This is a genomic window from Embleya sp. NPDC008237, from assembly GCF_042956465.1.
In the GTDB taxonomy this organism is placed as follows: Bacteria; Actinomycetota; Actinomycetes; order Streptomycetales; family Streptomycetaceae; genus Embleya.
The window spans coordinates 170971-227707 of sequence record NZ_JBIBGL010000014.1 but is presented as its reverse complement, the minus strand read 5'-3'; the positions used below and the strand labels follow the sequence as shown (position 1 = coordinate 227707).

Sequence of the window (56737 nt, the reverse complement as noted above, 5' to 3'; positions counted from 1 at the left end):
TCGATGTCGGCCCAGGTCAGGCCCGGGATCCCGAGCAGCACGACATGGTCGGCGGCGGCGTCGCGGGCGGGCGCGGCGCCGGCCGACCCGGGCAGCGCCGACACCGCGACCACGGCCGTGAGCAGCGCGAGCAGCAACCGGAGGGGACGAGCGATCACGGGTGCCTGCTCCTCGACGTACGCGGCCAACACGGGGACGAATGATCGCCCCAGGCTATGCGGCGCGCCGCGCTGCCATGTTCAGGGCAGCAATCCGGCCGCGTACGCCGCCGCGGTCGCCGCGCCCATCACCACCTTCACCGGTCGGCCCAGCGACGTGGCCACGGCGGCCACGTCCTCGTACTCCGGCTGGGCGTTGACCACCCTGCCGTCGAACATCGCGGTCTTGACCCGCACCGGCAGACCCTCCACCCGTACGGTGCCGAACTCGCGGGCCAGCGCTCGCTTGGCCACCGGCACGATCCGCGCCCCTATCGTCGAGGTCTCCACGAACACCGTGTGCAGCGCGGCGTCCACCCGGTCCGCCGGGACCAGCACGCACAGCGTGTGGGCCGGGCGGCCCTTCTTCATCAGGATCGGCACCAACCACGCGTCGCCCGCGCCGATCGCGAGCAGTTTGCCCAGCACCGCCGGCCACAGACGCGGGTCGAGGTCGTCCACGTTGGTCTCGATCAGTACGTCCTCGCCGGTCGGTTGGATCCGCTGCGCTTCGCACGGCTCGCCGAGCACGACCCGCACGATGTTGGGCACCTCCTCGACCCGACGGCTGCCCGCGCCGGCCCCGTCCGCGGTGATCCGCAGGGCCGGCATCGGCCCCCAGGTCCGGCACACCGAGGTGAGCAGGGCCGCACCGGTGGGCGTGCACATCTCGTACGGGGCCGGGCCCGCGTACACCGGGGCGGCGGCCACCCGCATCAGTTCGAGCACGGCCGGCACCGGCACCGGCAACACGCCGTGCGCGGCCCGGACGCTGCCGCTGCCCAGCGCGACCGGCGAGCCGACCGCCTCCTCGATGCCCAGTGTGTGCAGCGCCGTGCAGGTGCCGACCACGTCGGCGATCGCGTCCAGCGCGCCGACCTCGTGGAAGTGCACCTCCTCGGGCAGACATCCGTGCGCGCGGGCCTCGGCGTGCGCGAGTCGGCCGAACACGTCGTGCGCCCGGGCATGCACGGGTTCGGGCAGATCGGCCCGGTCGAGCAGGTCGCGGACGTCGTGCCAGGTGCGATGCACATGGCTGTGCACGGTCTTGACGATGGCACGGGTCGCGGCGATCCCGTGTCGGTCGGTGCGTTCGACGGTGATCAGAATCGGTTCGACGCCCACCGCGTCGACGGCTTGCTGGACGGCCTCCAGCGGGGCGCCGGCGTCGATCAGGGCCCCGAGCAGCATGTCGCCGCTCGCACCGGCCTGGCACTGGAACCATGCGATGGCCAAGCGGATACCTCCCGTCGCGGCCACTGTCGCAGCCGACGGGGGGTCCTGCCGGGAAACCGACGAAGCGACCGAAACCGACCGCATTCTTGCGTTTGGCTGTTCCCGTGCTTCGGCGCTCGGTCGGTTAAGGCGTTACGGAGTCGGGCGTTACGGCATCGGGCGTCGCGTCGGTCCGGTCCGACCGAGCGCGCCGCGCCACCCGGGCCGCGAACACGCCCGCCCCGAAGCCGTTGTCGATGTTGCACACCGCGACTCCGGGCGCGCACGAGTTGAGCATCGCCAGCAGCGCCGCGAGGCCGCCGAAGGACGCGCCGTAGCCCACGCTGGTGGGCACCGCGAGCACCGGCACCGACACCAGGCCCGCCACGACACTGGGCAGTGCGCCCTCCATACCGGCGACCACGATCAGACAGTCCGCCGCGTCGAGTTCGGCGTGCACCGCGAGCAGCCGATGGATGCCGGCCACGCCCACGTCCTCGATCCGCTCCACCCGGGCGCCGAACAGGCGCGCGGTGAACGCGGCCTCTCCCGCCACCGCCACGTCCGAGGTGCCCGCGGAGACCACCCGGACCAGGCCGCGGGTCGCCGGCGGCGCGCCCACCGCAACGCACGTGCCGCCGTCGTCGGTGTAGGCCTCGCCGGGAAACGCCGCGTACACCGCCTCGACCACGGCCGCCGAGGCCCGGGTGGCGAGTGCGGGCCGGCGACTCGTCTCGCGCAATCGGCGGAAGAGCGCGACGGTCTGTTCGGGGGTCTTGCCGGCCGCGAAGACCACCTCGGGATCTCCGGTGCGCAGTTCCCGATGGGTGTCCACCCGGGCGAATCCCAGGTCCGCGAAGCCCGCCGCGGGCCCGCGGACGAGGGCGTCGAGCGCCTCGGCCACGCCCGCCTCGCCGGCGGCCACGCGGTCGAGCAATTCCCGTACCTCGGCCCGGTCCACTGCCACGATCGTAGCCTTACGCCGGAACGAGCCCGTCCGGCAAGGCCGTTCGGCCCGGGCCCGGCCGGCACCCCGACCGGGACCCTCGCGCACCGGCTACGACACCGGGACCAGCGCGTCCTTGCGCCAGCGCAGCGTCTTCTCGAAGCGCAACACCGCACCGCGCCTGGGATGGTTGCTGAGCTGCACGTGGTCGGTCATCGCCCGGATCAGCATCAATCCTCGGCCGTTCTCCGCACCCGGACCGACCGCGACCGCCGATCCGCGCAGCCGATCGGGGGGAAAACCCGGGCCGCCGTCGATGATCTCGACCCGACAACAATCACCGGTAATACCGGCACGAATCTGATATTCCGAATACGGCCCGCCCCGGGCGTGCTCCACCACATTCGCGCACGCCTCGGACAGCGCGAGGCCGATCTCCATCGCGATCTCTCGATCCACCCCCGCGGTCTCCATGGCGCCGACCAAAAGCCTGCGCGCCATCGGTACGCTCGCCGTATCCCGTGGCAGGTGGACAGTCCACCTCATGTCCATGAGCGGCCTTTCGACTTCTCTGGGAGTCCGGCTCTATCCGGCGGTCTCTCCCCATTGGCGGGGAGACACACCTGGTTTTATTGCCGCCGGTCGGTCTCGGTATGCGCACATCACTTGATCGGTCGTCAATAGTCCGTGAAGACGATTCGTTCGGCCGCATCCCGGGGACACCACCTGGCCCGCCCCGCGGTGTCGGAACGCCGGCGGGCGGCGACGACGGACGGCGAGCGGGCATTGCCGGCCCCGGGCACAGGGGACCGTCGTGCGATGAGACGATGGGGCGTCATGCAGGCCGTGTCCGTACCTTTCCGCGCTGTGCGCGCCGCCGTGTTCGCGGCGGTCTGCGCCGCGCTCGCGGCATGCGGTCACGCCTGGATGTCGAGCGCGCCGCTGCCGCTGTGGGCGCCCGTCGCCGGTTTCGGTGTGGTGTTCGTCTCGGCCTTCGCCGGCGCCGGTCGGCAGCGCTCCCTCGGCTCGATCACCGCGCTGCTCGCGATGGGCCAACTCGCGCTGCACTCCCTGTTCGCCACGGCCGCGAGCGCCGCCGCGCCCACCGGCTCGGCCCGCCCCGCCGGCTCGGGGGCGAGCACCCTGCTGGACCGACTGCTGTGCGGCCCGCGCGACTCGGCCGGGCACATCCTGCTGCCTCCGGGCTGGACGTCCGAGCAGATCGTGCGCAGCGCGCGGGTGGACCCCGCGCTGTTCCCGGCTCCGGCGCCGAGCGGGCACCACCACATGTCCGGCTCCGGGCCGATGCTGCTGGACGGCGGCACCGCGATGGTGTGCGCACACCTGGTGGCGGCCCTGCTCACCGGCTGGTGGCTGCGGCGCGGCGAAGCCGCGCTGTTCGCCCTGATCGAACTGGCCTCGGCACCGCTGCGCGTGGTGCTCGCGGTGTTGTGCGGCGTGGTGGTCCCGGTCGCCGAGCCGGCGGGCCGAGCCCGGCGGACCGGCGCGGAGCCGGACCTGACCACCCATCAGACGCTGCTTCGGCATGCGGTGACCCGGCGCGGCCCGCCGGTGGAGTACGCGCTCGCCTGCTGATCCCGGATGATCCCGCTCGACCGGGTGCCGGATCGGCGGTGGCGCGTGTCCGCCCTCCTGCCGTCCCCTCCCGGACCGAGGCCGACCCAGTGTGCCCTCGGCCGGATCACCCATGGAGCAGACACCCCATGACCCTGTCCACCACGCGCCGCCGGCTGTCCGTGGCAGCCGCCACGGCCGGCGCCGGCATCCTCTTCTTCGCGGGCTCGGCCTCCGCGCACGTGAGCGTGCAGCCGGGCACCGCCGACCAGGGCTCCTACGCCAAGGTCGCCTTCCGGGTCCCCAACGAGCGCGACGACGCGGGGACCACCAAGCTCGAGATCACCCTGCCCGCCGACAAGCCGCTCACGTCGGTGCAGACCCGGGCGATGCCGGGCTGGAAGGCGGAGGTCGAGAAGACCAAGCTGGCCACGCCGATCGACAACCACGGCAAGCCGCTCACCGAGGTGGTCTCCAAGATCACCTGGACCGCGGACGCCGGCACCCGGGTGAACCCGGGCACGTTCGAGGACTTCGAGGTGTCCATGGGCAAGCTGCCCACCGACACCGACAAGCTCGTCTTCAAGGCCGTGCAGACCTACGACAGCGGCGAGGTCGTGCGCTGGATCGACCTGGCCGGTCCGGACGGCAAGGAGCCGCAGTACCCGGCGCCGACCCTCAAGCTCACCGCCAAGGCGGGCGCCGGCACGACGCCGACCACCGCGTCGGCCAAGCCCTCGACCGACGCCAAGGCGTCCGTCGCCGCGGTCGCCGAGGACAAGAGCGACGACTCGACCGCCCGCACCCTCGGCGTGGTCGGCATCGTGGTCGGCGTACTGGGCCTGGGCGCCGGCGTGTTCGCCGTCCTGCGCGCGTCGCGTCGGGGCACCTCCGCCTGATCCTCGTGTCCCGCTTCGGGCCGGGGCCCTCACCCCGGCTCCGGGCGCGAACTTCCCGGCCCGGGTGCGCGCACCGATCCCATCGGTGCCCGCACCCGGGCCACCGGGCCCGCGCCGACGCCGAACGCGTCGGGAACGAGCCCTCGGCAGCAACGACCTGGAGAACGATGAGCAACGCAACGCAGTCCCTCGGCCGGACCCGCCGCACCGGCCTTCGCCTCGCCGCGCTGGTCGCGGCCGGGCTGCTCGTGGCCACCGGGTGCGGTGACTCCGACAAGTCCGACAACGGCTCGCCGGTGAAGGTGCGCGAGGCGAACTCCAAGTACAAGGGCATCGCCGTCGACCCGCCGTGGAGCAAGCCGGAACTGACCCTGACCGACACCTCCGGGCAGCCGTACGACTTCCGGGCCAAAACGGCCGGGCGCACCACGCTGTTGTACTTCGGCTACACCCACTGCCCGGACGCGTGCCCCACGGTCATGGGCGACATCGTCCGGGCGCTCGGCAAGCTGCCCGCGCAGGACCGGGCCACCGTGGACGTGGTCTTCGTGACCACCGACCCCGAGCGCGACACCCAGGCGGCGCTGCGCGAGTGGCTGGACTCGCTGGACAAGTCCTTCGTCGGCCTGACCGGCCCGTTCGACCGGATCCAGGCCGCCGCGCGCCAGGTCGGGGTCTCCATCGAGCCGCCGACCACCGGCCCGGACGGCAAGGTCGTGAGCACCCACGGCACCCAGGTGATCGCCTTCGCCCCCAACAACGAGGGACCGGTCATGTACAGCGCGAGCAGCGGACTGCTGCCGGACGGCACCCCGAACGGGAACTCCTCCGACGACTTCGCCCATGACCTGCCGCTGCTGATCCACCCCGAGGACGCCAAGAAGTGAAGCTCTTCCCCCTCCCCCGCAAGGCCGTACCGCTCGCCGTCGGCGGCGTGCTGGCGCTCGGGATCGGCGGCGTGCTGGTGGCATGCGCCGACTCCGGCTCCTCCGACGCCGGCGACCGCAGGGCCGCCGCGCCGGCGAACGCGGGCGCCGCCCAGGGCGTCCCGCAACTGCGCATCGTCGACCCGTACATTCCGCAGCCCTCGTCGGCGGACGTCGCGGCGGGCTACCTGATCGTGCAGAACGACGGCGACACCGCCGACCGGCTGCTCTCGGTGACCAGCCCGCTGTCCGGCGAGGTGATGCTGCACCGGACCGGCGGCAACTCGATGCAGCACATTCCGGGTCTGGACGTGCCCGCACACGGCAAGGGCGTGCTGGCCCGCGGCGGCAACCACATCATGTTCATGAACCCGAACAAGGCCGTGAAGAAGGGGGACACCGTGCCGCTGACGCTGACCTTCCAGCACACCGGGCCGGTCACCGTACAGGTGCCCGTGCTCGGGGTGACCGAACGCCCGGGAGACGCACCGACCGCGGGCGCGCCCGCGGCGACCGCACCGGGGACAGCCGCGCCGGGCGGGACCGCGCCGGGCTCGGAAACCTCGTCGGCCGCCCCCGCCGCGGACCACACGGGCCATGCGGGTCACTGACCCGGCGGCCGCCTCGGCGCCGCCCCCGGCCGCGGCCCGCGCCGTTCGCGGGGCCGGCCGCCGTGCGCTCGCGTGGCTGCTCGCGCTGCCCCTGCTGCTCGCCGCGCTCGTGCTCGGCGGGGCCGGGGCGGCGTCGGCGCATGCCGTCCTGGAGTCGTCCAACCCGGCGTCCGGTTCGACCCTGTCGACCGCGCCCGCGACGGTCACGCTGAGGTTCAGCGAGGGTGTGGAGATCGGCCTCGGCGGAGTGAAGGTCTTCGACCCGGCCGGCACCCGGGTCGACAACAATCAGACCAAGCACGGGCCGGACGGCGACACCAGCGTGGTCACCCCACTGCGCGGTGGCCTGCCCACCGGTACCTACACGGTCGCCTGGCGTGCGGTCTCGGCCGACTCGCACCCGATCTCGGGCGCGTTCACCTTCAACATCGGCCAGGCCTCCGGCGGTGTGCGGGTCTCCGACCTGACCGACCAGGGTTCCACCGCGACCGACGTGTCGGAGCAGGCCGCCACCGGGGTCGCCTATCTGTCCTTCGCGGTGCTCGGCGGCGCGGTGCTGTTCCTGCTGATCGCCCGGCCGGCCGCGGTCGGCCGATTCCGGGTCTGGCTGCTGCTGTCCGGTGCGTGGGGCGGGCTGCTGCTGGCCTCGCTCGCGGTGCTGATGCTGCACGGTCCGAACGCCTCCGGCCTGGGCCTGTCCTCGGCGTTCGACGCGGAAGTGCTGCGCGCGACGCTGGACACCAAGCTGGGCAAGGCGATCGCGGTGCGAGTGCTGCTGCTCGGCGCGGCCGGCGCACTGCTCGGCTGGCTGATCGCCTCGCTCGCCCAGGCGGCCGACCGTACCCGGCACATCCTGGCCGGCGTCTGGGCCGTGCTGTGCACCGCGATCGCCGTCACCTGGCCGATCGCCGACCATGCGTCGGTGGGCCGACAGGTCGAACTGGCGATGGCCGCGGACACGCTGCACCTGCTCGCGATGTCGACGTGGCTCGGCGGGCTCGCGATCGTGGTCACGCTGATCCTGCGCCCGGGCGACCCGGCGCCGGAGGCGGGCCTGGACGTGCCGACGGTGCGGATCTTCTCCCGGACCGCGTTCGCCTCGGTGTGCGTGCTGGTGGCGACCGGGTTGTACGCGGCCTGGCGGCAGGTGGGTTCCTTCGCAGCGCTGTTCGACACCACGTTCGGCCTCCTGCTGGTCTTCAAGGTCGACCTGGTGCTGCTGATGCTGGCCGGTGCGTGGGTCTCCCGGCGCTGGCTGATGCGGCAGTTGGAGGCGACCGGCAAGGCCCCGCTCGGAAAGGGCACGGCCGGCAAGAGCACGTCGGGCGGCCCGAGATGGGCCGTGCTGCGCAAGGCGGTCGCGATCGAGGCCGCCCTGGCGATCGCGGTGCTGGGGGTCACCACGGTGCTCACCGACACCGAACCCGGCCGCACCGCGCACGAGCGCGAGCAGGCCGAGGCGGCGGGCCCGTTCAGTCGCACCGTCCCGTTCGACGCCGGTGGCGCGGCGGGCAAGGGCAGGCTCGACGTCACGGTCGACCCGGCCCGGGTGGGGCCCAATGAACTGCACCTCTACTTCTCCGATCCGATCGGGCAGATCCGTGAGGTGGAGGAGCTGACCGTGTCGATGGCGCTCCCGGGCAAGGGCATCGACGGCGCGGACGTGCAGGTGCGCCGGGGTGGTCCCGGACACTGGCTCGGCGATCTGTCGATGCCGATGGCGGGGCGCTGGGAGTTGTCCTTCGCGATCCGTACCTCCGACGTCGATCGCGTCACCGTGACGGTGCCCGTGGAGGTCAAGTGAGGCACGTACGTCGCCTCGTGGTGCTGTTCGTCGCGGTGCTGGCCTGCCTGACCCCGACGAACAGCGCGTTCGCGCAGGAGTTGTCCGGTCAGGGGCCGAGCAACTTCCACACCGTGATGACCTCGCCGAGCAGGCTCGACCCGGGCCTGACGGTCAAGGTGATCGAGAACGGCGCGCGGATGGAACTGCGCAACACCGGCCCGCAGGACGTGATCGTGCTCGGGTACATGAGCGAGCCGTTCCTGCGGATCGGCCGGGGCGGGGTGTTCGAGAACCGTCAGTCGCCAGCCGTACAACTCAGCAGCGAGCGATGGGGCTCGGTCGACGAGAAGTCGAACCTGCAACCGACCGGCGCCCCGCAGTGGCACCGGATCTCCACCGAGCCGGTGGCCCGCTGGTACGACCAGCGGGTGCACTGGATCGTGCAACAGCGGCTGCCACCGAGGGTGATGGCCGATCCCGACCGCGCGCAGCGGATCTCCACCTGGACCGTGCCGATGCGCGTCGGCGACCGTGAACTGGCCGCCACCGGCGAACTGCGCTGGGTGCCCGGACCCAGCCCGTGGCCGGGCATCGCCGGGTCGATCGCACTCGCGTCGGTGGTGCTCGCCGCGGTGTGGTTGCCGCCGGTCCGCCGTCGGGCCCTGCGCGGGTACGGCGTACTCGCGGGCGTGGTCGCGGCGGCGAGCGTGCTGCACCTGGCCCTGGTCGCGGCGGCCCGGGCCGGCGGTCTCGGTGCCTGGGCGGGCGCGTTCCTGGCCGGCAATCTGCTGCAACTGTTGTCCGCGGCGGTCGCGTTCGCGGGCGCGGTGCTGCTGGTCCGGGGTCGGGTGGGCGGCGCGTGGTTGGCCGCGCCGGCGCTCGGTGTGCTGGCGCTGCGGGTGGCCGGTTACGACCTGCCGGTGTTGTGGCGCTCGTCGTCGCCGTTCGTGGGCGGGCTGGTGCCGGACCGGGCGCTGACCGTGCTGGTGCTCGGTGCGGGCCTGGGTACGGCGCTCGCGCTGGTCGTGGTGGTGCGCCGAGGGCCGTCGCCGGCGGTGGCGGCCGACGCGGTGGACCCGGTCGACGTGCCGAATGTGATGGACGGGGAGCGCAGCGCCGAGGGCGCCCGCGAGCCGCTGGAACCTGCGAAGGACGACGTGATGAGCAGCCCGGAATCCCCCGATCGAGCGAGCAGCGGTTCGGCCGTCTCGCGCCGCCGCTTCGTCGGTGTCGCGGGCGCGGCCGGCGCGGGCGGCCTGGTGGTCGGTGCCACCGGCGGCGCGGTCGCGTTCGCGGGCGAGTCCGACGGCGAGGGCGGCCCGGCGCTGACCCGCGTCGGCGCGACCAGCGTGCCGTTTCACGGGAAACATCAGGCCGGCATCACCACGCCGGCCCAGGCCAAGGGCGTCTTCCTGGGCTGGGACCTGGAGCCCGGTGCGGACCGGGCCGCGGTCGCCGCGCTGATGCGGCGCTGGTCGGACGCGGCCGCACAGCTGACCTCGGGCCGACCGGTGGCGGGCGACGACCAGGTCGCGGCGGACGCCGGGGCCTGCTCGTTGACGGTCACCTTCGGCTTCGGCGCCGCCCTGTTCGACAAGGTGGGGCTCGCCGCGAAGCGGCCCGCCGCACTCAAGCCGCTTCCGCCGTTCCCGGACGACGCACTCGACCCCGCCCGCAGCGACGGCGACCTGTTCGTCCAGGTGTGCGCGGACGACGGTCTGGTCGCCTTCGGCGCGGTCCGCGCATTGCAGAAGCTGGCCAAGGGGGTGGCCCGGATCCGCTGGCAGATGAACGGCTTCGCCCGCTCGCCGGGCGCCACGGCCAAGCCGATGACGCATCGGAACCTGATGGGCCAGATCGACGGCAGCAACAATCCGAAGCCGGCCGACCCCAAGTTCGACGAGAAGATCTTCGTCACCACGGCCGCGGGTCCCGAACAGGCCTGGACGACCGGCGGCACGTACGTGGTCTTCCGCCGGATCCGGATGTTGCTCGACGCCTGGGACGGCCTCGACAAGGGCCACCAGGAGCGGGTGATCGGCCGGAGCAAGGACACCGGCGCACCGCTGACCGGCGGCGGCGAGCACAGCGCCGCCGACTTCGGCAAGCGCGGTCCCGACGGCGAACTGGTGATCACCGCGAACGCCCACATGCGGGTCGCGGCACCTGAGTTCAACCGGGGGGCGACGATGTTGCGGCGCGGCTACTCCTACCACGACGGGTTCGGCACGGACGGCGCGCCGGACGCCGGGCTGCTGTTCGTCGCGTGGCAGCACGATCCCGACGACGGCTTCGTGCCGATCCAGCGCAAGCTGGCCCGCGGCGACGCGCTCTCCCCGTTCCTGCGGCACGAGGCGAGCGCGCTGTTCGTGATTCCGCCGGGGTGCGCCCCGGGCGGGTATGTCGGTCAATCCCTGCTGGAGGGCTGAGTCCGATGCGGCGTCGATGGTTGGTCGGGGCACTGGCCCTGCCGCTGCTGCTCACCGGCTGCGGGAGTTGGGGGGCGGAGGGCGGCCCCGGTTCGTACATGGGCGAGGCCGAGGCGACCGCCGCGGCGTCCGAGGGCGTCGCGGCACTGGGCACGGACGGGGTGCAGCGGATCGAGTTGCGGGTGGACGACAAGCTGCGCTTCTCGCCGTCGGTGATCCGCGCCCGGACCGGCCCGCTGGTGATCACGCTGGCGGACACCGGGATCACGCCGCACCAGATGATCCTGCCCGGCGGTGCGCCGGTCGCGCCGTCCGAGGGCGGCAAGTCCCAGGACATCAAGCTGAGTTTCGGCCGGCCGGGCTCGTACACGTTCAACTGCATGTATCACGTGGGCACCGGGATGGCGGGCACGATCGAGATCACCGAGTAGGGCGGCATGGGCTGGGTGCCGTGGGGCGGGGTGGGCGCGACCGGGCGGGACGCGTGTGGTCGAAGCCCGGCACTCCGGCCGGCTGCGGCGGCGGGAGTGCCGGGCTTCGCCTGCGCCCCGACCGCACATTTCGGTGCGGGTGGTGCGTGCGGTGCTGCGGACCGGGCGCGAGGTTCGCCGCCGGGCTCAGGGGATCAGCACGATCTTGCCGGTGGTGCGGTTCGCCTCGGCCGTCTCGTGTGCCTTGACCACCTCGGCCAGCGGGAAGGTCTCGCTGACGATCGGGCGCAGCTCGCCGGCGTCCGCCGACTCGCCGATCAGAGCCAGGCGCTCGGGATTGGGGTCCAGGTCGAAGGTGAGCCCGCGCCGGCCCGCCGCCTCGGCCTTGGCCGCGGTGGCGTCGGCGGCGGGCGGGTTGGTGATGTTGAGCAGGAGGCCGCCGGGGCGGAGCGTGGGCAGCGAGCGGTCCTCGTAGTCGCCGCCGATCAGGTCGAGGACGACGTCCACGTCCCGGACCGCCGTGCCGAAGTCGGTGGTCGTGTAGTCCACGATCTCGTCCACCCCCAGCTCGCGCAGCAGTTCGTGCTTGGCCGCGCTCGCCGTGCCGATCACGTACGCGCCCCGGGACTTGGCGATCTGCACCGCCAGGTGTCCGACGCCGCCCGCAGCCGCGTGGATCAGCACCCGTTGGCCGGGCCCCACCCCGGCGCCCTCGACCAAGGCCTGCCATGCGATGGACGCGGACAGCGGCAGCGCCGCGGCGTGCACGTGGTCGAGCGAGGTCGGCTTCGGCGCGAACGACGACTCCGAGGCCACCACGAACTCCGCGTAGCCACCCGCCAGGTGCGGGAAGTCCGGGATGCCGTACACCTCGTCGCCGACCGCGAAGCGCCGCACTCCCTCACCGACCCCCGCCACGACACCGGAGACGTCCCAGCCGAGGGTGAACGGCGGCACCAGCCACATCCCGCCGGCCCGGATCTTGGTGTCGATCGGGTTGACCCCCGCGGCGCGCACTTCGACCAGTACCTCGCCGGGTCCTGGCGTGGGTATCGCGGTCTCGATCAGCCGGAGGACCTCCGGGCCGCCGAGCCTGTCCTGATGCACGGTGATCATGTTCGTGTGCGAGTCCGTCTGCGGGTTCGTCTGCGTGTTCGTCGTCATGCGGGCAAGCTTCGGCGTTCCGGTATGTATTTGTGAAGAAGGCACTTTCCTGGTACCTGGGTACCTCATGCATACCCCTCCCGACCTGCGTCCTTTCGGCGGCGCCGACGTATATCTCAGCGACTGCGCGTCCCGGGCCGTGCTGCACCTGATCGCGAACAAGTGGGTGGCCCTCGTCGTCGGGGCGCTGCACCCGGGCACGCTGCGGTACGCGGAACTGCGCCGCCGACTGGGCGGCATCACCAAGAAGATGCTCACCCAGACCCTGCGCGATCTGGAACGCAACGGCCTGGTCCGGCGCACGGTCCATCCGACCGTGCCGCCCCAGGTCGAGTACTCGCTGACCGAACTCGGCGACAGCGTGAGCGGCCTGATGGAGGCGATCCGGGTCTGGTCGGAAAGCCACATCGAGGAGATCGCAGCAGCACAACTGGCCTACGAGGAAGCAGCGACGACCCGAACGGCCGCGGTCTGACGAACCCGGCACGAGTCGACGCGGGCGCGGGTCCCCCACGGGTCAGGACAGGTTCCGCGCGGATCAGCGCCGGTCACGCGCTTCGCGAAGTGCCGCTCGGAGCTTGGCCACGCCGGTGTCGGCCGTGTGGGCATAGTTGTCGCTTCGGCAGTCGACGCAGATCATCCGGTCGCCGGGCGTACCCGGTGCCCCGCCGGCCGCGTCGCCTGCGCACGTTCCGCACCGCGCGTCGAGGCGTTCGGACGGCGGTGCCGGGGCTTGCGCAGGAATCTTCGGAAGCGGTGCGCGGGTGCGAATCCTCGGGGACGGCGCGGGAGCGAGCGGCCACGGCGGGATGTAGCCGGGGTCCGCCGGCGGCATCTTGCTCCGCAGCCGATGTTCGACCAACCGCGCGGGGGCGGCGATCCGATCGGGCAGGCCGCAGGTGAGGGCGAACAGGACCCGGTGGTAAGGGACTCCGCGTGCGAGCCACTGCGCGGCCAGGGGCGTGAGGAAATCGATCTCGCGCGTGCCCAGGGTCAGGCGGGGGGCATCGAGGCGGAGTTCGACCAGCAATTGTCCGGCCTGCTCGATGTGTTCGGGAAACACGAACGAGTCGAGCGACTCGTGGCCGGCCGGGGACGCGCGTGCACGCGCTTCGCGCGCGCACGTCTCGGTCGTGGGGTGGGGGGTGGGAAGGGAGCCCCCACACGTATTCGTCTTGTTCGTATCGGGGGGTTTACCGACCGACCGCGGGGCCGTCGGCCGGCCGGTTGCCGGGACCCTGGCCGTCGGTACGACCAGGCACTTCTCCCCTTCCCGCGCGGCGGCGTCGAGTTCGGCGAAGGGGTCGGCGGCGTTGGGGTCCTCGCACAGCACGGTCTGGGTGATCAGGCGCCCGCGCTCGTCCCGGATGGTCCGCCGACGCAGGTAGCCGTGCTCCTGGAGCTGGGCGAAGTAGCGGCGGATGGTACTCCGGCCTTCACGACGGCACTTGGCGGCGATCGCGCGCGAGTCGTAGGTGGCGACATGCCGCCGGGAGAGCAGTTCCTCGGCCAGTCCGCGAGCGCCGTACTCCAACCGGTCGTCGCGGGCGAGGGAGTTGGTCACCTGAACGAAGTCGCGCTTGTGCTCGGCCCGGACGATGGTCATCGGGCCGCACCCGAAGGGGTGGGATATGCGCGGTTGGGCCTTGCGGCGTAGGGGTTTTGGGTACGGTGGAAAACATCCATACGGGATTTGGCTTTCATCTCGTATCGGGTAGGCCCCTGGTGCGGTGGTAGCACACCGCGCTGGGGCCGAAACCGGCTCAGCAAGCTTCTTACGTAGCGTGAGCCTAGGGTGACCAATCCTCCGGAAGATCCAAATCCCATAGGATTCACCCAAACGGGTCTATATGCCGCAACTTACGCACTCATCGGGCGAGTTCTCGGGCGCTCCGGGCGGATGCCGAAGGCCCCCGCCGCAGGAGCGGCAAGGGCCTCGGGACGGTCGACGATCAGAGGGCGTGTACTGGCAACTCGGCCGGCGCCTTGGTGTCCTCCTCCGCGTTTTCCGCAATCACGGTCGACTCCCCGTCCCGGTTCGGGGAGCGCAGAACCAGCAGGGTGAGGACGATCGCGGCGGCGATCAGGCCGGCGCCGATGCCGAAGGCGAGGGTGTAGCCGCCGGTCAGCGCGTCGGCAGTGGACCTGCCCTCGGCGAGCAGCCGTTCCGCCTTGGCGCCGGCGAGCGTGTTCAGGACGGCCAGCCCGAGTGCGCCGCCGACCTGCTGGGTGGTGTTGAACAGACCGCCGACCACCCCGGCGTCCTCGGCGGTGGCCCCGGACATGCCCAGCGTGGTGAGCGCCGGGATGGCCAGACCGAAGCCGGCCAGCAACAGCATCGCGGGCAGCACGTCGGTGACGTAGTCGCCGTCGGCCGGCACCCGGGCCAGGAACAGCAGCCCGACCAGGAGCAGAGCCAGGCCGGCGATCACGACGTTGCGCTCGCCGAAGCGGGCGTTGATCCGGGCCGAGAAGCCGAGCGTGACGATGCCGATGACGACCGCCGACGGCAACATCGCAACACCCGTGCGGGCCGCGCCGTAGCCGAGCACGTGCTGGAGGTACAGCGCGATCATCAACTGGAAGGCGAACAGCGCGCCGACCATCAGCATCTGGATCGCGTTGGCTCCCGACACCCGCGCCGACCGGAACACCCGCAGCGGCAACAGCGGCGTCCGCGCCCTGCCCTGGCGGACCACGAAGCCGAGGATCAGCAGCAGCGAGACCGCACCCATGCCGAGCGTGCGCACCGAGGCCCAGCCCTGCGCGTCGGCCTCCACGATCGTGTGGACGAGCACCATCAGACCGGACGTGATCAGCAGCGCGCCCCACAGATCCGCCCCCGCGGACCGCCCGAGCCCCCGGTCGGCGACCAGCAGGCGGAAGGCGAGCACGGTGGCCGCGACGCCGATCGGCACGTTGACGAAGAAGATCCAGTGCCACGTGAAGGTCTCGGTGAGCAGCCCGCCGAGCACGAGGCCGATCGAGGCACCCGCCGCGCCGACGAAGCTGAACGCGCCGATCGCCTTGGCCCGCTCGCGCGGATCCGGGAACAGCGTGACGATCATCCCGATCGCCACCGCCGACGACATCGCGCCGCCGATGCCCTGGAGGAAGCGGGCGGCGATCAGCAGTTCGGGCCCGGTCGCCACACCGCACAGCAGCGACGCGGCGGTGAAGACGACCATGCCGGCGATGAACATCCGGCGCCGCCCGATCAGGTCGCCGAGCCGACCGGCGAGGAGCAGCAGGCCGCCGAAGGCGATCCCGTACGCGTTGACCACCCAGGCCAGGCCCGACTGGGAAAAGTCCAGGTCGCTCTGGATGGCGGGCAACGCCACGGTGACGATCGTGCCGTCGAGGACCACCATCAACACCCCGGCACACAGCACCGCGAGCGCCGACCAGCGTGACCTGTCCGTCGATACGGCCATGCGTGACATATCTGCTCATCTCCCCTGGACGACCGGTCGGCGGACGACCGACTCACAGGAGTGACATTAGCAGATAGTTTTGTTGTAGACGATCTCTCTCGGACTCTTCTTCTATAGACCATTCTTCTACGGACTCTTCTTGGCCGGATCCTTCCGTGGCTCGGGCGGCCGGCCCCTCGCGCGCGGGCACGCCCTCGCGCGGGGCCGGCCGCCCGGGGACCCGACCACCCGAGGGCCTACCGCTTCGGCGTCCTGGCCCGCCGTACCGTCACCTCGGACTCGACCGGCTTCGCGAGCACTCCGCCGACCAGGCGGGTCAGCGCGGACATGAACACCGTGCGCTCGTCCTCGGGCAGCGCCTCCAGCACCTCGCGATGCACGCCGTCGACGATCCCGCGTCCCGCTCGGATCAGGTCGCGCCCGGCGTCGGTCACCACGATGATCCGCGCCCGTCGGTCGGTCGGTGCGGGCCGCCGCTCGGCCAGCCCGGCCTGCTCCAGCTCGTCCATGGTGACCACCATCGTGGTCTTGTCCAGATCGGCCAGCTCGGCCACCTGGGCCTGGGTCAGGTCCTGATCGACCGCGTGCGCAAGCACGCAGAAGCTGCGCGGCGTGACGTCGATCGCCGCGAGTGCGGCCGCCATCCGGGTGTTCATCACGTGCCCGGCGTGCACGAACATGCCGGTCATGTCCAGGACGGTCGGGGCCAGGCTCTCGGTAGTCATACAGGCAGCGTAACAAGATAGGTAAGCCAATAGATTGTTCCGTAGCGGATCTATGGTCGCCCGGTCGCCGCGTCGGCGTCATCCGTGACCGGTCGAGCATCGATCAGCGGCCGAGTGCCCGGAAGCGCCGCACCGCGAGCGGCAGGAAGAGCGCGGTGATCAGCACCGGCCAAACCATCGCCATCGCCAACGCGTGCTCCTCGATCCAGCCGTCCCCGTGTGGAGCCGGATTGCCGAACAGGTCGCGGATCGCGTTCGCGGTGGACGAGACCGGATTCCACATCGCCACCGTGCCCAGCCACTGCGGCATCATCGACGGCGGCGTGAAGACGCTGGAGACGATGCCGAACGGGAAGGCCACGGCGAACAGGCTGCCCGCCGTCTCCGCGTCGGGCACCAGCAGCCCCAGGTACACGCCGACCCAGGTCAGCGAGAAGCGCAACAGCAGCAACAACCCGAAGGCGGCCAGGGCTTCCGGCAGGGTGCCGTCCGGGCGCCATCCGACGACGAGCGCGATCGCCGCGAGCACGGCGAGGTCGACGCTCGCGCCGAGCACATCGGCGACCCCTCGCCCGGTGACCACCGCCGAGGGCGCCATCGGCATCGAGCGGTAGCGGTCCATCACGCCGAGCCCGCGGGTGAACGCGACGATCGTCGCGGTGCTCATGAACCCCTGCGCCATGGTCATCGCGAACATCCCGGGCAGCGCGTAGTCCCGGTAGTCGACCGAGCCGCCCACATCCATCGCGCTGCCGAAGACGTACACGAACAGCAGTACGGACACGATCGGGAAGCCCAACTGCCAGGCCAGAGCGCTCGGTTGTCGGGCGATGTGCACCAGTTCGTTGCGCACGACGGTCAGACAGTCCGCGATCGCCCAGTACAACCGGCGTTCGGGCACCTCGGCCGGGGGCACGGTGGTCGCGCTCACGGACGGATCCCCTCCTCGACGGGTGCGGCCGACGTCCGGCTCGACGGGTGCGGGCGGTCGGAGCCGGCCCCCGGTCGGTTCGGCTCCCGGGCACTTCGGCCGGTCAGCCGCAGGAAGACCTCGTCCAGGGTCGGCCGGCGCACCCCGATGTCCTCGATCGCGATCCCCTCGTCCTGACAGGTCCGGGCCACGTTGGTGAGCGCCGCGACCCGATCGTCGACCGGCGCGGTCACCCGTCGTTCCTCGCGGTCGAGCACCGGCTCGCCGGCCGAGTCGGCCACCCGGGCCAGCACCTCGACCACGCGCGGCAGGTCGACCGCATCGCGTACGACGATCTCGATGCGATCGCCGCCCAGTTCGCGCTTGAGCCGATCCGGGGTGTCGTCGGCGATCTTGCGGCCACGGTCGAGCACCGCGATCCGGTCCGCCAACTTGTCCGCCTCGTCCAGGTATTGCGTGGTCAGCAACACCGCGGTGCCGCCCGCGAGCAACGAACGCACCGCTTCCCAGACCTCGTTGCGCCCGCGCGGATCGAGGCCGGTGGTCGGCTCGTCCAGGAAGAGCACGTCCGGGGCGAGGATCATGCTCACGGCCAGGTCGAGCCGCCGGCGCATGCCGCCGCTGTACTGCCGGACCCCCCGGTCCGCGGCCTCGACCAGGCCGAACTGCTCCAGCAGTTCGTCGGCCCGGCGTGCCGCCCGGCGTCGGTCCAGATGGAACAGGCGTCCGAACAGGATCAGGTTGCGCCGCCCCGTCACCACTTCGTCGACTGCCGGGTGTTGGCCGACCAGTCCGATGTGTCGGCGCACCCGCCGGGGATCTCCGGTCACGTCGTGGCCGGCGACCAGGGCCCGGCCACCGTCCGGGCGCAGCAGTGTGGACAGGATCCGGACCGCCGTGGTCTTGCCCGCCCCGTTGGGGCCGAGCAGTCCCTGTACGGTGCCGCGCGGCACGGTCAGGTCGAAATCGTCGAGTGCGCGGGTGGTGCCGTAGCGCTTGGTCAGGCCCTGCGCGAGGACCGCGTGGCTCGTGGTTTCCGGTGACGTTTCCATCGGCGCTCGCATCGACGTTCCCATCGGTCTCCTTCTCGACCTCCGCCAAACCGAGTACACCGTACCCGATTGCGCGTACGGCGTACCCAGTTCGGATCGACGGGTCGGCGCCGCTGCGCCGGGGCCGTGAGGCATCGACGCACCGTCCTCGGGCAACCGAACCGGACTCCTACGATGGGGACACCATGACGAGCACCGACCACACCGGCAGCGGCGACCTCACCCGCAGCCTCGAACTGCTGTGGGGCGTGGACCGGAAACCGGCCCGAGGCCCCAAGCCGGCGCTGACCCTGGACGGGATCGTCACGGCCGCGATCGCCGTCGCCGACGCAGAGGGGCTGGACGCGGTCTCGATGCGTCGCGTGGCCGCCGAGATCGGCTCCGGCACGATGTCGCTCTATCGCTACGTCCCGGGCAAGGCCGAGTTGATCGACCTGATGGTCGACAGGGTCAACGCGCCCGGCGACGGCGCCGAATTTTCCCCCGGACTCGGCTGGCGTGGCGCGCTGGAGCAGGTCGCTCGCGGTATCTGGCGGATGTACAACCGCCACCCGTGGTTGCTCGGCGTCGATCAGGCCCGGCCGGTCCTGGGCCCCAACTCGTTGCAGGCCCTGGAGTTCACGCTGGCCGCGATCGGGGACGCGAGGTTGTCGGACCGGGAGAAGCTGACGGTCCTGTCGATCATCGACGGCGGCTACGTCAGCGGTATGGCGCGCACCCACTTCAACACCGTGCGCGCGGCGCAGCGCACCGGCGTCAGCGACGAGCAGTTCTGGGCCGCCCAGGCCCCGCTGCTGAACGCGGCGATGGCGAGCGGGCGCTACCCGAAACTGGCCGCGCTCGCCGAGGACAGCTTCACCCAGGACGGCGAGGCAGCGTTCGAGTTCGGCCTGCAACGCCTGCTCGACGGCCTGGAGACGTTCATCGACCGCCGAACCTGACGCTCGATCACGCCGGATGTCGGATTCGACGGACAAGGCCCCCGGAAGCGGAACCGGCCGGCATCATCTTCGGTGCTCGGCTACGGGGAACGGGGACCATGTACGGAAAACTGCTGTGGACGCGGGCACGAACGCAGACGCGGGTGCGGACGTCGGGACGGGCGCAGACGCGGGTGCGGGTGGCGTTCGGCACGGGGATCGGGGCGGTGGCGCTCACGCTGGCGCCCATCGCGCTCGCGGCTCCGGCAACGGGGGCCACCGGTCCCTCGGTGACCGTGACGCCCGGAACGGCGAAGCCCGGGGACGTGGTGGCGATCCGGGGCTCCGGGCTGACCGGCTGCGCGTTGAACAAGGTGGACGTGTACCTGCTGTCGGCCAACGGGGGCAGTTCCGGGGAGTACCAGGATCTGCTCGCCGCCGACCTGCCGGTGGACACCGCGCACGGCAACTCGATCGCGTTCCGGCACGAGATTCCGGCCCCGGTCTACAGCTCGAACGCGGAGGGCAGCATCCCCGGGCCGGTGAACCGGATCGCCGTGCGATGCAACGGCGAGGAGGAACGCGCCCTCGCGCAGACCCCGATCGAGATCGACTCGTTTCGACCCCAGGAGACCCGGAAGCAGCCGGCCGACCTGTCCGCGAAGCGGCTGATCCTGGAGCCGGCCGCCGGAGCACCGGGCACGGAGGTCACGCTGTGGACCGACCTGCACTGCGGAAACGCGAACGCGAGCGACGACGCGCGGGTGACCTGGGGTGGGCGGGACCTGACCAAGCTCAGCGTGCAGAGCACCGGGAGCAAGGGCGAGTCCTACCGCTTCACCGTGCCGGACGGACCCGATCGCGGCCCACAGCCGGTCACCGTGAGCTGCTTCGCGCAGGGGGCCGGGATGCCCGACAACGGGGTCACGCTGCGCACCGACTTCCTTGTCGCCCAACCGGAGTTGACGCTGACCCCCACGCAGCCGACCGCCGGACGACCATTGCGAATCGCGGGCAGTGGATTCGTCGCGTGCGGCCGACCGGTCGACGGCGGGGCCGGCTCGCTGACGGTACGTCATGGCACCACTGTGCTGGGGACGGTGCCGGTGGCCGGCGACGGGCGGTTCGCGGGCGAACTCCGAGTCCCGCGTGAACTTCCGGGCGGAGACGGAACGTTGACGGTCGCGTGCGCGACGGGCGCGGGGTACGACGGCGACTTCTCGGTACGGGTCGCGGTGCTCGGCGCGGCCCGAACCGCGGCGCCGGCGACGGACCGGTCCGAGGCGGCGGTTAACTTGCCGAGCCCGAACGCGCTGTTCGACGAGCCCCGGCCGGTGCTGCTGGCCGGCGCGACGGCGGTGGTGGCACTGCCCGTACTGGGCTTCTCGGCCGAACTGTTCAACAAGACCTGGGAGCAGAACCACCTGCGGATCCGGCGCCGGCTGCGCCCGGGAGCGGCGCGGCCTCGATCGCAACCCCGGCTACCCGAGTTGCAGGTGCTGACCTTCGTGCTTCTCTCGGCCGCGTTCTGCGTCGCGGTCGAACCGGGTACCGGCTGGAACGCGGGCACGGCCGCACTCGCCCTGGCCCTGGTGGCGGCGGTCCCGCTGGGCGTACTGGTGTACGAAGGCTCGGCGGAGGCCTACCGACGCCGCGTCTCGCGCATCCGCGCGCTGCCTCGACTGCTGCCCGGGGCACTCGGCGTCGCCCTGGTCCTGGCCGCGGCCTCGCGCATGCTGCATCTGACGCCCGGCTACGTGTACGGCCTGTTCCTGGCTTTCACCTCGGCCGGGCTGCGGCGGATGTCACCGGCCGACGAGGGCCGCGCGATCGCCCTCGGCTCGTGGTCCCTGGCGGGCCTCGCGGTGGTCGCGTGGGTGTGGCGCATCCCGGTGACCCACGTCCTGAACGAGTCCGACGGAGCCCCCTTCGGCTGGGTCTTCGCCGAGGACGTGCTCACCCAATGCTTCGTGGCCGCGGTGGTGGGCCTGGTCTTCGGCCTGCTGCCGATGCGGTTCATGGACGGCCACGCCCTGTGGCAATGGAACCGCTGGGCCTGGGCGGCCATCTACGCCCTGGCCGTGTTCCTGTTCATCCTGGCCCTCCTCGACCCGACGGGCGCCGCCGACGGCATCACCCGAGCCATGTGGCTCCGCTCCACCATCCTCTTCACCACCGCCGCACTCGCGTCCCTCACCTTCTGGGCCATCTTCCGCCTCCGGCCTCCTAGGACAACCTGACGCAAGGAGAGGAAACCTGCACCGCGACGCGGTTGAGTCCGTCGATGCCTTTGGCCCAAACGACATATCCGTCGCGGGGATTGGTGGCGCTGATCGCGGCAGACGTTGTGGCCGGCGGCAAGGTGTAGGTCGAGATCTCCCACCCCTCAGCCAGGAGGTAGCCGTGCAGACGTTCAATGGCCTGGGTCAACTGAGGAGCCTCTACGCCTTCGAGTTCGAGCTGCCAAAAGTGATCCACCCCGTAGGCCTCTGATCCACCACAAGCTTGGTCCACTCTTCGATCGTTCGTAATTCGATGATCCGGTAGCGCAATCGCATCCAGTACTCGACTCGAATAGCCGTCAATTTGCGCCTTCACTGTTTCACGTCCGGCAACGCTTGAGGCTGACATCTTTGCATCACCCCCACAGGATGAGAGCATGATTGCCGCAAAAAAGATACTGAGACAATATCGCCAGATCTTCATGGGGCGATTCCCCACACAAGTGAGACTTCCTGATAACGTCCTGCGACAATGGCAGCTTGATTGTCAAGGCTCACAGGGTCGCTGCTCTCCCAGTACTCACTATGCCCCCGTGCACCGTCGGTTCGAATTCGATTCGCACCGAATGAACGCTGGTCCGGTGTGGCTCTATGGTGCGTATGGGATCCGGAGGAAACAGGCGCATGCGCACCAGATCCCAGTGTTGGGACCACATCTCCGCTTGCGGCGGCCACCCACACGTGATGTGGGCTCACATTAAGCTCTGCGGCCCGCTCGACATGCATCCCCGGGCTTCCCGCAACCACGATATCCTTTGCCGGCAATCCGTTTTCCGAACGAGCCGCTTCGCCTACAACGACCGAGCCATAACTGTGGGCAATTACAGTAATATGACGGTTCGAGTCGACTCCCTGCGCCACACCGACGCCACGCACAAAGGTTCGAAGTTTGGGTGCCGCCGACTCGGCATTCGAAGAATCCATGGCATGCAATAAAGTGTCCGGTGCATCATATCCGACCCAAGCAATCATCGCCGCCTCTTCTCCATTGAGATAGCGGTGGGTTGCCGCTGCAAGCTTCTGCATTCGCACCACATAGTCCCGCGTCTCCGCGAGGCTCGCCCCCGTCCCCGGCACATAGACCGCCGTGTGGGCGGCCCGGTCCGGGTTGCCGATGGCGACGATTGCGCGGCCGTCGTCCTTGGCGCTGAAGCCCATCAGGTACAGGTCGTCGCCGGAGCGCAGTGTCGCCTCCAAGCCCTCGATCGCCGCCAGGCGTTCCTTGAGCGCCGTGACGCGGAATCGCCACTTCGCGTCGTCGGTGCGCACCGCCGCATCCCGCTTGGCCCGCGCGGCGGCCAGCTCCGCAAGCAGCGCGACCTTCGTCTCGGCCAGCGCGACCCGATTGGCGCGGTCGCGGACCTCCGTCGGCAACCCGTCCATCGCCCCCAGCACTGCCGGATAGCCGGCCAGATACATCGCCTGCTCCGACGGATTCAGCCCCGCCCACCACTTGGCCGCCGCGACCGGATCACCCTTCGGAATGGCGGCGAGGTCCAACCCCGCCAACGCCATCACGCACGCGCCGTCGGCGGCGGTGTCGGCCCAGTCGGCCGCCGCCGTCGGATACAGCCGGGCCAGCGCCTCCGCACAGTGCGTGTCGACCTCGGTCGCCTTCCGGACCGGCACGGCCAACCGCTGCTCCAACTCGTGTCGCCGCGAGACCATCGCCGCGTCGACGCCGCGCGTCGGATCGGCCGGCTCCATCCGCCCGTCCTCGAACACGGTGAACCCCGCGGCCGCGGCCTCCGCCAATCCCGCCAACAAATCGTGCCGGGCGTTGCGGAGTTGGTCGGCCGCCGCATCCAGCACGGTCAGCACGCACCGGGCCTCCTGCGCCGCGACCCTGACCTGTTCACCCCGCGCGGCCAAAGATCGCTCCGCCGCATTCGCATCCGCGCCGTCCCAGTGCGAGGCCCGCAGCGGCCCGCCCACACCGGTCGTCGCCCGCCCGACCAACCCGTCCAGCGCGCCCGCCAGGTCGGTCCACTCGGCCACCGCCCGATCCAGCCCACCCAACGCGGCGTCGCGCAGCTGCGTCAGCGTCACCATCAGGGCCGAGCCCCGGCGAACGCCCCCGCCGCCGCCTGATCGGTGCGATCGTGCACGTCGGCGTTCGTCCACAGCACATCGCCGGCCGCGTCGTACCCATCTCCGAGCGCCCGCAGGTGATCCGCCCACGCCACCGCCACCGCACCGGCCGCCGCCGCAACCGCGAAACCCGGACACCCGACGACCGCGGCGCTCGGCTTCCCCGCCGCCTGCCTAAGCGCCCCCGCCACCTCACGAGCCGCCGCCGCCCCCTGCCGCAACGCCCCCGTCTCGACCCGAACCCCCGCCGAGCCACCCCCACCGGCACCGCCACCACCAGCCAAGATCCCTCCCCGTGGCCGTTTGATCACGCACTGGAATCAAACGATACCCACCGAAAACCAGCACATGGCCGCCCGACCCCGCGAATCCCCCAAGGGCGAACAGACCCACCAACCGGGGCGTAACCCGACACGCCGATCCTCGTTCATACATACGGGCGAACACGGTGAGCCATTCGGGGGACACGATCCACTCGCAGGATCTCGTTCCGGCAGCGGAATCGCCCGCACCAATCAACAAAGCCGCAGGTCAAGCCAATACCGTGTCGAATCCTTACGGTATCGATCTGCGCAAACCGCGCATCTGACCCAAACCAGTGAAGGAGTTGGGGATGGACGGCACCAAGAGGGTCGAGATCTTCACTTTCGCGAACGCAAACGAGGTGCGTGTCGTCATGTTCGGCGACGCCCCATGGTTCTGCGCCCTGGACGTGTGCACGGTGTTGGGACACAGCAACTCCCGCATGGCCGTGGCGAACCTGGACCAAGCCGAGAAGACCCTGATCCGTATCGATAAAACAGCAGGTCACGAGGCCCTTGTAAGGAACTCTTACGGTCACCCGGGCAATCCGAACATGACCTTCATCAACGAGTCCGGTCTCTACGCACTGATCCTGCGCAGCAACAAGCCGAAGGCCAAAGTCTTCCGACGCTGGGTCACCCACGAGGTCCTCCCCAGCATCCGCCGCACCGGCCGCTACACTCCCGCCGCCCCCGCCACCAGCGAAAATGTGGATGCGTTGCTCTCCCGGGCGATCGACTCGATCACCGATCTCGCAGCCCGCACCGGCGACCTCACCAAGGCGATCGAGATCAACACGATGGCCGTCTCCCGCCTCACTGCCGGCTTCGATCCCTTGTCCACAGACGCTCCCCTTATCTCCACAGACACCCCTCCCACCTCGGAAACCCACAGCCCCGCCCAAGTTCTCCACAGCGATTTCCACAGGGTTATCCACAGGCCGGTGGATCAACCCACAGCCGGTGATCGACGTCGGCTCACCCCCGAGGTCGTGGCCGCGTGTCGGCGTCGGGCCCGGGACGGGGTGTCCGTGTACCGGCTCGCCCGCGAGCACGACGTGAGCGATTCCACCATGCGCTCGGCGGTGCGCGGCCAGACCTACCGCTACGTGCCCGAGCCGCCCGCGCGCCCCTGACCCGGTTCCGTCCGCACCAGCCGCCCCCGCGCCGCCAACTCGATGGTCAGGGCCACCGCAACCGCCTGGACCTGAAGCAGCGCGATCAACACGAACAGCTGCACCGCCCCCGCCTGCAGCGGTGTCGCCCCGCCGAGCAGCATGCCCACGAAGGCCCCCGGCAGGGTCACCAGCCCCACCGTCCTGGTCTGGTCCAGGGCCGGGATCATCGCCCCGGACGCGGCCGGCCGGCAGATCTCCATCGCCGCGTCGCGATCGGTGAAACCCAAGGTCAGAGCGGCTTCGACCTCACCACGGCGCTGCGCCAACTCCTCCAGCGCCCGCCGTCCCGCCAGCACCGTCGCGGTCATCGCGCCGCCGATCAGGATGCCCGCGATCGGGATCAGCACGATGCCTTTGGCCGGCAGCAGACCCGTCGCCCACAGCAGCCCCAGGGTCGGCCCCGTCGCCGTCACGATCGGCACCGCGGGCCAGAACAACCGTCGGTTCGCGGTCACCCGTCCGGCCGCCGTCAGGGCCGCGACGGTGTACATCATCACCACGAACAGGGCCGCGAAGCCGAGCCGATCCACCACGTGTGTGATGACGAACGACACGGCGAGCAACTGCCCCGCCGCCCGGAGCCCGGACACCACGACCGCCCGGCCGTGGCCCAGTCTCGCCGCGCCCGCGACCGCCGTCGCGGCAAGCAGGAGCAGCACGGCGACAATCCCCAGGGTGGGGGTCACCGGCAGCAGCGTCGCGGCGTTTTCCACAGGCCCAGCCTCACCCTCCCGGCGGTACCGCGCACCGCGACCGTCCACAACACGGAACACCACCGAAGCACGCCGCCGGCTCAGTACAGTGACGACATGTCCGACGCCCGCACGCCCGCCGCCGCGCCCCGCTGGACCTACCTCGGCCCCCCGGGCACCTTCACCGAGGCCGCCCTGCGCATACTGCCGGGCGCGGAGCACGCCGAGGTCACCCCGATGGAGTCGGTGCCCGCCGCCTTGGACGCGGTCCGCCGCGGCGACGCCGACGGCGCGGTGGTCGCGCTGGAGAACTCGGTCGAAGGTGCCGTGTCCATCACGCTGGACGAACTGGCCACGGGTGCCCCGCTCGTGATCACCGCCGAGGTCCTGTTGCCGATCGCGTTCGCGCTGCTGGTGCGTCCCGGGGTGACCCTGGCGGACATCAAGACCATCTCCAGCCACTCGCACGCGCAGCCGCAGGTGCGCAACTGGCTCTCGACCAACCTGCCCGACGCGCACTGGTTCTCGTCCGCGTCCAACGCCGACGCCGCCCGTCTGGTCCAGGAGGGTCGCTACGACGCGGCCCTGGCCGGCGAGTTCGCGGCCGGGCCGTACGGCCTGGTGCCGCTGGTCACCGACATCCACGACGTCGAGGGCGCGGTCACCCGCTTCGTCCTGGTCGAGCGCCCGGACCGCCCCACCACGCCCACCGGCGCCGACCGCACCACCGTGGTGGCGTACATCGTCGACGACCACCCGGGCGCGCTTCTGGAGATCCTCCAGGAGTTCGCGGTTCGCGGCGTCAACCTGACCCGGATCGAGTCGCGGCCGACCGGGGACGGGCTCGGGCACTACTTCTTCTCGATCGACGCCGAGGGTCATGTCGCCGACGCCCGGGTCGGCGAGGCGCTGATGGGGCTGCGGCGGGTGTGCGCGGCGGTGCGCTTCCTGGGGTCCTATCCGCGCGCCGACCGGGTCCGCCCGCAACTGCGCCGCGGCACCTCGGACGCCGAATTCGCCAACGCGAGCGAATGGCTGGCCCGCGCGCGCGGCGGCATCTGAGTCGGTACGGCGCCGGCGACTCCCGAGGGCACCCGCACCACGAGCCTTCGGCACCCACCCACCGGCAGCCCCCGGCCCGACCCACCGTGAGCCTCCGGGGCACGCCCCGCGCGAGCCCTCAGGGCACACGCACCGTGAGCGAGCCCGGTCGGATCCGCACCGCGAGCCGCGTGCCGGGTCCGATCGGATCGCCGTCCAACTCGCGCGGCTCCGGCCGATCGGTCTCGATCAGCACCCGTCGGCCGGTGAAGTGCTCGATCGGGCGCAGTCGTTGCTGCTTGACCGGCACCACGGCCGGCTCCTGATCGCGGCGCCGGCCTATCACCCGGACCGTGGCGTGCGCCCAACCGGTCATCCCGTACGGCGCGAACACCACCACGTCCAGCAGCCCGTCGTCCGGCACCGCTCCCGGCAACAACTGCATGCCGGCCTGGAGCGCGCCGACGTTGCCCACCAGCACCATCCGGGCCCGGCGCCGGATCGGCTCGCCGTCGTCCACGGTCAGCGTCACCTGCATCCGCCGGTCGCGCAGGTGGCGGGCAGCGGAGACCACGTACGCGGGCCATCCGACCTTCTTCTTCAGCGCGTCCGGCGCGTCCGCGACCATCGCCGCGTCCAGGCCGATGCCGGCCATCGCGGTGAAGCAGCGCGGTTCGGCGCCCGCCGTGGCGGCGAGTTCGTCGTCCGGGTCCACCGTGCCCAGGTCGATCCGCCGGTCCCGCCCGTGCATCGCCACGTGCAACGCGTCGGCGATGTCGATCGGCAGACCGAGGTTGCGCGCGAGCAGGTTGCCGGTGCCCGCCGGGATCACCGCGAGCGGGGTGTCCGTACCGGCCAGTGCGCCCGCGCACTCGCGGATCGTGCCGTCGCCGCCCGCCGCTATGACCAGGTCGACGCCCTCGGCCAGTGCCTTCGCGGTCACCCCGGCGCCCGGATCGAGCACCGTCGTCTCCAGCCACAGCGGCGGGGCCCACCCGGCGTCGTGCATGATCCGGTCGATTCGGGTGCGCGACTCGGCGACGTCGAGCTTGATCGGGTTGACCACCAGTGCCGCGCGCGGCAACCCGCCGTCCGCCCCCTGCGGCGCCTCGCGCCGCCGGAACCCGTACCCCCAGACCGACTTCGGGGACAGCAGTGCGCGGTTCATCACCACCAGCACGACGCTCGCGTACAACATCGACATCAGCACGTCGCTGGGGTGGTGCATGCCGCGGTACATCCGGCTCCCGGCCACCGCGAGCGGTATCGCGCCGAGCAGCACCCACACCAGGACGGCCGGCCAGCGCCCGCGCAGCCGGACCGTGAGCAGCACCGCCAGCCCGCCGTACAGCGCGAACGCGGCGCCGGTGTGCCCGGACGGGAAGCTCGACGTCGCGGCCGCCGCGTCCAGGCGCGGGACGTCCGGGCGATCGCGCGAGACGAAGAGTTGCACGAGGAAGAACACCAGCGCCTGGCCGGCCACGGCGCAGGCCAGGAACATCGGGCCGCGCCAGGAGTGGCCGACGATCCGGGCCACCACGGCCGCGAGCAGCGTGGTGGCGATGATCACACGGGTGTCGGCCAGCGTGGAGAACACGTCGGTGACGTCGTTCCAGCCGCCCGAGCGATGGTCGGCGAAGGTGCGGTCCAGGTCGTCCTCGATCGTGAACGGCCAGACACCGTCGAGGGACTTGGTGATCAGCAGACCGAGGCCGACCATGACGAAGGTCAATATGGCAAGGGGCAGGACGATACGGCGCAGGAACCGTCCTGCTTCGGTCAGCATGACCGACATTCTTACCCGGCCGCCGATCCTTCAGTTCCGCCGATCCGAGGAGTCCCCGTCGGTTGCGGGTCGAATGTGCGAAATCTCCGGATCCAGATCGTGCCCTTCGATCTCCGGTTCGAGGCCCTCCTCGGTCGCGTCCACGTCCCGCAGTCCGGCGTCACGGCGCCACCATTCGAAGACCGCCGAGGTCGCGGCGAGCACTATCAGGCCGAGCACCCAGCCGCCGACCACGTCCGTGACGTAATGCACGCCGAGCGCGACCCGGGTGAACCCGACGCCGACCGCCGAGACGATCGCGACCACCCAGGCGAACGGTCGCCACACCCGCGGTATCAGCGGCAACAGCGCCAGCAGCAGCACACCCGGGCCGATCACACCCATCAGCGCGTGCCCGGACGGGAAGGACCAGCCGCCGGCGTGGTCGACCGGATTGGGCAGATTCGGCCGGGACCGGGTGAACACGAGCTTGAACCCCGCGCCGAGCAGGCCACCGACCACCACGGTGACCACCGCCCACACCACCAGTCGGCGGGCGCCGCGCCACCAGAGCCATCCGCACATGATCGCCACCAGGAGGCGGTACATGTTCGGATCCCAGATCCAGTCGCTGAGAATCCGCAGCGCGTGTTGCCACCCGGGGTGCTCGCGGACCCAGTCGTTGAGGCCGGTCGCCACGTCCTTGTCCAGGTCGAGCAGCGGCGACCACTTGGTCTCCACCAACAGCGCGAGCAGTCCGAACGGAAGGGCGCCCACCAGCAGCGCAAGTGCGACCAGGGTCAGCCTGAGGCCGAATCGCCGGTCCGGGTCGAGGCGCTTCCTGGTCCAGGTGGGAGTGGAGGTCATCTCTCATTCTTAGCCCGGATTCCGGCCGGCACATCCGATTGCGTGCCGTCGGGTTCGCCGCACTCGCGAAATCCGTTGGCGGGGCCCCGGTAGTCTTTGGTCGTGATCGACCTGCGACTGCTCCGTGAGGATCCCGACCGTGTCCGCGCTTCGCAGCGCGCCCGCGGCGAGGACGAGACCATCGTCGATGCGCTGCTCGCGGCGGACGAGCTCCGCCGCTCGTCCGGCTCCCGGTTCGACGCGCTGCGCAACGAGCAGAAGTCGATCGGCAAGCAGGTCTCCAAGGCCAAGGGCGACGAGCGACAGGAACTGCTGACCCGGGCCCAGACGCTGGCCGCCGAGGTCAAGACCGCCGACGCCGAGCAGGCCGAGGCCAAGGTGGAGACCGATCGGCTGCTCAAGGCGCTGGCCAACCTGATCGACCCGGACGCGCCGGTGGGTGGCGAAGAGGACTTCGTCACACTCGAGGAGATCGGCACCCCGCGCGACTTCGCGGCCGAGGGCTTCGAGCCGCGCGACCACGTCGAGCTGGGCCGGATCCTCAAGGCGATCGACGTCGAGCGGGCCGCGAAGGTGTCCGGATCGCGCTTCTACTACCTGACCGGCATCGGTGCGCTGCTCGAACTCGCGCTGGTCAACATGGCGATCGCGCAGGCGACCGAGGCCGGCTTCACGCCGATGTTGACGCCCGCCCTGGTGCGCCCGCACGCGATGGAGGGCACCGGCTTCCTCGGCCAGGCCGCGGAGAACGTGTTCCACCTCGAAGCGGACGACTACTACCTCGTGGGCACGGCCGAGGTCCCGCTCGCGGCGTACCACATGGACGAGATCATCCCGGCCGCCGAACTGCCGCTGCGCTACGCCGGCTTCTCGCCGTGTTTCCGCCGCGAGGCGGGCACGTACGGCAAGGACACGCGCGGCATCATCCGCGTGCACCAGTTCGACAAGGTGGAGATGTTCTGCTTCGTCGCGCCGGAGGAGGCCGAGGCCGAGCACCGGCGCCTGGTGGCGTGGGAGAAGGAGTTCCTGAACCGGCTCGAACTCCCCTACCGGGTGATCGACGTCGCCTCCGGCGACCTGGGCGCCTCGGCCGCGCGCAAGTTCGACATCGAGGCGTGGATCCCGACGCAGGGCAAGTATCGCGAGGTCACCTCGACCTCGAACTGCACCGAGTTCCAGGCCCGCCGGCTCCACGTGCGGATGCGCGACGAGCAGGGCACCCGTCCGCTGGCCACGCTCAACGGCACGCTGTGCGCGGTGCCGCGCACGATCGTGGCGATCCTGGAGAACCACCAGCAGTCGGACGGCTCGGTGGTCGTCCCGCAGGCGCTGCGTCCCTTCCTCGGCGGCCGTGAGGTGCTGGAACCGGTGCAGGCGTGACCTTCTCCCTGGTCGCCACCGACCTGGACGGCACGCTCCTGCGCGCGGACCACACCATCTCGGCGCGCAACCGTGCGGCGCTGGCCCGGGTCACCGCGGCCGGTGCGAAGCACGTGATAGTGACCGGTCGCGCGGTGGCCTGGACGCGTCCGGTGTTCGAGGCGCTCGGCTACCGGGGGCTCGCGGTGTGCGGACAGGGCGCGCAGGTCTACCACGCGGGCGAGCAGCGGCTGCTCACGTCGGTCACGCTGGACCGAGGGTTGGCCAGGTTGGCCACCGAGCGGCTGACCGAGGAACTGGGCGACGTACGGTTCGCGGTCAGCCGGGACGGGCTGGCCGGCGAGGTCGTCGTGGAGCGCGGCTACCGGTACGAGTCGGTGTTGCCGGTACACGTGGTCCGGGACCGCGACGAGCTGTGGTCGGAGCCGATCCTCAAGCTCTACCTGTACCACGCCGACTACGACGACGACCGGCTGACCGCGTGCGCGCGCAAGATCTGCACCGGTCTGGTGGACGTCACGCATGCCGGGACGGGCATCGTCGAACTGCTGCCGCCGGGCCTGAGCAAGGCGATCGGCCTGTCCCTGGCCGCGCGCAAGCTGGGCGTCAAGGCCGCCGACACCATCGCGTTCGGCGACATGCCCAACGACGTCACCATGTTCAAGTGGGCCGCCCACGGCGTGGCCATGGCCAACGCGCACGCCGAACTGCTCGCCGTCGCGGACGAGGTGACCCTGTCCAACATGGACGACGGCGTCGCGGTGGTCCTGGAACGCCTGTTCCCCGACATCTGAACCGGAGATCCGAACCGAAAACCGAACCGGAGATCCGAACGGATGTCGGCGCCGGCCGCACAACCCGTGCCCGTCGCCTGGCCGCGAGGCCCCGATCACCCGCCCCGATGCCCGAATCCGCAGCAACCCCACCTCACGTAACGGGTGGGCGGGCGGGCGCAACAACCTCCCGCGTCACGCGTACGTGCACCGGCCGCGACGCACCCACCCCGCAGGCGAGCGCACAGGCGGACAACACCAGCATCAGCACGATCGGCACCGTCCACCCGTCCGTGGCCTGGTGGAGCGCACCGGCGGCCAACGGCCCGAACGCGGCGAACACGTAGCCGACCGCCTGCGCCATCCCGGACAACTGCGCGGCGGTGTTCGGATCCGGCGAGCGCAGCACGATCAGGGTCAGCGCGAGCGACACCGCACCGCCCTGTCCGAGCCCCAGGAGCACCGCCCACACCCACGCCCCGCCCGTGGGCGCCACCATCAGCCCCACGTAGCCGGTCGCGATCAGGCCGACCGAGCCGAACACCAGCGGGCTCTGGTTCCGCATCCGGCCGGCGATGATCGACCCCGCGAGCGAGGCCGGGATCTGGACGAACGTGTTGAACGCGAAGATCGTCGCCGCGGTGCCCTTGCTCATCCCGTTGTCGGTGAGGATGGTCGGCATCCAGGCGAGCAGTACGTAGAACAGCAGCGACTGCAGGCCCATGAACCCGGTGACCAGCCAGGCCGGCGGCGACTTCCACAGGCCGGGCACGTGCGGCATCGCCGCTGCGACGGTCCCCCGCCGACGGCGCACGTGCGGCAGCCAGACCGCCACCGCCGCGAACGCGAGCAGCGCCCAGATGCCGAGCGCCGGCTGCCAGCCGTGCCCCATCGCGTTCTCCAGCGGCACCGTCGCGCCCGCCGAGACCGCGGCGCCGAACACCATGGCGGCGCTGTACACGCCGATCATCGCCGCCGCCCGATGCGGGAACTCGCGCTTGACCACGCCCGGCATCAGCACGTTCAGCACCGCGATCCCGGCACCGACGAGCGCGCCGCCCGCGAACAACGCGGTCAGGTCCGCAATCGTCCGCAGCAGGATCCCGACGCCGATCACGATCAGCGCGCCGAGCAGCACGAGTTCGGTGCCGTGCCGGCGTGCCGCGATCGGCGCGAGCGGCGAGATCAGCCCCAGGAACAGCACCGGTATCGCGGTGATCAGGCTGCCGGAGGTCGCGGACAGGTGGAACACGTCGCGCAGTTCGCCCACGAGCGGGGACACGCTGGAGAGTCCGGCCCGCATGTTGAGCGCGATCAGCACGATGCCGGCGAGCAGCAGCGCGCCGCCGGTCGCCCGCGCGGTGCCGCGGGCCGTCCCGCCGGTCGGGGGTATGCGCAGCTCGGTCGTGCTCATGCGTCGTGCTCCATCGGTTCGTGCTCCGTCGGGTGGTGCTCCGTCGGCCGGTGCTTCGTGGGGCCGTGCTCCGTCGACCCGTGCTCCGTCGGGTCGTGCAGCAGCGCGTCGAGGGCGATCACGGCGGGTTCGAGGATTCGTCGCACGGCCCGCTCGGCCGCGTCCGGATCGCCCGCCTCGATCGCGTCGGCCAGCGCCACGTGCAGGGCGTGCGACGCGTCCGGGAGGGTGCCGTCGCCGACCACCGTGCGGATGCTGCGCCACAACGAGTCGCTGAACCAGCGGTAGGTGGAGACCATCGCCGAGTTGTGCGACGCGATGGCGATCGCGGTGTGGAAGGCCACGTCCTGTTCGACCAGGTCGTCCAGCTCGCCCTCGGCCGGCTCGCCCCGGTCGAAGTGGTGCGGCTCGGGGCTGTCCGCGCTGCCGTCGGCCGCGCCGCGGCGGATCAGCGCGCGGCGGATCCGGTCCAGGTCCTCGGCGTCGCGGCGCTGGGCGGCGAGCCGGGCGGCCTCCACGTCCAGTGCGCGGCGCATCTCGAAGATGTCCCGCAGGTCGGCGTGCTCGATCCGGCGGACCAGGTCGCCGGGGTCGGTGATGGAGCGTACGTAGGTCCCGTCGCCCTGGCGCGACTCCAGCATCCCGGCGTGCACGAGCACGCGGATGGCCTCGCGCACGGTGTTCCGGCCGACCCGGAGCCGTTCGGCGATCACGCTCTCACTGGGAATGCGGGCGCCGATCGGCCAGGTGCCGGCGGTCAGTTGGGCGCGAAGCTGGTCGATCGCATCGTCGACGAGGGAACGTCTACCGGCTGCCTGGAGCGACATGGACTCTCCCGAATTCGTGGGGTTGCCCAGTCATCCTACAAGTAGCTGCACGATGCACGCGATCGGTGGGCAAACGCCGGCACCCACGACCCCTCAGCCGGGGTGTTCACCGTGCTCTCGGCTGCGGGCCGTCGTCGCCGGAACGATCCGGAAGTCCCGCAGGAAGACCAGGTTGTGCAGGTCGGCGGCGGCGATCGCGCGCAGCGTGGGCAATTCCTCGGCGGCCTGCTCGGGGGTGAACACGTTCAGCGGCCATTCGCCGACCGTTCCGCCGCGCAGGTGCGGGTGGTGGAAGCCGGCGCCGTAGGTCGCCCGCAGGATGATCGGTGCGATGCCGGCCGCCCGCTGCCGCGGCCAGGACAGCGTCCAGACGGCCTCCAGACCGCCGTCGCGGGTGCGTCGCACGCCGGTGGCGGTGTATTCGCCGGTGCCCAGCAGCAGATCGGTGTCCAGGTCCGCGAGCGCCCGGTGGGCGTACGGATCGAGCAGCACGACGGCCGCGCGGAACAGCTCTTCCCGGTCCGGTCGGGAGACCGCGTCGCCGTGGGTGCCGTCGCGCAGGTCGGCGAAGTGTCGAAGCAGGGCGTTGGTGCTCATCGCATCCTCCGGGTGGGTCGGGCACCGCGCCGGGCCGCCGCGTACGCGGTGCCCAGCCGGTGCCGGAAGGTCGGGTCGGTCAGGAAGGCGCCGTGCCCGGTGCCGGCGGGTTCGTGCCAGTCGACCGGGACACCGGCGGCGCGCAGCCGCCCGGCGTAGGCGCGGACGTCGTCCACGACCGGGTCGAGCGAGCCGACCGCGACGATCGCGGGGGCGGCTCCGGCGAGGTCGGCGGCCTCGTCCGGGGTGCTGTACAGGGGGCGCACACCGACGGCGGCCGGGTGGATGGGCGCCTGCCCCCGGTACGCCCGCCAGGCCGAGCCCAGCGCGGCCCGGGACGGGAAGGCCCCCGGTCGACTGCGGTAGGACTCGGCCCGGCGGCCGGGATCGATCGGCGGATAGGCGAGCACCTGCGCGGTGAGCGGGCGGTCCGGATCGCGCCGGGCCAGGGCGGCGGACGCGGCGATCGTGGCGCCCGCGCTGTCCCCGCCGACCGAGATCGGCTCGGCGCCGGCCCGGTCCCGGGCCCAGTCCAGCACGGTGAGCACGTCGAGCAGGGCGGCGGGGTGCGGGTCTTCGGGGGCCAACCGGTAGTCGACGCCGACCACCGTGGTCGAGCCGATCCGGGCCAGGTGGGTCAGCGCCGGCGCCCAGCCCGCGGTGGCCCCCGAGCGCCAACTCCCGCCGTGCGCCCAGACCAGGAGGCCGGCCGAGCCGGGGCCGCCGGCGAAGATCCGGACCGGGACGTCGTGGTCGGCACCGGGAATGGTGATCGACGGCGGCAGGGTGTCGAAGGTGGTGTCGATCGCGGTCATGACGGATCTCCTCGGTCTGCTCGTCGTCGATCGATCGCGGACGGCTCGGGCCGTCGCCCGCCGGGCTGTCGGCGGCCCGCCGGCAGCCGCCGTCGGGCGGCGCTCAGGTCGTCGTCCGCCCGGTCCGCCGCGGGGCCAGGAACAGGCCCGCCAGCAGCGCGCCGAGCAGGACCAGGGCCGAGTCGACCAGGATCGCCACGGCGACTCCGGACAGGACCGCGTCGGGCCCGGTGCTGCCGAGCGAGCTCATCCGCGCGGTGGCGATCGCGCTCATGATCGGGATGCCCATCGTGATGCCCACCTGCTGGGTCATCGTGGCCAGACCGGTGGCCAGCCCCTGCTCGGCGTCCGGCAGGCCGGAGGTCGCGGTGACCATGAAGCCCACGATCATCAGCATGTTGCCCACACCGCCGACGAAGGTCGCCGCGAGCAACAGCCAAATCCAGTCGCCGGAGCTGCCGAGGGCGACCAGCGACAGGGTGGCCAGGGCCTGGACGACACCGCCCGCGACGATCGTGGTGCGGGTGCCGAACCGGCTCACCGCCCGGCCGCCGAGGGTGCCGCCGAGGACCGTGCCGATGCCCAGCACGCCGAACGCGAGCCCCGTGGCCAGCGGCGAGTAGTCCAGGACCTCCTGGAGGTAGAGCGTGAGCAGGAAGACCAGCGAGGTCTCGGTGACGAACGCGATCAGGCCGGACACGTTGCCCCAGAGCACCGAGCGGCGCTTCATGATGCCGACCGGGACCAGCGGCGATGCGGAGCGCTGCTCGATGAACCAGAAGGCGACCAGGAGCACGGCGCCGGCGACCAGCGCGCCGAGGGTGGCGGGTTCGCCCCAGCCCTCGGCGCCGGCCCGGGTCAGGCCGAAGACCAGGGCCAGCAGGCCGCCGGTGACCGCGACCGCACCGGGCACGTCGAGCCGGGGCCGGTGGGCCGGCCGGGCGTCGGTGATCACGGACGGCGCCAGGATCAGCACCAGCGCGGCCACGGGCACGTTGACGAAGAAGGCCCAGCGCCAGGACAACATGTCGGTGAGCAGGCCGCCCAGCACCGCGCCTGCGGTGAAGCCGGCCGACATCAGCGCGCCGTTCAGGCCCAGCGCCCTGTCCCGCAGCGGGCCCTCCTTGAACGCGGTGGTCAGCAGCGACAGGCCGGCCGGGGTCACCGCCGCGGTCGCCAGCCCCTGGAGCACCCGGGCGGTCAGCAACATCTCGGGCGACGTGGCGAAGCCGCCGAGCGCGGAGGAGGCGCCGAGCAGGGCCATGCCGCCCAGGAACAGTCGCTTGCGGCCGAACAGATCCGCGATCCGGCCGAAGAGCAGGGTGAAGCCGGCGGCGGTGAGCGCGAAGGCGGTGGCCACCCACTGCAGGTTGTTCAGCGAGAAGCCGAGGCCCTCGCCGACCACGGGCAGTGCGACGTTCAGAATCGAGAAGTCCACCGCGATCATGAACTGGGCGCCCAGGAGGAGGGTGAGGATCAGCTTCTGCCGACCGGTCATCCGATGCCCGGTCGGTACGGACGGGGCGGCGGGCGGAGCGGCGGGTGGGGACGCGAGGGGGCGGGTGCCGTGCTCGAGCGTGGACATCTGACTCTCCCGAGGTGCTCTAACGGGTCTGCTTTCCCGTTAAGATGCTCGAAGGTAACACGCTGGATCGACTTAATGGAACAGGAGTCCCGTTATGATGTCGGACGGTCCCGCCGGCGATCCCGCTCCCGGCCCTGCCGAGCACATCGCGGAGCACACCCCCGGGCACGCCCCGGAGCCGGTCGACGGCCCGGCCGACCCCGGCACGGTCCGCCCCGGCGGGCGCACCGCCCGGGTCCGCGAGGCGGTGCTGCGCGCGGCCGGGGACGCGCTCGCCCGGCACGGCTTCGCCGGCCTGGACCTGGCCGACGTCGCGCAGCGCGCCGAGGTCGGCAAGACCACCGTCTACCGGCGCTGGGGCAGCACCACCGCACTCGTCGCCGACCTGCTGGCGGACATGGCCGAGAGTTCGGTGTCGCGCACCGAGACCGGATCGCTGCTCGGCGATCTGCGGGCCAACGCACACCTGGTGCGCCGCACGCTCACCGACGAGCGGCAGGGCGCGCTGTTCAAGGCGGTGATCGCGGCCGCGACCTGCGACCCCCGTACCTCCGCCGCGCTGCACACGTTCTACGCGACCCGGATCAAGGAGTGGGCGCCGTGCGTGGAGGCGGCGATCGCCCGCGGCGAGGTGCCCGCGGGAACGGACCCGCACGAGGTGATCCGGGCGGTGTCGGCGCCGCTGTACTACCGACTGCTGGCGAGCGGCGATCCGCTGGACGAGGCGAGTGCGGAGCGCGCCGCGACGGCCGCCGCCGCGGCGGCCCGGGCCGGGGCGTACGTGCGCTGACCGAGCCGTGCCGAACCGTCCTCGGGAGCGCCGTGCCCGGGCACGTATGGTCGACTGATGCGTTTGAGCACTGTGATCCTCCCGATCCACCGCTGGACCGAGGGCCGGAAGGTGTGGCGTCGGGCCGAAGACCTCGGCTTTCACGCCGCGTACACCTACGACCACCTGTCCTGGCGCAGCTTCCGCGAACGTCCGTGGTTCGGCGCGGTGCCCACCCTCACCGCGGCCGCCACGGCCACCGAGCGGCTGCGCCTGGGCACGATGGTCACCTCGCCCAACTTCCGGCACCCGGTCACCCTCGCCAAGGACCTCGCCGCCATCGACGACATCTCCTGTGGTCGGTTGATCGCGGGCATCGGCGCCGGCGGCACCGGCTTCGACGCCACCGCCCTGGGCGGGCAGCCGTGGTCCCCGCGCGAGCGGGCCGACCGGCTCGCCGAGTTCGTCCCGCTGCTGGACCGGTTGCTCAGCGAACCGGCGGTGACCCAGGAGGGCACCTACTACACCGCGAACGACGTGCGGATGATCCCGGGCGGCCGGCAGCGGCCCCGGGTGCCGATGTACATCGCGGCCACCGGTCCCCGCGGCATGCGGCTGACCGCGCGGCACGGCGAGGGCTGGATCACCTACGGCGACCCCCGCGATGCCAAGACCACCGCGGCCCGGGACTGCCCGGCCGTGATCGCCGAACAGCTCGCACGGCTCTCCGACATCTGCGCGGCCGAGGGCCGCAAGCCCGAGGAGTTGGCGAAGGTCCTGCTCCAGGGCTCGACCGCGGAGCGACCGCTGGATTCGCTGGACGCGTTCGTCGACTACGCGGGCCGCTACCGCGAGTTGGGCATCACCGAACTGGTGCTGCACTGGCCGGTGCCCGATTCGGTCTTCGCCGCCGACCAGGCGGTCTTCGAGCGCATCGCGACCGAGGGGCTGCGCCAACTCGACTGAGCGATCCGGCCCGGCCCGCCGGCCGGGCCGAGCGCTCGGCCCGGCCCCGCGGACTCGGCGGATCGTTTCTGAGCGAGGATGTACCCGTGACGATCACGAATCGCCCACGCCTAGTGGCCACCGACCTCGACGGCACCATCGTGCGCGACGACGGGTCCATCTCCGCACGCACCCTCGCCGCACTGGAACTCGTCGAGGCGGCCGGCGCGGAGGTGGTCTTCGTGACCGGCCGGCCGCCGCGCTGGATGAGCCGCGTCGCCGAGGTCACCGGCCACCACGGCCTGGCCATCTGCGGCAACGGCGCGGTCGTGTACGACCTGCGGGCCGAGCGTGTGGTGGGCACCCACACGATGGATGTGACCGCGGCCCGCAAGGTCACCCGGTTGCTCCGCGAGGCGGTGCCGGACGTGTCCTTCGCGGTGGAGACCGAGACCGGCTTCATGCACGAGCCGGACTACCCCGCGCTGGAGCGCGACGTGTCGATCGTGCACGCGGTCGGCCCGGTCGAGGAACTGCTCACGGGTCCGGTGCTCAAGTTGCTCGCCCGGCACCACAGCCTGGACCCGGACGTCTTCCTCGCGCTGGCCCGCGACCGGGCCGGTGCGTACGCGGAGTTCACCCACTCGTCCGCGATCGCCCTGGTGGAGATCAGCGCGCTGGGGATCAGCAAGGCCAGCACCCTGGCCTGGTTCTGCGCGCAGCGCGGCATCCGCACCGAGGACGTGGTGGCGTTCGGCGACATGCCCAACGATCTGCCACTGTTGGCCTGGGCCGGACAGGCGTACGCGGTGGCCAACGCGCACCCCGACGTGCTGGCCGCGGTGGCCCGGCATACCGGGAGCAATCAGGAGGACGGCGTCGCCCAGGTGCTGGAAAAGTTGTTCGGTTGAGCCGGGCCGACACCGGCCGGTATCGGTGTACGCACCAGCCGCCTCCCCGAACGCGTGACATCAAAGACACGCGTACGCGTGAAGGTTGCACAGAGTAGTCACTCTATTGCTTTACGTGACATAGATTGACGCCGTGTACTCCCCCTCTCGGCCAGGGTCCCCACTGGCTGTGACGATCGACCGCTACCGGGTCGGCAAGGCTCTCTCGTTCCGGCCCATCGCCGAGGGCCTCCTCAACCGAGGTTACGAGGTCGTCACCACCAGGGGACGCTGGTTTCTCAAGCACTATCTGGACCAACGACCCGACACCATCCGCTTCCAGCACCGCATCACCCAACGGCTCGCCGGCTGCGGGATACCCGCGATCCCGCCGGTGGCGGACCGGCGCGGGCGCACCGTGTTCACCTCGCGCGGCCGCTGGTTCGCGCTGTATCCCTGGGTGGACGGCATCCACCGACGCGGCACCGATCTCGACCCGCGCGGTTGTGCCCGGGTGGGCGCGCTGCTCGGCGGCGTGCACGTGACGTTGCCGAAGCTGCTCCCGCCCGTGCAGCAGCCGCTGCTGGTGCCCACGGCCGACCCGCACGAATCGTTGGCCACCGTCGAACGCCTGCTCACTCGGATCCGGGCCCGAGCCGAGACCGACGCGTTCGACCGGCTCGCCGAACTGCGCCTGATCGAACGACGCGCGATGCTCCTGCGGCACGCGCACCGGCGACCACGCGACCACGAGGCGCCGCGGACCGGCTACGTGCACGGCGACTTCCACCCGCTGAACCTGCTGTACCGGGGCAACGAGCCGGTGGCGATCATCGACTGGGACCGGCTCGCCGCACTGCCCGACACCGAGGAACTCGTCCGGGCCGCCCTGATCTTCTTCACCGACCCGATCTCGGGCACCCTCGACCTCGATCGGGTGCGCGGCTTCGTGGCCGGGTACCGCGGTGTGGTCGATCCGGGACCCACCCAACTCGCCGCCGCCGTGCACCGACTGTGGTGGGAACGGCTGAACGACTTCTGGATGCTCACCCGGCACTACCTCGAACACGACCCGCGGTGTGCCCCGCTGTTCCCCGCCTCCGCCGCGCTGATCGTGTGGTGGACGATGGCCTACGACGAGGTCCTGAAGGCGTTCCTGGGCTGAACCCGGCCCCGGTACGCGAAAACCCGCGTGCGCCACGGATCGTGGCGCACACGGGTTTCCCGCATCCTCGGATCAGGGCGTCGTGCCGCTGCCGCCGCCCGGATTGCCCGCGCCGCCGCCGACCGGGTCCGCCGGCTTCGTCTCGCCGCCGCCCTTGGTCGTACCCGGCTGCGTGGTGGCCGGGTTGGTCGCCCGCGACGTCTCGGGCGGCTTGGTCGGCGGGGGCGAGCTCGGCGCGTGCGACTGGCCCGAACTCGTCCCGCCCGGGTCCCGCGTGTTGTTGGCGGTCGCCGATGACCCACCACGCCACGTCGGCGTCGAGTTGGACGGGATCGTAGTCGCCGTCGCCTTGCCGCTCGGAATGGGCTGGTTGCTCACCCCGGGTTGTGCGCCACCGTCGTTGGTCACCGGCGCAACCGGATTCTTGTCCGTCGTCGTCGGACTGTCGTCGTCCTTCTGCATCCCCTTGACCAGGAACACCGCTCCGACCGCGACCAGGATCACCGCGATCGCGGCCATCAGGTAGAGCGGCACCCTGCGCTTGTGCGGCGGCTCCTGCGGCAGGATCGGCAACGGGCCGGTGCCGCCGTCGTTGGCGCCCTGCCCGGGCGCCGCCGCCCCGGTGCCGGTGCCACCCGCGAGCGGCGGCATCGCCGCGGTGGCCTCGGCCGAGCCGGTGTGCGCCGAGGCCGCGGCCGTACCGGCGGCGACCTGGCTCCACGAACCGAACTCGGGCCGCTGCCCCTGCTGGGTCGGCACCCGCGGCGGAACCGCGACCGAGACCGGCTGACCGGCCAGCGCACGGCGGATGTCCATGCGCATCTCGTCGGCGGTCTGGTACCGGTCGTCGGGGTTCTTCGCCAGCGCCTTCAACGCGATCGCGTCCAGGTGCGGGGGCACCCGCGGATCCATCATCGACGGCGGCCGCGGGTCGTCCTGGACGTGCTGGTACACCACCGACAGCGGCGTGTCACCGTTGAACGGCGGACGCAGCGCGAGCAGTTCGTAGAGCAGGCAACCGCTGGAGTACAGGTCGCTGCGCGCGTCCACGGTCCGGCCCAGGGCCTGCTCCGGCGACAGGTACTGCGGCGTGCCCATGACCATGCCGGTCTGGGTCATCGTGGTCGCCGCGCTGTGCATCGCGCGGGCGATGCCGAAGTCCATCACCTTGACCGCGCCCGAGTTGGTGATGATCACGTTCGCGGGCTTGATGTCGCGGTGGATGATGCCGTGCCGGTGGCTGTACTCCAGCGCCTCCAGGATCCCCTCGGTGACCCGAAGCGCCTGCTCCAGCGGTATGGGGTTGCCCTCGCCGAGCAGTTCCCGCACCGTCCGACCCTCGACGCACTCCATCACGATGAACGGCACCAGCTCGTCGCCGACCTGGTCCTCGCCCGTGTCGTAGACCGACACGATCGCGGGGTGGTTGAGCGACGCCGCGTTCTGCGCCTCGCGGCCGAACCGGGAGCGGGCCACCGGGTCCTGCGCGAGGTCCGGGCGCAGCGTCTTGACCGCGACGGTACGGCCCAGCCGTACGTCGTGGGCCATCAACACCTCGGCCATGCCGCCACGACCGAGCTGGCGACCGAGCTCGTAGCGGCCGGATCCGACCGTCTTCACCTGTGTGCCGGACGCCTCACGGTCGTCCGGTCCCTGCGGCGGGGTCATCGCTCCTCGCCCTGCACGTCGGGGCGGCCCGCCCGGGGCCGCCGAACTGGGGCGGTGGAGTCCGCCGCGAGCAGGTCGGAGCGGAAAACACCACGGGAGCGGGGGAGCACGACGGTTCCAACGATCAGCCGGCCACAAAGGCACGCCGATTCGGGCGTCAGGGTTGTGGCCGGGGACTCGGCGATCATCCTCGACAGTCCCCTCACGTGGCGTCCGGGCGTGAGCCCGCGCCGAAGTGCAGATGAAATGTGGTGCATCCTCGCTTCAAGTCCCGAAACGATACCGGGATCAGCGGTACTCCCGGGTGAAGAGCCCATCGTAACGGGATTCCGGATCCCCGGCCGATGCCTTCCCCGGGCGTGCCGGCACACACCGCGAGATCCGGCCGGCCCGTCTGCGGCGGATCCGGTTCAGCGCAACATCAGGATCGATGCGAGCACGGCCAGGACGCCCAGGACCGTCGCCGCGAACGCCGCGCCCGCGCCGCTCCTGCGGCCGTACGCGCCCGGCGCGCTGTGTGCGCCCGCCGAGCGGGCCCTGGGCCCGAACCCGGACATCACCCGCGCCCACGGCGGACCACCGGGTGGGCGCTGCGGACGCCGGCCCACCGGTCCCGGCTGTCCCATCGGCCCCACCGCCATCGCCGGGCCCGGCGATCCGGCCGGCGATGCCGGGACGCCGGCGCCGTACAGGACCGAGTCCCACACGTCCTCGGGCAGGATCCGGCGCACCGACTCGCGCATTCGCCCGGCGGTGTCGAAGCGCAGATGCGGATCCTTGCGCAGCGCGTGCAGCACCAGATCGTCCACCGCGGCGGGCACGTCGGGCCGGTACGCGGACGGCGGGGTCGGCTCCTCGCGCATGTGCCGGTAGGCGATGTGCACGGCCGTACCGCCGTCGAACGGCGGCACGCCGACCAGCAGTTCGTGCAGCAGGCAGCCCACCGAGTACAGGTCGCTGCGGGTGGACGCGGGGTGTCCGAACGCCTGCTCCGGCGAGAAGTACTGCGGGGTGCCCATGATCCGACCGGGGTCGGTGAGCGCACCGTCGGTGATGAACAGCGCGCGGGCGATGCCGAAGTCCATCACCTTGACCTCGCCGCTCGGCGTGATCATCACGTTGACCGGCTTGATGTCGCGGTGCACCAGGCCGCGGTCGTGGCTGTACTCCAGCGCGTCCAACACCTTCGCGGTGATCGCCAGGGCACGCGGCCACGGCACCGGGCCGTGTGCCTCCAGCAGGTCGCGCAGGGTCAACCCCCGAATCAGCTCCATCACGATCCACGGCACCAGCACGCCGTCCTCGCCGGGGTCGGCACCGGTGTCGAAAACGGAGACGATCGTGGGGTGGTTCAGCGCGGCGGCGTGCTCGGCCTCGCGGGCGAACCGCGAACGCGCGATGGTGTCCTCGGCCAGGTCGCTGCGCAGCCGCTTGACCGCGACGATGCGATCGAGCATCAGGTCGTGCGCCTCGTGCACCACGGCCATGCCACCGCCGCCGATCCGGCGCCCGGTGCGATACCGCCCGCCGCCGAAGACACGCCCGTTCGCCCGAGCCGGGTCCCCCGAAACGGTCACCCTCAGGCCGCCCTCCACGCTGCACCACTCGCGCACGACCTCGGTGCGCGTCGACCTACCCGAAAGCGCTCCCGTCGCATCGCCGACAGCCTGTCAGAGACACGACGAGAGCGCAGCGGGTCGGCGCCAACCGGCACCGTCCCTACCGGAACGCTAGAGGTAGGGACCCGACTGGGTGTGCGGCGGCTCGCCCTGCGCGCCGGGGACCACGCCCGGCGGAAGGGCCCGACGCATCGTCTCCAGCTGTGCGCGCGCCGCCATCTGCTGTGCGAACAACGCGGTCTGGATGCCGTGGAACAGGCCCTCCAGCCAACCCACCAGCTGCGCCTGCGCGATCCGCAGTTCGGATTCGCTGGGCACCGAGTCGTGTGTGAACGGGAGCGAGAGCCGCTCCAGCTCCTCGACCAGTTCCGGGGCGAGCCCCTTCTCCAGTTCCTTGATCGAGCTGGCGTGGATCTCCTTGAGTCGCACCCGGCTCGCCTCGTCGAGAGGAGCCGCGCGCACCTCCTCCAGCAGCTGCTTGATCATGCTGCCGATGCGCATGACCTTCGCGGGCTGTTCGACCATGTCGGTCACCGCGAGTTCACCGCCCTCTTCACCGAGGCCGCCACCGAGCGCCATGCCATCCGGCCCGACGATCACCACCTGCGGGTTCTCACCATTCGCTTCGTTGTTCGGCGTATCCATGCATCTCATCCTAGGAGCGCCGAGAGGTTATGCCGTCCTGCCGCGCACCACTGCGCGAGATCGTGTCGAAAGCGCCGCGAGCAGGGCCGCGAGGATCGGCAGCCCTGATCGGCGCGAGGCCCGGTTGCGACCACGGAATCACCGGTTCGGGGCATGCGGCCGGCTACCCCGGCAACACGCGACCGGGCCGAGTTCGGCGGACCGGCACACGCTGGAAGGACCTACGGAAGGGCCCGGATCAGCCGGCGAACGGGCCAGTCGTCAACGGTCGTTGGAAATCCCGTTGCGGCAGTTGAAATTGAACGTGTACCGCTCGGTCTGTGCGTTGGCGACCGGTTGGAGGATCAGCAACTGCACGACCCCGCTCACCTCGCCGAAGAGTTGCGGCGGGATGCGCCAGGGGATCGGAATGGTCTGCTGACGCGGGCCGCTACCGGTGAAGTGCAGGATGTCCGGTGTCATCGTGAACGGCACATCGGATACCCACTGGAAGATCACGTCACCGGGGCCCGGCCCGTCCACGACCACGGTGCCGAGGAACTCCACCTGGTCGATCCCGTTGCAGCGCACCCAGGAGCCGTTCGCCCGGTCGGCGCCGAGCCGCAGGTCGCTCACCCGGAACCGCTGGCCCAGCGGCGGCGGAGTGGTCGGCGAGGCGCCGCCGGGGCCGGCCGTCGTGGTGGTGCCACCGGAGCCGCCGGGCTGCCCGCCGGGAGCCCGGGTGGCGGGCGGATCTCCCGGCCGATCGCCCGAGGCCGGAGCGTTCCCCGGCGGTGCGGTCACCGTCTCGGTCACGGTGACCGTCGGCACCGGGACGGACTGCCCGTTCGCGGTCGGCGATCCGCCGGGCGTGGGCGCGGCGCCGGAGGGCCCCGGGGTCGCCTCGATGCTCTGGTCCTGGGCGGGCAGTTGCGGTGGGATGTCCGCGGGTGAGGGGCCGGCTCCGTTGTGACGAGCCTGCATTCCGGGGCCGGAGCCGCAGACGTTCGTGAGCACGAGCAGCGTGATGAGGGTCAGCGCGATGATCGTCGGGCCCAGCGGTATCCGCCTGTGAAACCCGCCGATCGACCACATCACGCCTCCTTCCCCCACCACCGGTCGGACGTTTCCGGAAGGTACCGCCGTATCACGATCCGCATCCTCGACGAGCCTGCACCCTTCATCCGCGATGCGCCAGACACACAGTCTGCCCGGCGGGACCGACGCCCGTCGCGACTCTCAGCGTTGTCGTGATGCCGGAAAACACCGGACAAGCAGTCCACCGGCGCAGACGATACCGGCTCCTCCGAGGGCGATCGGAGTCAAATTCACAACGGATGGACCGGTTCTGGGCAGCGTGGGCGGCGCATCGAAGGCCGGAGGGGTGACAGGAGCGGAGGCGTCGGTGGAGGCGTTCGGGTCGGACTCGATCAGATAGCGTGCGACGATTCGCCCGCCGGAGCGCACGGCGTACACCCCGGGCCGATCGTCCTCGGTGATCTCCGCCCCCCAGGAGCGAAGCTCGTTCAGGCCGTCGGTGCCTCCGGTGAGCAGGAGTTCGTGCTCGACGTCGAGCACCGCCCGGCCCGACTCGTCGGTCAGCGGACGGGCGCCGTGTGCGGCCAGCCGGTCCAGCAATCGATCCCACTCCTGTTGCGTCGGCGGGTCCGTGACCGGGGCCGGCTTCGGCGGTCCGGTGGGCTCGGCCGGCGCGTGCCCGTGTACCGGTGGATCGGGGTGCAGTTCGGCCGCGGCCGGCGCCCGACCGCGTGGGGAGGCGGCCGAGTCCGGGTCGCCGGTCGGGGTGCTCGCCGGCGGCGACCCGCCGATCGGGGCGGGCGGGGGAGCGGACGCCGCGCTCGCGCGGACCGGGACGGCAGCCGGCGCCGCGGCACCGGGAAGCGCCGGTGCGCCGGCGAGCGCATCGGTCAGGGCCGGGGCACCGGAAAGGGCGAGGGCCGCCGCGAGCACACACCCGGCAGCCAATCGACGTGCGAAGCCGCCGGGGGTAGGCATGCCGCCAGACTAAGGAAAATCGACAAAAGACCCATCCAACGACATTCGCCGCACCGGGATGGTCATCCGATTTTCATTCGTCCGGCGGCAGGCCGGCCCGACCGCCGCACCGGCACCCACCCGGCGGCGCCGTCTCGCCCGGCCCGCGACACCCCGACGGCCCGCGCCCGCCGGGTCAGCGCACCTTCAGCAGCACCTTGCCGATGTGCCCGCTCGCCTCGACCACGCGGTGCGCCTCGGCCGCGTCGGCCACCGGCAGCACCCGATCGATGATCGGCCGGATCCGGCCCGCGTCCAGGAGCGGCCACACGTGCTCGCGTACGGCCGCCACGATCGCGGACTTCTCCGTCGTCGGGCGGCCGCGCAGCGAGGTCGCGGCGATCGCGGCCCGCTTCGTCAGCAGCTTGTTGAGGTCCAGTTCGCCGCGGGCACCACCCTGGAGACCGATCACCACGAGCCGGCCGTTGACCGCGAGCGCGTCCACGTTGCGATCGAGGTACTTGGCGCCCATGTTGTCCAGGATCACGTCCACCCCGGCCCCGTCGGTGGCCTCGCGGACCCGGGCGACGAAGTCCTCGTCCCGATAGTTGATCGTGACGTCGGCGCCCAGTTCGCGGCAGCGGGCCAACTTGGCCGCCGATCCCGCGGTGGCGAACACCCGGGCACCCGCGGCCGAGGCCAACTGGATCGCCATCGTGCCGATGCCGCTGGAGCCGCCGTGCACCAGGAAGGTCTCGCCCTTGCGCAGATGGGCGACCATGAACACGTTCGACCAGACCGTGCACACCACCTCGGGCAGTGCCGCGGCCGAGACCAGGTCGACCCCTTCGGGCACGGGCAGCAGTTGGCCGGTGGGCACCCGGACCCGCTCGGCGTACCCGCCGCCCGCGAGCAGCGCACACACCTCGTCGCCGACCGCCCAGCCGGACACTCCCGCGCCGACCTCGACGATCCGGCCGGACGCCTCCAGACCGGGATGGGCGGACGCGCCCGCGGGTGGATGGTAGAACCCCTGGCGCTGCAACAGGTCGGCCCGATTGACCGCCGACGCGGCCACCTCCACCAGCACCTCGCCGGGTTCGGGTTTCTCGTCCGGGACCTCGGTCCAGGTCAGTACCTCGGGTCCGCCCGGCTCGGCAATCGTGATCGCGTACATGGCATCCAGCCTATGAGTCGCCCGTCTTCGGCTGCGGTTTGTGTGTTTTGATCACCACGAGTCGGTCGCCCGCCCCGAGCACCGCTGCCTCGGGGTCATCGTGCCGCAACGTACGGTGTCCGCGCACCACGGCCACCACCAGATCGCCGCACTCGCCCGGCGACTTGCCCGCCTCGCGCTTGTCGATCGGCCGCTCGACCAGGTCCATGCCCTCGCCGTAGTGCATGAGGTCCTCCATCACCTCGCCGACGTTCGGGCTGAGCAGGGAGACCCCGAGCAGCCGGCCCGCCGCGCTCGCGGTGGTGACCACCGAGTCGGCTCCGCTCTGCCGGATCAGCGGCGCGTTCTCGTCCTCGCGCACCGCCACCACGATCCAGGCCCGCCGGTTCAACTGCCGCGCGGTCAGCGTGACCAGGGCCGCGGTGTCGTCCCGGTTGACCGAGACGATGATGTTCCGCGCCCGCTCCACCTCGGCCCGGCGCAGCACCTCCGCCCGGGTCGCGTCGCCGGAGACCACCACGAGCTTGTCGTCGTCGCTCGCCTCGGTGACCGCCTCGGGGTCGGAGTCGACGATGACGATGTTCTCCCGCGAGATCCCCTGTGCCATCAGCGTGTGCACCGCGCTGTACCCGGTCGTGCCGTAGCCGACCAGGATCGTGTGGTCGCGCAACGTGGACCTCCAACGGTTGAGCCGCAACTGCTCCCGCGTGCGCTCGGTGAGCACCTCGAGGGTCGTGCCGACCAGGATGATCAGGAAGATCACCCGCAGCGGGGTGATCAGGACGACGTTCACCAGACGGGCGCCGTCACTGGCGGGGGTGACGTCGCCGTAGCCGGTCGTGGACAGGGTGACCGTCGCGTAGTAGACCGCGTCGAGCAGCGAGACCCGCTCGTCCACGGCGTCGCGGTAGCCGTCCCGATCGAGGTAGACCACCAGGATGGTGACCGCCAGGACCAGCAGCGCCATCCCGAACCGGCGCAACACCTGCATCAGCGGACCGGGACGGTCCTTGGGGATGTGTACGGTCGCGCCCGCCTGTCCGGCCAGGCCCGCCGGTTCGTCGGTGCGCTTCTTCAGCGCCGGCAGCGGCCGGGCGAGCGCGCCGCGCGGCCCGCGGCGATCGGCCGGCCGGTCGTCGGGAAAGCGCACGGTCTTCATCGCGGTGCCCCGAGCACCTCGACCCGCTCGCCCGCACGCGCGCCGCCGGGCGGCACCACCGCGATGCCGTCGGCGATCGCGAGTCCGCGCAGCATCGCCGGGCCGGAGAAGGCCAGCGGGCGATCCCCGCGCATCGGCACCAGGCGGGTGTCGCACGGGTGGCCGGCGATGTCGACGCCGACCCTGATCCGGCGCGGGCGCGGTTCCGGGCGCCCGGAGAGCCGGCGCAGCAGCGGCACCGCGAGGGTGAGCATGCCGGCCACCGCGGCCAGCGGGTTGCCGGGCAGGCCGACCAGGTAGCGGCCCGCGCCGGGGCGCTCGCCGGGCAGGTGGGCGAGCAACATCGGATGCCCGGGCCGAACCGCGACGCCGTCCACCAGGATGTCCGCCTCCAGATCGGCGAGCAGCCGGTGCACGTGATCGCGCGGGCCGTCGGCGGTGCCGCCGGTGGTGATCACCACGTCGGCGCGGGATGCGCTCACGTGTCCGCGCAGCGTGTCCAGGTTGTCCCCGACCCGGCGAACCCGCAGCAGGTCGGCGCCGAGGGTACGCAGCCACGGCGTGATCAGCGGGCCGAGCGCGTCCCGGATCCGGCCGTCCCTCGGCAGCCCGGCATCGAGCAACTCGTCGCCCAACACCAGGAGTTCCACCCGCGGCCGGTCGACCACCACGAGTTCGTCGTAGCCGGAGGCGGCGGCCAGCCCGGTGACCCCGGGGGTGACCGTGGTGCCGGCCGGCAACAGTTCGTCGCCGCGCCGGCACTCCTGACCGCACGCGCGGATGTCGGTGCCCTGCTGGATGTGCACGTCGGCGAACAGCGTGCGGCCCTCGACCCGGCTCTGTTCGCTGCGCAGCACGGCGGTGGCCCCGTGCGGGACCCGCGCGCCGGTGGCGATCTCGACCGCGTCCCCGTCGCGCATCACGCCGATCTCCGCGCCCGCGTCGCCCGCGAGCAGCCGCCCGCGCACCCGCCACGGCCCGGGGCCGGCAACCGCCCACCCGTCCATCGCCGAGGTGTCGAAGGAGGGCAGATCGGTGAGCGCGACGATGGGCCGGGCCAGTACGTGATCGCGCGCGTGGTGCAGCGTGCGCGAGACGGCAGGCAGCGGTCGTCCGGCCGCGCGTGCGGTGGCCCGGGCCTCGGGCCAGCCCGGTACCTGCTGCGGGTGCGGCTCGGAACGCGCCATGGTCCGACTCTCCCGAGAGATCATCAGGCGCCCGGCTCGGAGCCCGTGCCGCGACGCTCGGCGAGGTCCTGTGCCTGGCGCAGTGCCTCGGCCACCGCCGCCGCGCCGCCGCCCCGACTCGCCGCCGCGTAACCGACCAGGAAGGAGGTGAGCGGCGCGGCCGGTCGCTGTACGTTGTGCGCCGCCACCCGGGTCATGTCCAGCAGCGCCGCGATGTCCACGTCCAGCTCGATGCCCAGTTCCTGCTTGACCGCTTCGGTCCACTCTTCCAAGCCAGTCATGTCTCTCCTCTTGGGGGCTGTGTCCATCCTCCCCGACCGTGCTCGCGCGTCGCGCACATCGGCCCAGGTGTCGCAGTCGAACACGGCGTCGGGGTCGGCCCGGATCCGGCGCGGCGCGAGCGGCTCGACCACCCGGCGCAGCGCCGCCCCGGCCGGTTCGGCCAGGGCCGCGACGCCGGCCCGGAGCGCGGCGGTGCGATAGGCGCCGAGCAGGATCTGATCGCGCCCGTCGGCATCGACCGCGACCGCGCCGGCTGGACCGGGCTCCCGGTCCAGCGCGGCCACCAGGCGCTCGATCAACTCGGCGGGCACGAACGGCAGATCCGCGGCGAGCAGCACGACCACCTCGGCCCGGACCAGCGGCAGTGCGGCGGCCAGCGCGGCCACCGGGCCGCCGCCGGGCGGATCCTCGCGCACCCACACCACCTCGCGCCCGGTGGCCCGGCGCGGCCCGGCGACCACGATCCGCTCGGCCCCGGCCAGCGCGGTGAGCACCCGGTCGAGCAGCGAGACGCCCGCCACGAGCAGGCCCGGCTTGTCGGCGCCGGCCAGCCGGCGGGCCGCGCCGCCGGCCAGGACGACCGCGTCGTAGCCGCTCACGTCGGTGCGTTCGCGGAGGTCGTGGACCAGCGGAAGAGCGTCATGGCGACGCTGGTCGCGAGGTTGTAGCTGGACACCTTCGGCCGCATCGGGATGGCCACGAGCCGGTCGGCGCGCTCGCGCAGCGCCGCCGAGACGCCGTGTCGCTCGGTGCCGAACGCCAGGATCGCGTCGTCCGGGATCTCGATGTCGCGCAGGTCCGCGCCCTCGGGATCGAGCACGAAGACCGGTCCGGCCGGCAGCGCGTGCGGAGAAGCCACCCGGGCGACCGTGGTCGCGAAGTGCAGCCCCGCACTGCCGCGGACCACGTTGGGGTGCCACGGGTCCAGGTCGCCGGTGGTCAGCACGGCGGCGACGCCGAATCCGGCGGCCAGCCGCACCACCGCCCCGACGTTGCCCAGGTTGCGCGGGTTCTCCAGGAGCACGATCGGCGCGCTGCGGGCCCGTCCCGGCTCGGGCTCGGGGCGACCGGCCAGTGCCACCACCCCGGTCGGGCTGCCGCGCGGGACCAGTTCGCGCAGGAACGGCTCGGACACCTCGTGCGCCGTCTCCTCCAGGTAGTCGCCCACGTCGGCCGCGAGTTCGTCGGCCAGGGCGACGACGGCCGCCCGGTCGGTGGTCACCACGAGTTCGATCTCGGCGCCGAACCGCACCGCGTGCTTGACCGCGTGGAAGCCGTCGAGCAGCACCGCCCCGGGCGAGGCGGCCCGCCACAGTGCGAGGGTCTGCGTCTCCTGGGGGTTCATGGCAGCAGCGTAGGACCTGTCGAACCGGGTCCCGGACGCGCGGCGGCAGCGTGCGCCGCCCGGCACCGGGACCCTCCGGGCACGATCGGATCAGGCCCGGCTCGACGCCGAGGCCACTCCTTCGAGTCCGTCGGACGTATCCGGCGCGGCCGGCTCCGTGTCGACCAGCGGCGCCGGTTTCGCCGCGGCCCGTCCGCGGCGCAGCCGAGCCGTCAGCCGGGTGAGTACTCGCGATCGGGTCCAGATCAGGAACGCGGTGGGCAGGAACAGCGCGTCGCCCACGGACATGGACGCGGAGAACGCGGGCAGGCCCAGCATGATCGCGATGCCGAAGTGCATGCCGAGCAGGATCACGATCGCGACGTACTTGACCCGCTTGGCGAACAGCATGAACACGAAGCCGACCTGGATGAACACCGTGAGGTAGCTGATCAGCACGCCCATCTCGGCGTTCTCGCCGAGCATGTGGCTGAGCCCGGGCCACGGCGCGAAGTACTCCAGGTTGAGCACGTAGTGCATCGCCGTGCCGTCCTGCCAGTACGAGCCCTGCACCTTGTACAGCCCGGCCGCGCCGTAGATGAAGCAGACCTCGGCGGCGATCACGAACAGCGCGCAGTTGTGCACGGCGGTCACCAGGCCGGCCCGTACCTGCTCGACCTGGCGGGGCAGCCGCCACAGCGCGCCGAAGGCGATCGCGATCCCGGGGATCCAGATCCAGCGGCAGACGAACGCGAAGGAGAACTCCGGGTCCAAGGCCCACGAGTCGCCTCGACAGGTGGTGCCGAGCGCGACCATCGCGATCAGCGCGACCAGCACGCCGATCTCGTGTCCGGGTCCGGTGCCGGGGCGGATCCCGGTGCGCCTGGCCCGGCGCGCGTCCAGCGACCAGACCCGTCCGCAGGCGGTGAAGGCGAGGTAGATCGACATCAGCAGCAGGACGGTGTCGCCACCGTCGGTCATCAGGATGGACCGGCTGTTGAAGGACACGACCATGATCGCGAACAGGATGCTCATCGCCCGGGTGTGCCATCCGAGCACGAACAGCGCGCTGATCACGATCGCCGCGATGTAGACGCCTTCGAACCACATCCGCGAGTCGCTCTCCAGGAGCAGGCTCACCCCGCCGATGCCGCCCAGCAACTCCCGGGCCATGTCCGGCGACCAGGCCGACTGGTCGCCCCAGATCTCCCGGCGGTTGAAGTACTCGCGGATCAGGCCGACCAGGAAGACCAGGCCGTAGCCGATCCGCAGCAGGGCCGCCTGGTGCACGGCGAAGGTCCGGGTGCTGACGGTGTCGAGGGCGTGCACCAGCCATCCGCCGACGGCGTCCTCGACCCGGCGGTACGCACTTGCCGCGCCGCGCGGCTGCGGCTCAGCGGAAGTCATCGGGCTTCGTCTCCCACCAGCCGAGCGTGCGGTACGAGGTTTCCGGCCCGACCTTCGCGTCCGGCTTGCCGATCGGCGTGGTCGCGACCCGGATCCGGACGGATTCGAGTCTGCGGTCGGCTCCCGCGTCCTGGAAGCGGTGCACCACGATTCGGCGCAGGTAGCGCTGGGTCAGCGGGCCGCGCGTGCCGATCGCCGACTCGTCCTTGGCCTCGTGCGCGTCGGCATAGCTCGACCACGCGCGTCGGATCATGTTCTGGTCGGCCTTGCTGGGATAGGGGTTGCCCCGGATGTGCTCCAGGTCGTTTCCGGTCAGGTCGGACCAGTCGGACTCGACGACGCTGCCGTCCGCGCCGCGTATCCGCGACTGGGCCTGGAGGCGGAAGTTCTCCGACATCGGATTGGGCGCGAACAGCGCCCAGTTCTGCTCGAAGTACGGGTAGATCCAGGTGCCGGTCGGTTTGCGGTACTCCTGGCTCAGCGTGTTGCTCGGCGCGACGTGCAGGAAGACGAAGAACACGTGAACCAGGGTCACCAGGATCGCGAGCACGGCGAACAGCGCGGAGATCGAACGCACCGCGGTCGAGCGCTGTTCGTCCGAGGGCACCGCCGTCTCGATCGGTGTGTCCACGGGGGCGCGTTCCCCCGCCTGTGCCGGGATCCGAGCCGGCGGCCGGTCCGGATCCGGCGCCGGGCCCGGGTCCGTCGTCGTGTCGGCGGTCGAGGTGCCCACCGCCGCCGCACCCGCCTCGAGTCCGGGCTTCGACCGATCCGCCGGTTGCCCGGGCGTCGCGTCGTCAGGCGACTGCATGCCTCTCCCGTGGTCGATGGGCCCACCGGTCCGGACCCGTGCTGCCGGCACGCTACCGGGTCCGATCCGCCGGTCGTACCGAAACCGTTGCCAACCACTCGGTCGAGACGGTTTCCGTGACCATAGAACGTGTTCTACTCTGGGCGCCGGTGCGACCCCGGCCCGACGACGATGTCCGGCACGGGGGTGCGGGCATACCGGGCCGGGGTCGCACCCCTCACGGCCGACTCGTCGGCTCACCTGCTCACAGGTCCAGCACGCCCTCGCGGTCGTGCGCCCGGTAGCGGCCGAGCAGTTCCTCCCGCCCCGCGTCGTCGAGCAGCCGGTACGCCGCGCCCCGCTCGGGCCGCCACCACACCTGCCCCGCCGCCCGGAAGCCCGCCCGCCGCAGGCCGACCTTGTGCACCTTGTTGGTCGCGGTGGTCGGCACCTCGTCCACCACCCGCACGAACATCGGCGCCATCTTGGTGCCCAGGTCCGGCTGCTCGGCCATGAAGGCGGCGAACTCCCCCGGGTCGAACTCCGCGCCCTCGCGCACCTGCACGCACGCCATCACCTGGTCCCCGGTCACCGGGTCCGGAACCCCGTACACGACCACGACCTCGAACGGCGCGAAGCGGGCGAGGATGCCCTCGATGCCGGCCACCGCCAGGTTCTCTCCGTCCACCCGCAACTTGTCGTCGGCGCGGGCGGCGAAGTAGAGGTATCCGGCCGCGTCCCGGTAGAAGTGGTCGCCCGTCCAGTACTGCCCGTCGCGCGCCCGGGCCGCCGACGCCTCCTCGTTGCGCCAGTACCCCTCGAACCCGTTGCGCCCGGTGTTGACCAGCTCCCCGATCGCCGCGTCCCCGTTGACGAGTCGACCCGCCGCGTCGAACTCGGCCCGGGCGCACTCCAGGCCGGTCGCCGGATCGAGCACCGCGCCGTGCTCGGGACACGGCCCGACGGCGCCCGCGGGCGTACCGGGCCGCCAGTTGACGCTCATGCCGCCCTCCGAGGAGCCGTACCCCTCGGTCAGCGCGCACCCGAACCGGGCCTCGAAGCGCGCCATGTCCACCGCACCCGCCTCGGTGCCGAACCCGGCGCGCAGCGGGTTGTCCCGGTCGTCCGGCCGCTCCGGGGTGGCCAGCAGATAGGAGATCGCCCGGCCCACGTAGGTGAAGTAGGACGCGTTGTAGCGGCGGATGTCGGGCAGGAACGCGGACGCCGAGAACCGCCGGCGCAACGCGACCGCACCGCCCGCCCGCAGCGCCGGCGACCAGTTGGCCATCAACGCGTTGCCGTGGAACATCGGCATGCAGATGTAGTTGACGTCGTCCGGCCCGAAGCCGAACTGCTCGGACAACACGGTCCCGGCACCGGCCAACCGGCCCTGCGAGCAGACCACGCCCTTGGGCGCGCCGGTGGACCCGGAGGTGAACACGATCAGCAGGCGATCGGCGGGATCCGCGACCAGGGCGGGCAGCGCGGCGTCCTCGTACGGGCGCAGCAGGTCGTCGTACGCGGGATCGTCGACCACCAGGATCCGCTCCGCCGGGATCCCCAGGTCGAGCCCTTCGAGCAGGGGCAGGTGGGCGCGCTCGGTGACGATCACCCGGCACTCGGCGTGCGTGATATCGCGCGCCAGTTCCGCGCCGCGCCGCGTGGAGTTCACCCCCACGAGGGTGGCGCCCGCCACCGCCGCGCCGGAGAGCCAGTGCGGGAACTCAGGCACGTTGTCGAGCAGGACGCCCACGTGCGGCTCGGCCCCGCTCGGGAGCAGGTCGGTGAGCAGCGCCGCCCGGGCGGCGGCGGCTCGGGCGAGTTCGTGGTGCGTCCAGGTCCGATCCTCGAAGTACAGCCCGGTCCGTTGGTCGCCCCACTGGTGATGGACGAGTTCCGCGATCGTCACCATGCCGCACTCCCTCACCGAGATCCGGTCGAGCCGGATCTGATAGACCGTTAGATCTGATGCACCGTCATATTCTTTGCCCGCATTCTTGGCAAGATCAAGAAAAGTGTCACGGAGGTACGGGTATGAACTCGAACACCAGGCCGCTGCCGCCGGCCTCGGCCACCGCGCTCGCCGAGCTGATGGCCGGCACGCTTCCCGGCCCCGACGACGTGACCGCGGAGGCGCTGGACCTCGCCGACCGGGTACGCGACCTGGTCGAGGCGGTGGTGTGGACGGACGTGGACGCGGCGGTGCGCGCGGACGCGGCCCGCCGGGTCGCCGAACTGACCGCGCTGCTGAATGCCGCCCGGCGCTCGCAGGCGGTGTCGCTGATCCGGCATCCGAACGGCCGGCTGGAGCATCTGACCCAGATGGGCTCGGGTCGGCTCAACCCGCAGGCGCCCAGGCTGATCTTCGAGGAGGTCGAGCCGAGGCCGGACCCCACGGCCGACCCGGAATCGGTGGAGATCCGCGCGCACTGCACGCTGACCGCGGCGCACGGCGGGCCGCCCGCCCGGGCGCACGGCGGGATCGTGGCGGTCCTGCTCGACCAGTTGCTGGGCGTCGCCGCGTCCGCGGCGGGGGCGCCCGGGCTGACCGCCGGGCTGGACATCCGCTACCGCCGGGCCACGCCCTACGACGTGCCGCTGGAGCTGACCGGTCGCTGGACCGGTCGCGAAGGGCGCAAGAGCTTCGCGACCGGTGAGATCCGCGCCGACGGCGAGTTGACCGCCGAGGCGACCGCGGTGTTCATCGCGGAACGCCGGTCCTGACCGGGCCTGCGGTCGGTCCCGGGTTCACACCACCACAGGGGCGGCCTGCGTCTCGCTCACCATGGGCCGTCCGGCGGCCTCCCACGCCAGCATGCCGCCGTCGACGTTGACCGCGTCCCAGCCCTGCTGTCCCAGATAGTGGGTGACCTGGGCGGACCGGCC

The 56737-nt window shown here is 71.7% G+C and carries 53 protein-coding genes (2 of these 53 running past the window's edge); 19 read left to right on the top strand and 34 right to left on the bottom strand.

Going from position 1 to position 56737, the window contains the following annotated elements:
- The 4 genes from ACFZBU_RS32860 to ACFZBU_RS32845 all read right to left on the bottom strand — a co-directional run.
- On the bottom strand, positions 1 to 158 hold the start of the coding sequence (locus ACFZBU_RS32860) for a hypothetical protein (protein WP_391587337.1). Its footprint begins 2017 nt before the window's first position; the window shows 158 of its 2175 coding nt (coding positions 1-158); it begins with the start codon at positions 156 to 158; its stop codon lies off the left edge, out of view.
- Between the two features lie 81 nt (positions 159 to 239).
- A complete protein-coding gene (gene larC, locus ACFZBU_RS32855) occupies positions 240 to 1433 on the bottom strand; it encodes a nickel pincer cofactor biosynthesis protein LarC (protein WP_391587336.1) in 1194 nt (397 codons plus the stop codon).
- A 124-nt stretch (positions 1434 to 1557) separates the two neighbouring features.
- Positions 1558 to 2373: a nickel pincer cofactor biosynthesis protein LarB gene (gene larB, locus ACFZBU_RS32850; RefSeq protein WP_391587411.1), complete on the bottom strand. Its 816-nt coding sequence runs from the start codon at positions 2371 to 2373 to the stop codon at positions 1558 to 1560.
- A 96-nt stretch (positions 2374 to 2469) separates the two neighbouring features.
- Positions 2470 to 2910, bottom strand: coding sequence for an ATP-binding protein (locus ACFZBU_RS32845; RefSeq protein ID WP_391587335.1), 441 nt, complete (start codon positions 2908 to 2910; stop codon positions 2470 to 2472).
- Positions 2911 to 3225: 315 nt separating this feature from the next.
- On the opposite strand from ACFZBU_RS32845, the gene ACFZBU_RS32840 reads away from it, so the two are divergent.
- From ACFZBU_RS32840 to ACFZBU_RS32810, 7 genes are all read left to right on the top strand, one after another.
- Positions 3226 to 3954: a hypothetical protein gene (locus tag ACFZBU_RS32840; RefSeq protein ID WP_391587334.1), complete on the top strand. Its 729-nt coding sequence runs from the start codon at positions 3226 to 3228 to the stop codon at positions 3952 to 3954.
- Positions 3955 to 4082: 128 nt separating this feature from the next.
- The gene (locus ACFZBU_RS32835; RefSeq protein WP_391587333.1) at positions 4083 to 4832 is read left to right on the top strand and encodes a YcnI family protein; all 750 of its coding nucleotides are present in this window, start codon (positions 4083 to 4085) and stop codon (positions 4830 to 4832) included.
- A 167-nt stretch (positions 4833 to 4999) separates the two neighbouring features.
- Positions 5000 to 5719: an SCO family protein gene (locus ACFZBU_RS32830; protein ID WP_391587332.1), complete on the top strand. Its 720-nt coding sequence runs from the start codon at positions 5000 to 5002 to the stop codon at positions 5717 to 5719.
- The gene (locus ACFZBU_RS32825) at positions 5716 to 6369 is read left to right on the top strand and encodes a copper chaperone PCu(A)C (protein WP_391587331.1); all 654 of its coding nucleotides are present in this window, start codon (positions 5716 to 5718) and stop codon (positions 6367 to 6369) included. The genes ACFZBU_RS32830 and ACFZBU_RS32825 overlap by 4 nt, the downstream gene beginning before the upstream one ends.
- The gene (locus ACFZBU_RS32820; protein WP_391587330.1) at positions 6356 to 8173 is read left to right on the top strand and encodes a copper resistance protein CopC; all 1818 of its coding nucleotides are present in this window, start codon (positions 6356 to 6358) and stop codon (positions 8171 to 8173) included. The genes ACFZBU_RS32825 and ACFZBU_RS32820 overlap by 14 nt, the downstream gene beginning before the upstream one ends.
- A gap of 1142 nt (positions 8174 to 9315) precedes the next feature.
- Entirely contained in the window at positions 9316 to 10584 is a 1269-nt protein-coding gene (efeB, locus tag ACFZBU_RS32815; protein WP_391587410.1) for an iron uptake transporter deferrochelatase/peroxidase subunit, read from the top strand.
- Positions 10585 to 10589: 5 nt separating this feature from the next.
- Complete coding sequence (locus tag ACFZBU_RS32810) at positions 10590 to 11015, top strand: hypothetical protein (RefSeq protein ID WP_391587329.1); 426 nt, start codon at positions 10590 to 10592, stop codon at positions 11013 to 11015.
- A gap of 186 nt (positions 11016 to 11201) precedes the next feature.
- Here ACFZBU_RS32810 and ACFZBU_RS32805 read toward each other — a convergent pair whose 3' ends face one another.
- A complete protein-coding gene (locus tag ACFZBU_RS32805; RefSeq protein ID WP_391587328.1) occupies positions 11202 to 12179 on the bottom strand; it encodes an NADP-dependent oxidoreductase in 978 nt (325 codons plus the stop codon).
- 67 nt (positions 12180 to 12246) lie between these two features.
- Between ACFZBU_RS32805 and ACFZBU_RS32800 the strand changes: the two genes are divergently transcribed.
- Positions 12247 to 12654, top strand: a complete 408-nt coding sequence (locus tag ACFZBU_RS32800) for a winged helix-turn-helix transcriptional regulator (RefSeq protein ID WP_391587327.1) — start codon at positions 12247 to 12249, stop codon at positions 12652 to 12654.
- Positions 12655 to 12717: 63 nt separating this feature from the next.
- On the opposite strand, the gene ACFZBU_RS32795 is transcribed toward ACFZBU_RS32800, so the two are convergent.
- From ACFZBU_RS32795 to ACFZBU_RS32775, 5 genes are all read right to left on the bottom strand, one after another.
- Entirely contained in the window at positions 12718 to 13785 is a 1068-nt protein-coding gene (locus tag ACFZBU_RS32795; RefSeq protein WP_391587326.1) for a hypothetical protein, read from the bottom strand.
- 346 nt (positions 13786 to 14131) lie between these two features.
- A complete protein-coding gene (locus ACFZBU_RS32790; RefSeq protein WP_391587325.1) occupies positions 14132 to 15613 on the bottom strand; it encodes a DHA2 family efflux MFS transporter permease subunit in 1482 nt (493 codons plus the stop codon).
- 236 nt (positions 15614 to 15849) lie between these two features.
- A complete protein-coding gene (locus ACFZBU_RS32785) occupies positions 15850 to 16338 on the bottom strand; it encodes a MarR family winged helix-turn-helix transcriptional regulator (protein ID WP_391587324.1) in 489 nt (162 codons plus the stop codon).
- A gap of 103 nt (positions 16339 to 16441) precedes the next feature.
- Complete coding sequence (locus tag ACFZBU_RS32780) at positions 16442 to 17269, bottom strand: ABC transporter permease (RefSeq protein ID WP_391587323.1); 828 nt, start codon at positions 17267 to 17269, stop codon at positions 16442 to 16444.
- Entirely contained in the window at positions 17266 to 18345 is a 1080-nt protein-coding gene (locus ACFZBU_RS32775) for an ATP-binding cassette domain-containing protein (protein WP_391587322.1), read from the bottom strand. Before ACFZBU_RS32775 ends, ACFZBU_RS32780 begins: the two co-directional genes overlap by 4 nt.
- A gap of 161 nt (positions 18346 to 18506) precedes the next feature.
- Between ACFZBU_RS32775 and ACFZBU_RS32770 the strand changes: the two genes are divergently transcribed.
- Entirely contained in the window at positions 18507 to 19262 is a 756-nt protein-coding gene (locus ACFZBU_RS32770) for a TetR/AcrR family transcriptional regulator (RefSeq protein ID WP_391587321.1), read from the top strand.
- A gap of 98 nt (positions 19263 to 19360) precedes the next feature.
- Positions 19361 to 21481: an FGLLP motif-containing membrane protein gene (locus ACFZBU_RS32765; protein WP_391587320.1), complete on the top strand. Its 2121-nt coding sequence runs from the start codon at positions 19361 to 19363 to the stop codon at positions 21479 to 21481.
- Here ACFZBU_RS32765 and ACFZBU_RS32760 read toward each other — a convergent pair.
- Together ACFZBU_RS32760 and ACFZBU_RS32755 are read right to left on the bottom strand one after the other, a co-directional pair.
- On the bottom strand, positions 21468 to 21947 hold the full coding sequence (locus ACFZBU_RS32760; RefSeq protein ID WP_391587319.1) for a hypothetical protein: 480 nt from the start codon (positions 21945 to 21947) through the stop codon (positions 21468 to 21470). The two genes, ACFZBU_RS32765 and ACFZBU_RS32760, sit on opposite strands and share 14 nt — an antisense overlap.
- Entirely contained in the window at positions 21944 to 23575 is a 1632-nt protein-coding gene (locus tag ACFZBU_RS32755) for an alpha/beta hydrolase (protein WP_391587318.1), read from the bottom strand. Before ACFZBU_RS32755 ends, ACFZBU_RS32760 begins: the two co-directional genes overlap by 4 nt.
- Positions 23576 to 24227: 652 nt before the next feature.
- Here ACFZBU_RS32755 and ACFZBU_RS32750 point away from each other — a divergent pair.
- Positions 24228 to 25052, top strand: a complete 825-nt coding sequence (locus ACFZBU_RS32750) for a BRO family protein (protein ID WP_391587317.1) — start codon at positions 24228 to 24230, stop codon at positions 25050 to 25052.
- On the opposite strand, the gene ACFZBU_RS32745 is transcribed toward ACFZBU_RS32750, so the two are convergent.
- Positions 25022 to 25807 (bottom strand): ABC transporter permease, encoded by a 786-nt coding sequence (locus ACFZBU_RS32745; RefSeq protein ID WP_391587316.1) that lies wholly within the window; start codon positions 25805 to 25807, stop codon positions 25022 to 25024. The genes ACFZBU_RS32750 and ACFZBU_RS32745 overlap by 31 nt on opposite strands.
- A gap of 96 nt (positions 25808 to 25903) precedes the next feature.
- On the opposite strand from ACFZBU_RS32745, the gene pheA reads away from it, so the two are divergent.
- Positions 25904 to 26848, top strand: coding sequence for a prephenate dehydratase (gene pheA, locus ACFZBU_RS32740; protein WP_391587315.1), 945 nt, complete (start codon positions 25904 to 25906; stop codon positions 26846 to 26848).
- Between the two features lie 118 nt (positions 26849 to 26966).
- Here pheA and ACFZBU_RS32735 read toward each other — a convergent pair whose 3' ends face one another.
- The gene (locus ACFZBU_RS32735) at positions 26967 to 28613 is read right to left on the bottom strand and encodes a diacylglycerol kinase family protein (RefSeq protein WP_391587314.1); all 1647 of its coding nucleotides are present in this window, start codon (positions 28611 to 28613) and stop codon (positions 26967 to 26969) included.
- A gap of 30 nt (positions 28614 to 28643) precedes the next feature.
- A complete protein-coding gene (locus tag ACFZBU_RS32730; protein ID WP_391587313.1) occupies positions 28644 to 29459 on the bottom strand; it encodes a phosphatase PAP2 family protein in 816 nt (271 codons plus the stop codon).
- A 102-nt stretch (positions 29460 to 29561) separates the two neighbouring features.
- Here ACFZBU_RS32730 and serS point away from each other — a divergent pair, with 102 nt between their 5' ends.
- Positions 29562 to 30839 carry a serine--tRNA ligase gene (serS, locus tag ACFZBU_RS32725; protein ID WP_391587312.1) on the top strand — a complete coding sequence of 426 codons (1278 nt, stop codon included), beginning with the start codon at positions 29562 to 29564 and terminating at the stop codon, positions 30837 to 30839.
- The gene (locus ACFZBU_RS32720; protein WP_391587311.1) at positions 30836 to 31633 is read left to right on the top strand and encodes a Cof-type HAD-IIB family hydrolase; all 798 of its coding nucleotides are present in this window, start codon (positions 30836 to 30838) and stop codon (positions 31631 to 31633) included. The genes serS and ACFZBU_RS32720 overlap by 4 nt, the downstream gene beginning before the upstream one ends.
- Before the next feature lie 133 nt (positions 31634 to 31766).
- Here the strand turns inward: ACFZBU_RS32720 and ACFZBU_RS32715 are convergent, their stop codons facing one another.
- The 5 genes from ACFZBU_RS32715 to ACFZBU_RS32695 form a co-directional block, all read right to left on the bottom strand.
- A complete protein-coding gene (locus tag ACFZBU_RS32715; RefSeq protein ID WP_391587310.1) occupies positions 31767 to 33026 on the bottom strand; it encodes a CynX/NimT family MFS transporter in 1260 nt (419 codons plus the stop codon).
- Positions 33023 to 33853: a FadR/GntR family transcriptional regulator gene (locus ACFZBU_RS32710; RefSeq protein WP_391587309.1), complete on the bottom strand. Its 831-nt coding sequence runs from the start codon at positions 33851 to 33853 to the stop codon at positions 33023 to 33025. Before ACFZBU_RS32710 ends, ACFZBU_RS32715 begins: the two co-directional genes overlap by 4 nt.
- 93 nt (positions 33854 to 33946) lie before the next feature.
- Entirely contained in the window at positions 33947 to 34450 is a 504-nt protein-coding gene (locus ACFZBU_RS32705; RefSeq protein ID WP_391587308.1) for a hypothetical protein, read from the bottom strand.
- On the bottom strand, positions 34447 to 35265 hold the full coding sequence (locus ACFZBU_RS32700; RefSeq protein ID WP_391587307.1) for an alpha/beta hydrolase fold domain-containing protein: 819 nt from the start codon (positions 35263 to 35265) through the stop codon (positions 34447 to 34449). Before ACFZBU_RS32700 ends, ACFZBU_RS32705 begins: the two co-directional genes overlap by 4 nt.
- Before the next feature lie 103 nt (positions 35266 to 35368).
- On the bottom strand, positions 35369 to 36763 hold the full coding sequence (locus ACFZBU_RS32695; protein ID WP_391587409.1) for an MFS transporter: 1395 nt from the start codon (positions 36761 to 36763) through the stop codon (positions 35369 to 35371).
- A gap of 181 nt (positions 36764 to 36944) precedes the next feature.
- On the opposite strand from ACFZBU_RS32695, the gene ACFZBU_RS32690 reads away from it, so the two are divergent.
- The 4 genes from ACFZBU_RS32690 (at position 36945) to ACFZBU_RS32675 (ending at position 40619) form a co-directional block, all read left to right on the top strand.
- Complete coding sequence (locus ACFZBU_RS32690) at positions 36945 to 37640, top strand: TetR/AcrR family transcriptional regulator (protein WP_391587306.1); 696 nt, start codon at positions 36945 to 36947, stop codon at positions 37638 to 37640.
- 57 nt (positions 37641 to 37697) lie between these two features.
- Complete coding sequence (locus ACFZBU_RS32685) at positions 37698 to 38585, top strand: LLM class flavin-dependent oxidoreductase (protein ID WP_391587305.1); 888 nt, start codon at positions 37698 to 37700, stop codon at positions 38583 to 38585.
- An 86-nt stretch (positions 38586 to 38671) separates the two neighbouring features.
- The gene (locus ACFZBU_RS32680; RefSeq protein WP_391587304.1) at positions 38672 to 39475 is read left to right on the top strand and encodes an HAD family hydrolase; all 804 of its coding nucleotides are present in this window, start codon (positions 38672 to 38674) and stop codon (positions 39473 to 39475) included.
- Positions 39476 to 39644: 169 nt separating this feature from the next.
- A complete protein-coding gene (locus tag ACFZBU_RS32675; protein ID WP_391587303.1) occupies positions 39645 to 40619 on the top strand; it encodes a phosphotransferase in 975 nt (324 codons plus the stop codon).
- Between the two features lie 72 nt (positions 40620 to 40691).
- Here ACFZBU_RS32675 and ACFZBU_RS32670 read toward each other — a convergent pair whose 3' ends face one another.
- The 13 genes from ACFZBU_RS32670 to ACFZBU_RS32610 form a co-directional block, all read right to left on the bottom strand.
- Positions 40692 to 42287 (bottom strand): protein kinase, encoded by a 1596-nt coding sequence (locus ACFZBU_RS32670; protein ID WP_391587302.1) that lies wholly within the window; start codon positions 42285 to 42287, stop codon positions 40692 to 40694.
- A 410-nt stretch (positions 42288 to 42697) separates the two neighbouring features.
- Positions 42698 to 43864 carry a protein kinase gene (locus tag ACFZBU_RS32665; RefSeq protein ID WP_391587301.1) on the bottom strand — a complete coding sequence of 389 codons (1167 nt, stop codon included), beginning with the start codon at positions 43862 to 43864 and terminating at the stop codon, positions 42698 to 42700.
- Between the two features lie 153 nt (positions 43865 to 44017).
- Entirely contained in the window at positions 44018 to 44551 is a 534-nt protein-coding gene (locus tag ACFZBU_RS32660; RefSeq protein ID WP_391587300.1) for a bacterial proteasome activator family protein, read from the bottom strand.
- 261 nt (positions 44552 to 44812) lie between these two features.
- Complete coding sequence (locus tag ACFZBU_RS32655) at positions 44813 to 45625, bottom strand: hypothetical protein (RefSeq protein WP_391587299.1); 813 nt, start codon at positions 45623 to 45625, stop codon at positions 44813 to 44815.
- A gap of 144 nt (positions 45626 to 45769) precedes the next feature.
- Positions 45770 to 46546 carry a hypothetical protein gene (locus ACFZBU_RS32650; RefSeq protein ID WP_391587298.1) on the bottom strand — a complete coding sequence of 259 codons (777 nt, stop codon included), beginning with the start codon at positions 46544 to 46546 and terminating at the stop codon, positions 45770 to 45772.
- 175 nt (positions 46547 to 46721) lie between these two features.
- The gene (locus ACFZBU_RS32645; RefSeq protein WP_391587297.1) at positions 46722 to 47702 is read right to left on the bottom strand and encodes an NAD(P)H-quinone oxidoreductase; all 981 of its coding nucleotides are present in this window, start codon (positions 47700 to 47702) and stop codon (positions 46722 to 46724) included.
- 10 nt (positions 47703 to 47712) lie between these two features.
- Positions 47713 to 48861, bottom strand: a complete 1149-nt coding sequence (locus ACFZBU_RS32640) for a potassium channel family protein (RefSeq protein WP_391587296.1) — start codon at positions 48859 to 48861, stop codon at positions 47713 to 47715.
- Positions 48858 to 50048, bottom strand: coding sequence for a molybdopterin molybdotransferase MoeA (locus tag ACFZBU_RS32635; protein ID WP_391587295.1), 1191 nt, complete (start codon positions 50046 to 50048; stop codon positions 48858 to 48860). The genes ACFZBU_RS32640 and ACFZBU_RS32635 overlap by 4 nt, the downstream gene beginning before the upstream one ends.
- Before the next feature lie 23 nt (positions 50049 to 50071).
- The gene (locus ACFZBU_RS32630; RefSeq protein ID WP_391587294.1) at positions 50072 to 50929 is read right to left on the bottom strand and encodes an NTP transferase domain-containing protein; all 858 of its coding nucleotides are present in this window, start codon (positions 50927 to 50929) and stop codon (positions 50072 to 50074) included.
- The gene (locus tag ACFZBU_RS32625; protein ID WP_391587293.1) at positions 50926 to 51675 is read right to left on the bottom strand and encodes a TrmH family RNA methyltransferase; all 750 of its coding nucleotides are present in this window, start codon (positions 51673 to 51675) and stop codon (positions 50926 to 50928) included. Before ACFZBU_RS32625 ends, ACFZBU_RS32630 begins: the two co-directional genes overlap by 4 nt.
- Positions 51676 to 51765: 90 nt before the next feature.
- Positions 51766 to 53061, bottom strand: a complete 1296-nt coding sequence (locus ACFZBU_RS32620) for an HTTM domain-containing protein (protein ID WP_391587292.1) — start codon at positions 53059 to 53061, stop codon at positions 51766 to 51768.
- Positions 53048 to 53692: a DUF5819 family protein gene (locus ACFZBU_RS32615; RefSeq protein ID WP_391587291.1), complete on the bottom strand. Its 645-nt coding sequence runs from the start codon at positions 53690 to 53692 to the stop codon at positions 53048 to 53050. Before ACFZBU_RS32615 ends, ACFZBU_RS32620 begins: the two co-directional genes overlap by 14 nt.
- A gap of 424 nt (positions 53693 to 54116) precedes the next feature.
- Complete coding sequence (locus tag ACFZBU_RS32610; protein WP_391587290.1) at positions 54117 to 55763, bottom strand: AMP-binding protein; 1647 nt, start codon at positions 55761 to 55763, stop codon at positions 54117 to 54119.
- A gap of 122 nt (positions 55764 to 55885) precedes the next feature.
- On the opposite strand from ACFZBU_RS32610, the gene ACFZBU_RS32605 reads away from it, so the two are divergent.
- Complete coding sequence (locus tag ACFZBU_RS32605) at positions 55886 to 56575, top strand: PaaI family thioesterase (RefSeq protein WP_391587289.1); 690 nt, start codon at positions 55886 to 55888, stop codon at positions 56573 to 56575.
- 24 nt (positions 56576 to 56599) lie between these two features.
- Here the strand turns inward: ACFZBU_RS32605 and ACFZBU_RS32600 are convergent, their stop codons facing one another.
- Positions 56600 to 56737: the final stretch of a rhodanese-like domain-containing protein gene (locus ACFZBU_RS32600; protein WP_391587288.1), read on the bottom strand. Its footprint extends 195 nt past the window's final position; 138 of the gene's 333 nt are visible here — the last part of the coding sequence; the start codon falls outside the window, past its right edge; it ends in the stop codon at positions 56600 to 56602.

What these genes read in the sequence shown, in the direction of transcription:
- ACFZBU_RS32810 (WP_391587329.1), top strand. Translation starts at nt 10,590, where the DNA reads ATGCGGCGTCGATGGTTGGTCGGGGCACTGGCCCTGCCGCTGCTGCTC.
- ACFZBU_RS32730 (WP_391587313.1), bottom strand. Translation starts at nt 29,459, where the DNA reads ATGACCTCCACTCCCACCTGGACCAGGAAGCGCCTCGACCCGGACCGG.
- ACFZBU_RS32695 (WP_391587409.1), bottom strand. Translation starts at nt 36,763, where the DNA reads ATGACCGGTCGGCAGAAGCTGATCCTCACCCTCCTCCTGGGCGCCCAG.
- ACFZBU_RS32670 (WP_391587302.1), bottom strand. Translation starts at nt 42,287, where the DNA reads ATGACCCCGCCGCAGGGACCGGACGACCGTGAGGCGTCCGGCACACAG.
- ACFZBU_RS32795 (WP_391587326.1), bottom strand. Translation starts at nt 13,785, where the DNA reads ATGACCATCGTCCGGGCCGAGCACAAGCGCGACTTCGTTCAGGTGACC.
- ACFZBU_RS32660 (WP_391587300.1), bottom strand. Translation starts at nt 44,551, where the DNA reads ATGGATACGCCGAACAACGAAGCGAATGGTGAGAACCCGCAGGTGGTG.
- ACFZBU_RS32645 (WP_391587297.1), bottom strand. Translation starts at nt 47,702, where the DNA reads ATGTACGCGATCACGATTGCCGAGCCGGGCGGACCCGAGGTACTGACC.
- ACFZBU_RS32655 (WP_391587299.1), bottom strand. Translation starts at nt 45,625, where the DNA reads ATGTGGTCGATCGGCGGGTTTCACAGGCGGATACCGCTGGGCCCGACG.
- ACFZBU_RS32790 (WP_391587325.1), bottom strand. Translation starts at nt 15,613, where the DNA reads ATGGCCGTATCGACGGACAGGTCACGCTGGTCGGCGCTCGCGGTGCTG.
- pheA (WP_391587315.1), top strand. Translation starts at nt 25,904, where the DNA reads ATGTCCGACGCCCGCACGCCCGCCGCCGCGCCCCGCTGGACCTACCTC.
- efeB (WP_391587410.1), top strand. Translation starts at nt 9,316, where the DNA reads ATGAGCAGCCCGGAATCCCCCGATCGAGCGAGCAGCGGTTCGGCCGTC.
- ACFZBU_RS32750 (WP_391587317.1), top strand. Translation starts at nt 24,228, where the DNA reads ATGGACGGCACCAAGAGGGTCGAGATCTTCACTTTCGCGAACGCAAAC.
- ACFZBU_RS32770 (WP_391587321.1), top strand. Translation starts at nt 18,507, where the DNA reads ATGACGAGCACCGACCACACCGGCAGCGGCGACCTCACCCGCAGCCTC.
- ACFZBU_RS32650 (WP_391587298.1), bottom strand. Translation starts at nt 46,546, where the DNA reads ATGCCTACCCCCGGCGGCTTCGCACGTCGATTGGCTGCCGGGTGTGTG.
- ACFZBU_RS32765 (WP_391587320.1), top strand. Translation starts at nt 19,361, where the DNA reads ATGTACGGAAAACTGCTGTGGACGCGGGCACGAACGCAGACGCGGGTG.
- ACFZBU_RS32635 (WP_391587295.1), bottom strand. Translation starts at nt 50,048, where the DNA reads ATGGCGCGTTCCGAGCCGCACCCGCAGCAGGTACCGGGCTGGCCCGAG.
- ACFZBU_RS32760 (WP_391587319.1), bottom strand. Translation starts at nt 21,947, where the DNA reads ATGAAGATCTGGCGATATTGTCTCAGTATCTTTTTTGCGGCAATCATG.
- ACFZBU_RS32735 (WP_391587314.1), bottom strand. Translation starts at nt 28,613, where the DNA reads ATGCTGACCGAAGCAGGACGGTTCCTGCGCCGTATCGTCCTGCCCCTT.
- ACFZBU_RS32835 (WP_391587333.1), top strand. Translation starts at nt 4,083, where the DNA reads ATGACCCTGTCCACCACGCGCCGCCGGCTGTCCGTGGCAGCCGCCACG.
- ACFZBU_RS32700 (WP_391587307.1), bottom strand. Translation starts at nt 35,265, where the DNA reads ATGACCGCGATCGACACCACCTTCGACACCCTGCCGCCGTCGATCACC.
- ACFZBU_RS32685 (WP_391587305.1), top strand. Translation starts at nt 37,698, where the DNA reads ATGCGTTTGAGCACTGTGATCCTCCCGATCCACCGCTGGACCGAGGGC.
- ACFZBU_RS32800 (WP_391587327.1), top strand. Translation starts at nt 12,247, where the DNA reads ATGCATACCCCTCCCGACCTGCGTCCTTTCGGCGGCGCCGACGTATAT.
- ACFZBU_RS32830 (WP_391587332.1), top strand. Translation starts at nt 5,000, where the DNA reads ATGAGCAACGCAACGCAGTCCCTCGGCCGGACCCGCCGCACCGGCCTT.
- ACFZBU_RS32775 (WP_391587322.1), bottom strand. Translation starts at nt 18,345, where the DNA reads ATGGGAACGTCGATGCGAGCGCCGATGGAAACGTCACCGGAAACCACG.
- ACFZBU_RS32710 (WP_391587309.1), bottom strand. Translation starts at nt 33,853, where the DNA reads ATGTCGCTCCAGGCAGCCGGTAGACGTTCCCTCGTCGACGATGCGATC.
- ACFZBU_RS32715 (WP_391587310.1), bottom strand. Translation starts at nt 33,026, where the DNA reads ATGAGCACGACCGAGCTGCGCATACCCCCGACCGGCGGGACGGCCCGC.
- ACFZBU_RS32785 (WP_391587324.1), bottom strand. Translation starts at nt 16,338, where the DNA reads ATGACTACCGAGAGCCTGGCCCCGACCGTCCTGGACATGACCGGCATG.
- ACFZBU_RS32620 (WP_391587292.1), bottom strand. Translation starts at nt 53,061, where the DNA reads ATGACTTCCGCTGAGCCGCAGCCGCGCGGCGCGGCAAGTGCGTACCGC.
- ACFZBU_RS32610 (WP_391587290.1), bottom strand. Translation starts at nt 55,763, where the DNA reads ATGGTGACGATCGCGGAACTCGTCCATCACCAGTGGGGCGACCAACGG.
- ACFZBU_RS32820 (WP_391587330.1), top strand. Translation starts at nt 6,356, where the DNA reads ATGCGGGTCACTGACCCGGCGGCCGCCTCGGCGCCGCCCCCGGCCGCG.
- ACFZBU_RS32845 (WP_391587335.1), bottom strand. Translation starts at nt 2,910, where the DNA reads ATGGACATGAGGTGGACTGTCCACCTGCCACGGGATACGGCGAGCGTA.
- ACFZBU_RS32605 (WP_391587289.1), top strand. Translation starts at nt 55,886, where the DNA reads ATGAACTCGAACACCAGGCCGCTGCCGCCGGCCTCGGCCACCGCGCTC.
- ACFZBU_RS32640 (WP_391587296.1), bottom strand. Translation starts at nt 48,861, where the DNA reads ATGAAGACCGTGCGCTTTCCCGACGACCGGCCGGCCGATCGCCGCGGG.
- ACFZBU_RS32805 (WP_391587328.1), bottom strand. Translation starts at nt 12,179, where the DNA reads ATGACGACGAACACGCAGACGAACCCGCAGACGGACTCGCACACGAAC.
- ACFZBU_RS32625 (WP_391587293.1), bottom strand. Translation starts at nt 51,675, where the DNA reads ATGAACCCCCAGGAGACGCAGACCCTCGCACTGTGGCGGGCCGCCTCG.
- ACFZBU_RS32755 (WP_391587318.1), bottom strand. Translation starts at nt 23,575, where the DNA reads ATGGTGACGCTGACGCAGCTGCGCGACGCCGCGTTGGGTGGGCTGGAT.
- ACFZBU_RS32705 (WP_391587308.1), bottom strand. Translation starts at nt 34,450, where the DNA reads ATGAGCACCAACGCCCTGCTTCGACACTTCGCCGACCTGCGCGACGGC.
- ACFZBU_RS32690 (WP_391587306.1), top strand. Translation starts at nt 36,945, where the DNA reads ATGATGTCGGACGGTCCCGCCGGCGATCCCGCTCCCGGCCCTGCCGAG.